The sequence below is a fragment of the Alkalihalobacillus sp. NPDC127517 genome (genome assembly GCF_050276055.1).
Taxonomy (GTDB): domain Bacteria; phylum Bacillota; class Bacilli; order Bacillales; family Bacillaceae_D; genus Alkalicoccobacillus.
In genome coordinates this window covers 173,014-230,684 of sequence record NZ_JBNNQX010000002.1, presented here as the reverse complement: position 1 = coordinate 230,684, position 57,671 = coordinate 173,014, and the positions used below count along the sequence as shown (strand labels likewise).

The window sequence follows — 57,671 nt, the reverse complement described above, 5'->3', positions numbered from 1 at the left end:
CGGAATGAGGCCAGATCTTGCAATGAAATCGATTCAGTTTAATCGACAAGGGTTACAATCGATCAAAACAGCGAGCTCTGTTAAACGAGTCTTGCGTGATTTAAACTTTGCCGAAAAAGGAGGTCATACATCATGAGACCATTACAACTTTCCCCAGAGAGTGCAGTAAAACTAGCGGCACATTTAAAGGTACCTGTTGAACATTTAGTGCATATGCCACAGCATATCTTGCTTGCAGAATTAACGAAGCTCGCACAAAAAGAGGATACGAAAGAAGATGAGGCCTGAGTGATTCAGGTCTTTTTTTGCAGGAGGTGAGTGCCGATGAATGATGACCGCCGCGAAGACGAAATTATGGAAGGAGAACCAGAGCCCGAAGACTTTTTGCCTGACGAATCCGAACGTAAAAAGCCTTCAAGATGGTGGGTGAAGTGTGCTGCTGTTTTTCTTGCTCTTATTTTACTTGGTAATGTGGGCGCGTTCTTACTGGAGTATTACGGGGCGGATGGCAGAGAGTTAATGGATCAATCTGAGGAGCTTTCTACACAACCTGATATTCAAGTGTATAAGGAAAGCATCGTTCATGTTCAAAGGACCGGTTCAAGAGGAACAGGTTTTTTCTATGGTGAGGATGGTCGGATTTTAACCAATCATCATGTGGCAGAGGGAGAAGGGCCACTCGTTGTTACAACGGTGAATGGTGAGAAGTACCAAGCTGATATCGTGCATGAAGATGAGGACTTGGATCTTGCTTTACTCTCGATCGAATCGAATCACTCTCACGAAGCGTTGCCGTTAAGTGATGCAGGAACGAGTGATCAACAATCCGTCTATATCATTGGTAATCCACTTCTTTACGATCATATTGCCATCACAGGACATATCACAGAGCATGAAGAACAGTATGACGCCATTCAAATTGATGCAAGCATCTTTCAAGGACATAGTGGTAGTCCGGTTATTTCCGAATCTGGAGAAGTTGTTGGTGTGGTCTATGCAAAAACGATTCCAGGGTTCTCAAGTGATCAAGACTCAGTGGGGCTTGCGATTCCGATTGATCGGGTTCACGCGTTTTTAGGAGAGGCAGATGATTAACTTTCAACTATGCGGGGTATAGTAGGGCATAGAGAGAAAGGAAGTGTAGTCATGAGCGAAAAAGAAAAGAATGAAAACAAATCGGGTGAAGAAGAAACAAAGGATTTGTTTGATAAAAGTCTAGAAGACGGAACCGTAGATCGTAAGAAAGAAAAAGATACTGAAGAGAAGTAAACATAATAGAAAACCCTTTGCCGAATGTGGCAAAGGGTTTTTGTACGTTAAAAGAACAGAATCGCTACAATCGTTGCGAGAATTAAACCGACCATAACGGGAATAAAACATTGCCGTACAAGCTCCACGACAGACACCCTTGCAAACCCGGCAACAGCTACAATGGAAGACCAAGCAATTAACGTCCCGCCACCAACCCAAACGGCGCCCATCTGCCCAATGGCTCCAAGCGTAGCCGCATCCATGCCAACAGATGGCGCAAGAGCCCCGGAAAGAGCACCGACAAGTGGTAATCCTGAAAACCCAGATCCATCTAATCCTGTAACCATCCCGACGAGCAACAGTCCAAACCCAGCGAAAATCGGATTCTCAGGAATGAACTGCTGCCCGGCTTCAACTAATTGAAAGAGAAAGGATGGCGCTTGCACACCCTCACCTAACGCAAAAATCTTAGCAGACATCTCGCCGCTTCCTAAAAAGAAAAAGCCGGCTATCGGAATCACGGGACCCATCGCCCGAAACGCAAAGACAAAACCTTCAACAAGGTGATCACTCACTTGATTTAAGGATTGTCGCCAGTTGTAAGCGACCGTTGCTGCAATCATGAGTAGAACAGCAATGCCCCCAATTAAAGCAGCTCCAGCCCCGCCTTCAAGCGTGACCCCATCTGTAAATGTTACATAAAGCATATAGACCATAATCGCCAAAAATGTAAGAGGAATCGCAATTGCGAAGAACAAACTAGTTGTCTTGTCTCGACTTGATTGAGCCCGCGGGTCAGGAGCCGTTGACTCACTGTGAGTCGCGTTCCACGCGTCTAAATGTGTAGAAGATGGTGTCTGAATCAACTTGCGAATCCGGAAATACGCAAGCGTAAGAGCCGTGATCCCAGTAATAAGCGATAAGATAAGTGCCTTATCCGCCACAGCAGAAACCTCAACATTGGCAGCCGTTGCTGTTAACATGGGAGCAATCTTAATCATATAATCAGAGGACAATGCCATTCCTTGCCCAGCAATCGCAATCGCTACCCCCGTAGCCATTGGAGGAAGTCCAGCTCTCACAGCTACCGGAATGAGGATCGCTCCGACCAAAGGTATCGCAGGCGTCGGCCAAAAGAACAACGAGATACCATACGTAATAAAAGCTAATACCCAAAACGACGAATGACCGGACTTCATCACATATCCAAACGGTCGCACCATTCGTTCATCTGCCTGAAGTGACCGAAGCGCATGAAGAAGAGCCGTCATCACCGTGATAATCAAGAAGATATTAAACAATTCCGCAGCCGCAACCAAACTCGCACTAAACGTCGTCTGCAGTCCTTCCACAAACGAACCTGTATACACCCATCCAACAAAAAAAGTCATAAACAGCGAAGGAACCAACACATTTTGCCGGAATAACATCGTAAAAATAATCAAAACCGTACCCGCCAGATACAGCCAGTGAGCAAACGTCAGCTCGACCATAGTGTTTCCCCTCCTAAAGCATTCGGTACAGTAGCCTATGTGAGGAGGGGTGGGGAGGTGAAATGTATTAGGTAAGAAAATAAAAAAATCGACGCATGCACGTCGATTAGTAGCTTACTATTTTTCTTTTGAATTTCCTTTGATAATCCAAACTTAGGGTCAACCAGTAGATAAAGCTAAATAATAAAAACGAACTCCATGTTTAATGAATATGGTTTTGTATTCTAAGCGTTTCTTCTTTTCATGTTTTTAACCAAAACCATGCGGTATCTCAGCAATCATATTATACGAATGATTAATTATCTATTTACATAAAATTCTTGAAAAACACTCATTATCCTTCCACTATAAAAAAGAAAATCTTAACCTATTTAATTCTGCTATAATATGGTTGGAGGGGATCAATATGGAATACAAAGTAATCAAGCTTCCTTATATAAACAGTAAGCGTGATCATAAAAAAGTAGCTGATATCTTAAACAAAGAAGCAGAAGAGGGATGGATGTTAGATCATATCCTACAGCCCTATATTTTCTTCGGATTTAGTTTCGGTGAGCACTCAGCTATACTAAAAAAGAAGTAATACATAACAGAGAGTCATCCAGAGGGGTGACTTTTTGTATGTTTAAAAAAGAATAGTATGTAATGAAAACTTTATAGCTCTACCTTACGTTCTTTTAATCGCAAATTGAAGGATCGTCCAAACAATAGCAAAGATTGCTGCAAAAACAATACGGTCTGCGAGTATTTCTCCAATGCTTGCATTGCTAAATATGAAGCCAAATATAACTGAAACAGTTAAAATGATTGCAAACGTAACCAAAGCATCAATAAAAAAGTTTTTATGTATCATGGGGACCTCCAATCTGGTATTAAAACTCTTTACCCTGAGAGTTAATGACAAAACATTGGAAGATTAGTCATTCTTATTTAAAAAAGTTTGAGGTCATGAAACGTAAATATGAGTAAAAAGAAAATAATGGTGTGAACCAGTATTCTATTTCAATTCAGTAAAAGAAGTACTACATACATCACAAAAGCAAAGGATAAAGATGTTATGATTACATCTAACCATTTTTTAGACATCGAATTCCCTCCAATTTATTACACCTCATTTCCCGCTAACGTCAGTCTTAAAACTGTAGCTCGTTACTTTCAGAACGTAAGTGGTTTATGGTAAGTAATAAGAGAAATCTAATTGGATGTAATATGGTTTCTAAATCTACACTCAATAAAAAGGGGTCACTATTATGAGTCAGGGGATACCATCTGTTATTGTAGGTTCGAGGTGTTTGGACTGGTATAATGTCATAATTCAAAGTGACTTTGAAGCAGCGACTAGACTTAAAAATGAAGTGACAGAGATGATTAATAACATGGAATCTGATCACAATGTCACTGCATTTTATCAACTCTTATCAGTTCGCCATAACCTACTAGTAAAACAAGCATCAGATCAATCACTACTTATATCTTCAGAAAGTGACAACGAGTCCTACTTGAACTATATGTATTATTTTATAAGAGGACAACAAGAGTTCTATGAGGGCAAGTATACATCTGCGGTACGTTTGTATACTAAAGCGGAGTCGCTATTAGATTCTGTAGAAGACCAATATGAGCGGGCAGAGTTTTTTCTTCGCTTAGCTGATGGTTACTATCGTATCAATCAATATACGTTCGCAGTAACATATGTGGAACAAGCTATGGAATTGTTTGAACAGAATTCAAAGTATCAAAATAAAGTGTTAAATGGCCATTTGTTATTAGCAGCTATTGATTCAGAGTTAGGGAAATATGATCAAGCTGAGGTACGTTATTATAAAGCGTTATATCAAGCAGAAGACTTTCCTAAAGTAAAAGCACTCATTCTACGAAGCTTGGGATTAAATCGATTAAGACAATACAAGTATAAGGAAGCAAAATCTCTCTTTCTTCATGCTCTAAGCATTAAAGAGCATATGCTAACAAAGGTAGGAAATAAAACGAAAGCAGATCTCGCTTTTGTTCAATTACGATTAGGAGAAATAGAGCCTGCACAGACTTCATTAAAAGATATTTGCGACTGGATAAAGCAAGACAATGAATATCACGCAAAAATGCTAATCTATCAAGATGTGTATGTGGGCGCATATGAAAGTGGAATGAAGGAAGGATTTAAAGAGTTAATTCAACATCAATTGTACTTTGATGCCGAAGAAATTGCACTCGAACTCGTTTACTATTATGAGGAACGTGAGCAATTTTCAGAAGCACTTTATTTTTCGAAACTGGCCCTTGAAATGAATGTGAAAAATCATCAACTAGGAATGAACGATCATATGTAATAACGCGAGCGATCACTTGGATTCAGAGTCTGTTGTTCTCATTTCACTTTACAATGGTAGAAGAATAACATATGAACTCGTTCGAACATCTAAAGCGGGTGATTAAAATGAACATAATAAGCGAATATTCATATGTGATCATTTCACTAATCCTCCTCTCATTACTTGCTGCATGTGAATCCAAAATAGAAGATGTTGAATTTGTGGAAAGCTTTACAATGAACGAGCCTGTCAAAAACTTTAATCTGGTTTTAACGAATGAGGGTTCTTCATCAATTGAAATAACGTATGATATACGGTTTCATGATGATGAGGTTGATGCTTATTTTCAAGAGTATATGTTACCAGGTCAAATCGGAGAGTTTTCCACTGGGCCTATCATAATCGAATCTGATCTGGAACAAACGAACAGTGTCACGTTTAATGAGACATTTCCAGCAGAGTTGCTTAAACGAATGGATCACTTCACTTTAACGATTTTTGATGGGAATGATGAAAAGAAGATCATTCATGTTCATACTGAGTAACTTTTTGCGCAATGGCATACATATTTTTTTCGTCTTGGCAAACCATACCAGTAAATCAATCTGGGAGGTATGTACGTTGAAACGTATTATCTTTTTTATAAGTATCTTGCTTGGCTTACTCACACCTATCCATTTCGCAAAGGCGGAAGAGCTGGTTTCGAAGGTTGAAACACCGGACTGGGTGGTTGAAGTGTATAAAACAGACTTTAGTCGGGATCAACAGCAAGCGAAATGTGATGAAGGTTGCTCTAATTTCCATATCGTGACGATTAACAAAAGTAGAGAAAAAACGAATGTTATGACCCTTCACACATACCGCAGTGAGGCTACTCCATCTGGTTTAGAAAAAGAGGGAGGTTTCTTCCGAGAAACAAAGGACGTCCTTAAAAGTCATTAAGTTTTAACAAGCTTTACGAATTTTCCTATATCTAAAAAAGAGAATGCATTGGAAATCTTACTCGTATGGGAAGATGAGAAGACAGATCATTTTAATGAGTTTAAAGAAACAATCATTGTTCCAATTGAGCACAACTAAAATAATTAATTTCACGTACCATATTTCAAGCAATAAAGTGTAAAGAAAGAAAACAAAATATGAACCGAATGAAGAGTTTATTAAAGTACATCGAGACAATTGATTGAGAGATCGACTTTCGGTATTCTAGTGATGAGAAAGGTCCCTCACACTCTCGCACCACTTATTTTGTTTTGCAAGAGCTCGATTCGGATCCTTTTTTTATATTGTTTAAAAGCCTATCCTTTTCGGATAGGCTTTTTTGAAATGGACATAGGGTTAAAAGATTGGAAAGGGTGTAGTCAAGCGTCAGCCCAATCAATCAAATCAAGCTTACATATACTATTAAGAATTTCTGATGTTCGTCAGAGATTTCAGTTGCTACTATCTGTAGCAAAAAATATGGAGGGATGCTGGATGAACAATCACCAACATTTAATAGAAGTTGTAGTTGGTAAAATTTTGGATAAATATGACGTCAATGTAGATCAAACATTAACGTCTACAGAAAAAGTGAAAGTAAAAGGGACCGTTTTAGACATTCAAGCAGAAGTGGAGAAATTTCTAAGTAATTTAGATATGGATGTTCCAAGCCTTCCAACACTGGATACAACGCTAATGACAAAAAGTTTAACAAACAAGCTTACTCCAAAAGAGGTTGAAGTGGAGGAAAGTTATGTGGTAGAGAGAGACCCTAGCACTGCTTATGGTGAACCAGTTGCTAGGATCAAACAATCTAAAAATTCGGGACGTTTTGTGAATCGTAGAAAGTTTTAGTCGGATGGTCTGATTCGTTCGTCCAAGCAATCTAATCTTTTAGACATACCTTAAATTAAATCCTAATGAAAGGGGAATGAACATGAGTGACAAACACGAAGTAGAAGAAAGAAAAGAGGGTTCTGAAAGAAGATGGTCTGCACTAGATCCAGATGCATGTCATCCAATGGACCGTGGAGGAAAAGAAACTCAAGGCGCAACACAAGAGAATAAAACCCTTCAATTATCTGAAGAGTACATCCTTATTAAGGATTCTTGTGATGTAACCGTAAACTCTACTGATACAAAAGCCGCTCTTTCTCTTCAAGCATCACTTCAAACAGCTATCGCTTTAGTCATCAGCATTTCGATTGCAGATAGTGAAAAAGCAGAGAAGATCACACAAGAACTCCTTCAAAGCTCTAAAATCAAGCAACTAAGCTACCAAAAAACAGTCGTTGAAAATTCTAAAAACGTAGAAGTAACAACTGTTGATACACAAATTGCTATCAACATTCAACTTCTTCTACAAATCCTTCTTGCTTTACTTGTAAGACTAGACATTCTATAAGGATGAGTTACTAGGTAGGGGAGCGGATTGCTCCTCTACTTATTTTGGGTTCACTCATTCATCTCTATATGTTACAGTGGCTCTATTATTAATTAGGAGTGATAACTGTGGAGTATAAAACGGTGTTATTTTCACCTGCTGTTATTAAAAGACAAGCGTCTATAATTGAAGATACATTAAATGAGTTAGCAAGCGAGGGCTGGCAATTACATAGCTTTGCGCCTCAATCTGCAATGGGAGGAACAGATGCGAACTTAGCTGTATTCACTCGAGAAGAGCGTTAAGCAGGACGAATAATTATACGGATCAACTTATATATGCTGTACAGCAAGATGTATGCCCCCGAAACAAGGAAAAAGCCATTTAAAAAAAGAGCATGGATGTTTGTCATAAATACCGTCTGGTTTATTAGAACCTCATAAATGGCGCTAGCTGCTATACTGCTGAATACAAGTAGGCAGAGGAGGGCTATAATATCAAAAATTGAGCGAAACATGCTCCACTTTCTTTGAACAAGAAACATAGTCGTTGAGACAATCACGCTTACAATAAAACTAATAAAAAACATCTATTCCTCCTCCTAATCATCATTGTATTCCTACTTTACCCTAAACCACATCAGTTAAGACATTCTCACTAATAGTGATTTTTCAAAAATAACATCACATCTTCACAAAATATTGATACGGAGTTTAGAGTTTCTTTAGAATCATGGTTCATTCTAATGGTAGGACAAATAGATGGAGTGAATGGTTTGAAAAGAAGATGGATAGCATGTATTGCATGCTTAATAGGTTTACTTGGGCTATTTTCGTTACAACTTTACTTTCAAGCTGAATCAAAGGAAGGGATGTTAGATCTTTCGAATGAATCGCTTAATGACATTCGTTTAGATACGCCAATTACGGAGTTTGAGCCATCTAAGCTTATCATCGTTAACGATATAGGCTCTGAGTTCGCTCACACATTTGAATATGAACAGATGTTACTTTCCTTTGATTCTTCTAATCAAGTTGTTCATATGACTTCATTAAATCCTGAGGTGAAGACAAGTAAAGGGATATCACTTGGGGCTCCGCTTGAAGACGTAATTAGCCAATATGGTGAGGTGTATGAAGAGAAGGAAGAAGAGCCTTACGTGCAACAAATCATTTATTGTGATTCGCAAGTTGAACTTTCATTTTATCTTACAAACGATATCGTTGAACGAATGGAGCTTTATTTGATTCAGTAACTCAACAAGGAGTTGGAGACATGTATGATGTCCCCAACTCCTTTAGCCTAGGTATCTATATTCAGGATGGGTAATTCGGTTCTCAAGGTATGCAGATTGCCTAGCTCCTGGGAATCGTTCTTCATTAAGCGATTTAATGATATCCGCACCTGGCGAAATCCCAATTCCATGACCAAAATACAAGTCGTAATCCATCACAATCGTATTTTCTCCCCGCCATTCGGGGGTAGCTGGATTAAAGTCAGGATTATTAAAATACACACAATCCCCTGGTAAAAATTCAGAGCCTGAATGACTTATTAAATGAAGATCCTCGTCATATCTCCACGAATATAAGTAAAGCCCTCTAAACAACTGATTAAATGCAGTGGCGCCGATTGAATCCAAGGTAGCTTTATAGAAGATAATAATGATTGCCACAGCACATTCAAAAGAATACAAGCGACCATTATTAAAGATATCGTCTATCCCCCTTTGAGGAGTAATAGATGGCTTGAGAAGAAATCCGCCCTCTCTTGTAAGCGTCCAAAGTGCCTGGTTACAGGTTGAATGATCAAAGTCAGCAAACCCGACTCCACTTGTAGCTAAGTCATAAGATGCTTGCGTTGTATTCGCTCTGACTTTTACCTCAAAAAGTAACTCCTCCATTGATTGAAAGGAATACATCGTTTGGTTTGTAGCGATGCTACTTAGCACCGCTCGACGTTTTGAAGACAGTGGCATTGTATTTAACTGGGCATCTGTTGTCAATTTTCCGGCAATCGTAATCATACAAGCCTCCTTTCCTGCGAGGGTTCCATCTATCTGTATGAATCTGGATTAACGACTAGACCAAAAAAAGAAGCATCCAATTAGGACACTCCTTCGGTTGGTTCTTTTGACGGTTTGTTTGAGCGTATGACGAAACTTAATGCACCTATGATGACAGGGCTGTAGGCTGTGAGAACTCTCCAGAGTAAAAGGCCAACAAGTAAATCAGTTTGTCCGATGATCGTACCAAACAGCAGTGTAAAGCTGTATTCCCCTGCACCACTTCCCCCTGGAGTAGGAATGACTGAGGCAAACATCATAATGAACGCATGAAATGCAATTGCACTAAAGAAACTTAACTCACTATATCCTAAACTTAGAAAAACAAAGTAAGGAACAATCAAAAAGAACAACAGCTGTAAGATGGTGTACAGTGAACATTGACTGAGGAGCGCCTTCTCATGGATAAGTCTTCTGCTCTCATCGTGGAATGTAAGTACTTTTTCATTTAAAGACAGTCGCCATTTTTCAGCTAGTGCTTTTTTAAACAAAGAGATTGGATATATAATGAACCGTATGAGAAACAGTACCGATTTTTTACTAAAGCAGATCAGAAGCAAACAGGTAATGACACTCAAATTAACGATAAAACCAATCAAGATAAAGTACTTCATGTTTGGGACACTGGCGGTTAGGTCTTGATAACCAAACACAAGTAATCCAAGAAAGAGAAATACTAAAATCGTCTGAAATAAGATAAATTTAATAAGCAGCACAGAGCTTGCTTTACTAACCTCTACCCCACGTTTAAATAACATGAACAATTGTGCGGGCTGCCCACCAGTAGAGGAGGGGGTAATATTATTAAATAACAAACCAACCATTGTGATTTTAAATGTAGAACCGAATCGCACTTTCGTTTTGTCTGTATTGGTCATGTTATGTAGAACAACGGCTTCAAAGAACCAGCTTAATATGATGGCACCAGCCCCAGCGAAAAACCAGCCCAGCTGTATGGTTGCGAGTTCGTCTTTCACGTCATACCAGCTTAGCTTACGGAAGATAAAAAAAAGAACCCCACCAGTAATGAGCATTAGTAAGGATATATTTAGTAGGTGACTTCGGACCGACTTCATTTTGTTATACCCTCAAGACCATGGTAAAAGTCTTGCCAAATATTCGTTAATCGCTCTTCAGAGTAGTGATACGCTCCCTTAGCCGCAGATAGCCTTGCCGCTTCATAATAATCTGGATTATTCTTTAATTGAATGATCTCCTCTACAAATCCTTCAATAGACGTTGCTTTAAGATAGTAGTCAAACAGGATGTCTTCATATAATTCTAAATCTCTAAGTAATATAGGTCGTTCGCAGCTCATCCCTTCTAAAATAGTCATTGGAAAAAGCTCGTGAAACGATGGGAGGAACATCACATCGGCTAGGTTAAAATACATGTTCATTTGGTTACGATCAACGATTCCAGTAAACAAAACGTTTGTTGGTGGATTGTCTACGATCAACTTAAGCTCTTTATATCCAGACGTTATTTTTCCAAATGAAAATCCCCCAACCCAGATGAATTGAACATCAGGAAGCTTCTTAGCCACTTCTATAAAATCAATTACACCTTTGCGCTGTTGAATTTGTCCTGCTCCAAGTACTGTGAATGCTTTAGAGGGAACATGTTGATCTTTTAATTGGTTTCTGTCAACCGTAGCCATAGGATAAAACGTTTGGCTTGATACAAAATTTGGGATGTACTCAATTTTTTCTTTTGAAATTCCGTATGCTTCTAGCTTCGAAATAAATGCGGGATTCACAACAACAAGTTTGTCCATTCGTTTGTAAAAAGAAATGAGGTACGAATAGAAAAAACGTCTAAACCACTTAGGCAGCTGAAGACTATCATCAACCGTTTCAGGAATGAAGTGTACATAGCCAACTTTTATTCCGCGTTTCTTTGAAAACGTTGATAAGTAAAAGGGCAGATCCACTGTATGGTAATGAGAAATATCTGCATGACGATACGTATTTAGCTTCATATCATACAAGTCTGTTTGGTTTGACAATAAATTTATTAGTTCGCGATAAGCTGAAGCAACGCCTTGCCCTTTTACTTTTTCAGCTGATGAATACATCGTTAATCGAATCATGAGAGTCTCTCTTTCTTGTTAAGTGTTCGAAATGAGTGATGCGATGTTGCGTAGGAATAAACAGCTTCTTCATAAACTTGTTCAATCTGATTAGCAAAATGCTCAGCAGATAAGCGCTCAATATGCCGTTTAGCCTGTTGCTTAATGGAACGAAATTGTTCTGGTTGGTTTAGAATGTGAATGAGTGTTTCAGCTAATTCATGATCCTCTTGAAAAAGAAAGCCCGTTTTTTGGTCAATCAGAAGCTCCTCAATACTTGGATCTTTTTTTGCTACGACTGGCAATCCCGAAGCCATTGCTTCAATATAGGTTAACCCTTGAGTTTCAGAAGTAGACGCACTTAAGAATAAGTCTGCCATTTGATAGTACGCTGGAATATCAGACCAAGGAATGGCCCCTGTAAACCTTACATACTCAGTTAATCCTAATTTTTTCGTCAATTGCATGAGTTCTTTCTTTTCAGGCCCATCACCCACCATTACAAGCTTTATTGAAGGCTGCTTTAGAAGAAGGGCTGGAAGTGATTCTATTAATGCTCGCATATTTTTTTCTTGAGCGATTCTACCTACACTTAATAAAACCGTATCAGTTGATTGAAGCTGTAGCTTTTCTTTTAAAAGGTGGATGATTTCAGCTCGTTTAAAGTCACGCTTAAAGGTTCCAAAATCAATGCCAGTTGGGATGGTGCGGATTGATCCGCGAATATTGTACTGCTCTAACTGTTTTTTAACCTTTTCTGTAGGAGCAATAACAGCATATGTTTTTTTACAATAAAGACGCGATAAGATTCCTACTAGGGAAGGGGGGATTAACTTTCCTTTTGCAATGTAGTGTAAGTAATCTTTATACATCGTATGATACGTATGGATACAAGGAAGATGATATTTCTTTGCTAGCATTTTTCCCATTACACCCATAGAAAATTCAGTATGCGTATGAATAAGGTCAATTTCTAATTTCTCGATTAAGTGAGAGGCTCTTGATAACCCCGCAACAGCTAAGCGACGTTCTGGTACAAACAAAGCTCCTAAGCTAGGGAAACGAAAAACCTTCCCATTTTCTTCAAGTAGGTCAGCATGGGAATCTGAAGAAGTAAAAACGTACACATCGTGACCTCTTTGTTGAAGATATTTTTCAAGAACCATAATTGAGGTAGCGACACCATTAATTTGTGGATGGTACGTATCGGTAAACAATGCAATTCTCATGGTTAATAACCCCCTTTTTAAGAACAGTTAATTAGATGTAATGTAGAAATGAGTATTTATAGAATACGATAATTAAATAGAAGCTTAAATCCATTATTCTTTCAGAAATCTTACAAGCATGTAAGATATGTATGCGTAAAATCAAACCATGATTAATAAGATAGCATAAAAAATGGTTGTTATTTCTCAAGCTTTTCTAAAGTTTTAATCAAGAAATTATGTAAAGAAATTATTTGTTATCGGTGATGCTGTGTATTAATTGTATAGTACACCGACACAAAATAAAACGCAACCACTTATTGGAAGTGGTTGCGTAGGTTGATATAATAATATTATGTAAACGCAATTGGAGTTAAAAAGACGAATGATCCTGTACCATTCGTCCCTCTATTTTAGTCATTAAGCACCTTTTTATAGTTAAGAAGGAAGAGCTTCGGTATGTTTACATGCTGGGAACGTCGTACAGCCATAAAATGGACCCCGTTTCCCTGTTCTTTTGATTAGGGGAGCGCCACAACGTTTACATAGATATGGGGAATGGATTTGTCTATCAAATTCGAAAAAGTGTGCCAATCATTAAAATCATCTGATAAGATGAAAGAAAAAGCGTTAAAGGAGTTTTCATGGGGAATTATCAGTTATTAAATGTAGCAGTTGGAAAGCCAAAGGTTATGCAATACGCAGGTAACCAGGAAATGAGTACAGCTATAAAAAAACAATCAACAGAAGAAGTGTTACTTAAAGTAGATGGATTTGACGGAGACGGAGTTGCTGACTTAAAGCATCATGGTGGAGTAGAGCGTGCGGTTTGTTTTTATGCGGATGAGCGCTATGAATACTGGAATAACACATACGATAATTCTCTTGATAAAGCAGCCTTTGGTGAGAATTTAACCGTTAAAGGCATGCTTGAAGAGGAGGTATGTATTGGGGACATCTATCAAATTGGTGAGGCGGTCGTAACGATTACACAGGGGCGCGTCCCATGTAACACCATTGATCGTAGTACAGGGCTTAAAGGGCTGTTTAAACAGATGATTGAAACCGGTTATACAGGTTACTTCGCCAAAGTTGTAAAAGAGGGTATGATCAGACCAGACTCGTCGATTCAGCTTAAGGAAAGAGGAAAACACAGGATTTCTGTACTTCAAGCAAATCGTTTGTTTTTTCAACAAATAAAAGATCTGAATCAAATGGAGTTACTCTTACAACAAGAGGTTTTAGCTGAGAAGTGGAGAAGCCACTTTGAACGACTGGCAGCAAAATTTAATAGTTGATCTTTAATGCAAACATTGAACTAATTTCAGTGTTTGCTTTTTTGTTTGGCTAAATTCAAATAAGGGCAAAGAGTGTAAACAGTTTTAGTTTTTCAACATTTTATCAAGTGAAGGTTTTCTCTTGTATGTAGGGGGACTGATTATGTCATACTAACAAAAGGTTCAAGCGTACTTAGTACTTAGAACCGGTTATGTTTGAAAGGAAAGGAAGGATCATCTTGAAATATGTTATTGGAGGACTAGGGTTACTCCTCTTTTTAGTCATTGCCTGGCTTGCAAGTAGTAATAAAAAGCAGGTGAAATTACGTCCAATCATTATTATGATTGTCTTACAATTTATTTTAGGATATATACTACTCGTTACGAGTGTTGGACAGTTTATAATTAGTGGGATAGCTAACGGATTTGAACAGTTGCTGAACTATGCAGCTGAAGGAATTCAATTTGTGTTTGGTGGTTTGATGAATCCAGGAGAGTCTCCATTCTTCATGAATGTTTTATTGCCAATTGTATTCATCTCAGCATTAATCGGTATCCTGCAGCATTGGAGAATACTACCGTTTATAGTAAAGTACATTGGATTTGCGTTAAGTAAAATAAATGGGATGGGAAAGTTAGAATCATACAATGCGGTGGCCTCAGCTATATTAGGGCAGTCTGAGGTGTTTATCTCCTTAAAAAAACAGCTTCATTTGTTACCAAAACACCGGATGTATACGCTGTGTGCGTCCGCAATGTCTACCGTATCAATGTCAATTGTTGGAGCATATATGACATTAATTAATCCGGCTTATGTTGTAACGGCGATCGTCTTAAATTTATTTGGTGGCTTTATTATTGCATCCATTATTAATCCTTATCAAGTATCAGAGGAAGAGGATTTGATCGTTGTAGAAGATGAGGAAAGACAGTCCTTTTTTGAAATGCTTGGTGAATACATAATGGATGGGTTTAAAGTAGCCGTTGTGGTTGCTGCCATGCTTCTTGGTTTTGTCGCATTAATTGCGATGATTAATGGAATATTTAATGCAGTCCTCGGTATTTCATTCCAAGACTTACTTGGTTATATCTTTGCTCCATTTGCATTCCTAATGGGTGTGCCATGGAATGAAGCGGTGTATTCGGGTAGTATTATGGCAACAAAGTTAGTCTCAAATGAATTTGTCGCCATGCAAATCCTATCTGAAGGTGCTGGTTCATTAAGTGACAGATCAGAAGCCATTGTTTCTGTATTTCTTGTTTCTTTTGCAAACTTTTCATCCATCGGAATTATATCTGGTGCGGTAAAAGGATTAAATGAAGAAAAGGGGAACATGGTTGCCCGATTTGGCTTAAAATTATTGTTTGGTGCCACATTAGTAAGCTTTTTAACTGCAACTGTTGTTGGGTTAATCTATTAATTAAAAGCTGCAAAACATTAAATGTTTTGTAGCTTTTTTAAATTTTCATACCGTATTGTGCTATGATTGATAAAAAAATCCAATGGCGGGTGGCGTATGATTCGTAATAAATGGTTTCTTTTTAGTTCTATACTTATTTTTATCGGGCTGATGATATACCGGCTTCCTTATCCGAATATTCGATTTATTGGATCTGGATCAAATGATGTGTTTGTTTTTAATCTTAGCGGCCATACAGGTGTACAATGGCTAGAGTGGATTTCTTTAATCCTCTATATCATTTCAATTGTTCTTTTTGTTCGCTCGCTCACTTATCATCGTGCCGTTCTCACCGTCTTGATGGTCATCATTATTGGTTGGTTGCCAATGAGAGTGGTCGAACTTTATCAATATACCTTTGCCACTGGGGTTGATGCTGTCACTTATAATGATGAGGAATCCTCTTGCACGTATGATGGAAGAGATACAATGTGTGTGGTGGAACTAAAAAACCATTCATCAGATGACGTAGAATTTCTTTTAAATATCTATGATTTTGATTATGAGTGGAATGAAGTGTTTCTGTTAGACGATTGGGAACCAATTCAATTAAATCCTAGGGCCACTCACAAGATTGAAATTAATCGCAAAGCTTCTGATGAAGTAGACATGAGTGGATATTCAAATCAATTCAACATTCAAATTCAAGATGATGACAAAAAACGAGATTTATAAACTATGAGCTCACACAAGACACTATTGTCTCGATGTGATACTCTATAACATAATGATAACGCTTACTAAGGGGATGGTACTTTGAGTTATGTTGCATCTGAAAAACGATATTCTGAAATGCCTTACCGCCGAACTGGAAGATCTGGCCTTAAGCTACCTGCTTTATCACTCGGACTTTGGCATAATTTTGGTGGGGTTGACTCATATGAGAATGGGCGTGCGATGTTAAGAAGCGCATTTGATCAAGGCATTACTCACTTTGACTTAGCAAACAATTATGGTCCTCCCGCAGGTTCGGCGGAAGAAATGTTTGGACGAATCCTTCAAACGGACTTTGCACCATACCGGGATGAATTAATTATTTCCTCAAAAGCCGGCTATTACATGTGGCCAGGACCATATGGTGAGTGGGGTTCTAAAAAGAATCTGGTTGCAAGCTTAGACCAAAGTTTACAACGAATGAAATTGGATTATGTTGATATTTTCTATTCACATCGACCAGATCCAGACACACCACTAGAAGAAACGATGGGTGCCTTGCATCAGATTGTTCGTCAGGGGAAAGCACTCTACGTTGGGATCTCAAGCTATAGTCCTGCCCAAACAAAAGAAGCAGCTCGTATACTAGCTGATTTAGGCACACCCTTACTTATCCACCAACCAAATTATTCGATGTTAAATCGCGGAATAGAAGATGACTTAATTGAGGTGCTTAATGAAAATGGGGTCGGATCCATTGCATTCTGTCCATTAGCTCAAGGGCTCTTAACGAACAAATACTTAGACGGTTCTGTACCTCTTGATTCACGAGCAGGGGGAGCGAGTCATTTTTTAAGTGAAGAACAGATCAATCAAGATCTGGTAAAACGCTTAAACCGTTTAAATGAGATTGCACATGAACGAGGACAAACGCTTGCGCAAATGTCTTTAGCCTGGGTGCTCAGAGAAGGTCATGTTACTTCCGCTTTAATCGGGGCAAGCAAAGTAAGTCAAATTAAAGAAAATGTTCAAGCACTTCAAAACGTATCATTCTCAACTGAAGAATTAAAAGCAATTGATTCAGTTCTTCAATAATTCCTTTTGTGCTCTAAACATAGTTTTACATGGGTTTACAGCACTTTTTGTTGACTCTTACCTACACGATGACTACCTCTCTTCCGATATATTCTTCATACGCTGATAGATAGAGAGGAAGTATGGAATGGATTTTGTTGAAGGATTAACAAGAAATATGTCATTTTTGAAAAAAGCGTTCAAAGGAGAAGTAGCTTTGAGCCTTTTTGATGAAGAAAAGATTTTGTATTTTAGCGGTAGTTCTACCCTTGATATTCAAGCGAAAGCAGGGGACCCGCTCGTTCAAGGGTTTGAAAATTTTAGTTGCATTGAAAATAAAGGTGTAACGTATAGCGAGATTCCTAAAGAAGTTTACGGACACGTCTATGATATTACGTATATTCCTTTTTTAGATGATGATAATCGCATCGTGGCCGTTTTAAGTATGAATAGTAGTCGCAAGGAATTGGATCATATTGAACAATTAATGGGTGAAACCTCAGAGATCTCTGATCAACTTCTTAGTGGGATTCAGCAGGTTGCTGCCCATTCACAGCAATTATCGGCAACCTCGGATCAATTATTAAAAAATGCTGTCAAAACGGTTGATGAATCTAACGCAGTGTCTGAGGTTACGAATTTCATTGGGGATATTTCAAGGCAAACGAATCTCATTGGCTTAAATGCAGCGATTGAAGCCGCTCGCGTGGGGCAAGCAGGTGCTGGATTTGGAGTCGTTGCAACAGAAGTTCGCAAACTTTCAGATGAGACAAAAAAAGCAGCTAATCAAATTGATGAAACATTGTCCAAGATTCAAGGTTCCATCAAACAAATGCAACAGGAAATTAGTGATATAACTGACGCATCAAATGATCAAGCTCAATTAGTGACAGACTTTATGAAAAATATAGAGTTGCTTAATGAGCAAAATCAGCAATTTAAGCAATACGTACACTCTTTAAACAATATATAAGAAAAAAAGGCCTTCTTAGTGAGAATTCATTAGGAAGGCTTCTTTTATATTTGTAAGATGCTGTTAACTAAATAGATGAAATAGCCGATACAAAAGAAGTATTTCGAGAAAGGGGTAAATAAGATGTCAATCGTTGAAGGATTAGTGGCAAGTATGCCATTTATAAAACAATTATTTAAAGGGGACGTCGCGTTATCTGTATATGATCATGAGAAAGTATTATATTGGTCTGACAGTGAATCGCTAAAAATTGGGCAAAAGCCAGGGGACCCTTTAGTCGAACCTCATACAAATTTTAAAGATATTAAGAATAACGAGGTAACATACGGAGCAATTCCAGAAGAATTATTTGGAGTAGCATTCGATGTGGTATTCGTTCCAGTAAAAGATGAGGCAGGACAGATTGTTGCGGTTCTAACAGCGAATTTTAGCCATAAAAACAAAAAGAAATTAACTGAATTAATGACTCAGACTTCATCGATTTCGGATAATTTACTGAGCGGAATTCAACAAGTGGCTGCGCATTCTGAACAGCTTTCAGCAACCTCAGATCAATTACTAAAAAATGCAATAAAGACAGTCGATGAGTCAGGAAGTGTAGCTGAGATTACGAACTTTATTGGCGATATCTCAAGACAAACAAACTTAATTGGCTTAAATGCAGCAATTGAGGCTGCACGAGTTGGACAAGCGGGTGCTGGATTTGGCGTTGTAGCGACAGAAGTTCGTAAGCTTTCTGACGAGACAAAGAAAGCGGCGAATCAGATTGATGAGAACGTATCAAATGTTCAAAACTCAGTAAAGCGAATGCAAGAAGAAATTAGTGAAATTTCGAGTGCTTCATCTGATCAGGCACAATTAGTTGCTACGTTTATGGAAAACATTGAACTTCTTAATGAACAAAATAAACGATTCGAGAAATTTGTTCAAACCTTAAGTAACGAATAATGTCATCCTAATTACATAATCAAACAACCGGCAAACCTCACATATGTGATACGTTTGTCGGTTGTTTATAATGCTACATATTAATAGAGTTGTCGTTGCTCTAAAGCCGATAAATGACAGTTCCTTATTTGCTGTAATTGCTCCTTATACCATTCAGGTAAAGGAAATGATACAACTTGTTCCTCACTTGTCCATTGGATAACTGCATCGTCAACCAGTAAGTCTAATATCTGGTAAAGTTCCTCGCGTTCCAATGAATGCTCTATAGAAAACTCATGTAGAGTTGTCGCTCTACCTAATTCGCTATTGGTGTAAACATGGTTTTTTATGATTTCTTTTTTTCTTATGATCGATCTCATTCTCTAGTCCCCCGCGATCAATTATTCTCATTAACAAATATTCTATTAATTCCTTCTATTTCCTCTATATTTCTTCCGACAGTTATATACAAAAGGCTGTAGGTGTTTCGACGAATTATGACACTTACTTAAAAAAATTTAGAAAAACTTGAGAAAGAAACAAACGTAATTATGCTATCTTAAAAGAAGTTTAAAGAAAGATATTGAGCGGAAAGCGGGAATTTTTATGAGCAAAAAAAGTCTAATTTGTATCATCATAGTGATGCTTGCACTAATCATGTTTCCGGTCACTGTGAAAGCAGAGAATGAAAGAGACTTATCCATTCAGATGGATATCGGCTTTGAAAATAAAGCAAACCCTTATACTGGATTCCCCGTTGTTGTCACGATAAACAACGTAAGTGATCGAGATATATCGGGAGATTTGGCCTTCAGCATTAATCCTTCTTATTCAACAGAACCGACAGACTTTATAAAGTCTGTTGATGTACCTGCTCAATCAGAAGTTTCCTTCACTGTAAGCATTCCTAGTTTCGATTACACGGCTATGTCTGGATTTGGGAATGGTACTACGGTTAAGACGATTCGATTTTACGAGGGCGGCTGGGACGATGGAGAGGAACTACTGTTTGAAGGGAAAACGCTTTTAACAGCTACTGGAATGAATAACGATGACTTAGTGATTGGAGTTCTTTCTCCTTCTATAGAACGGTTCGAATCGTTAAAGTCGATGAAGCTTATAGCAGATAATCGATTTGAGGTAGTGGAGGTTAAAGCAGAAAAAATTCCTGAGTTAGGGACAGGATTAAATATGTTATCTGTTTTACTTATATCCGATTATGATTTGAATCTTTTAAGTGAAACGCAACAAAGGGTCATTGCTTCATGGGTGAATGAAGGAGGAACCTTATTATTAACAGGAGATGTTCAGGGAATCGCGCAGTCAGTATTTGCCACTGAGCTCCCTATGCAAGGGTTAGAAGAGGAAATAGCTGCAAACGCAAGTTTCCTAAAGAAACTAACGAATATAGATTACACCGAGGATACAGTTCAATTATATACAGGCAGTCCTCGTGAAGCTGCCATTATTCATGTGCAAACCGAAGACGAGGATCCCGTTTTAATCAGTACTAAAAGCGGGAAAGGTGAAATGGCTCAATTGTTAGTTAGCCCAACAGTAAATGATCTCGAGGATTGGGACGGGGCAGAAAAAGCATGGAGTCAATGGTTTAACCCATTTGTTAAAAACGGTTCAACCTTCTATGGAGCATCAGAATATGAAAATTATGGGAACTCCTTTACGAGTATCTCGAATTTATTTCCTTCTTCCTTTATTCCAATCCGAAATCTAGTCATGATATTTGCTGGATACGTTCTGATTTTGTGTCCATTGATTTATTTTATTTTAAGGAGAGCAGACAAGCGTGAGCATGCTTGGTGGATTCTTCCGGCTATTTCACTTTTTCTTTGCTTTGCTATATTTATTGTGGGTGGAAAGGACCGAATTAAGGATCACCAATTAAATGAAAATGTAGTTATGCGGTTAGACCGTAATGGCGCTGGATATGGTGTTGGTAGTGTATCGTTTTTAAATAATAAAAAAGGGACCTATCTATTATCATTTAAAGACCAAGATTTTGCACCAGTCCCATTGATTGATAGCATATACTTTAATTCTTTTGACAGGAAAACAAATTCGAGTGTGGTCCATCTAGATAAAGAGCAATTACTTACTTTTCGAGACCGAGAATTCTGGTCCATCTCTAATGCCGTTGGAGCAATTTCAAATGTAGAGGCTGGGAATTTTGAAACAGATTTAACGTTCAAAAATAATGAGGTTGAAGGAACGATTACAAATCGGACAAATTTTGATTACGAAGCTGTTTACTTCATGGCAGGGACAGAGAAAGTTACACTTGGCCCTCTTGCAAAAGGAGAATCGAATCAAGTTTCGTTTACATTAGCAGGCAAGACGTTATTTACACCTATGAGTACTAGTTATCGCTATGAATTTGAAGAAGATTCAACATTACCAGAGCTTGTTGAAAACGGTCTGTTTGAGGCTTCCTTCTCTGAAGAGGTATATTCAAAAGGGTTGCCAGCTATTGCTGGTTTGTCAAAAGACTCGATTCTACATCCGTTATTAAATGGAAGCGAAGGAATTCTTCAAGTCAACAACTTAATTGTTCAGCCTGTAGATGTTCAATCTGAACAACAAGGTCAGCTTTCATTAGATAATAAAGATTTGATGCCTTCAGGATACAGTTTTACTGGTGATATATACTTTGAAGAGGAAGTATCTTTAGGTGAACGAACCATTTTTGCTGAAAACGGACAATATGAGCTAATGTTTACAGTTCCTACTGATTTATTAGAGGATTCCTTTATTTTTAACGAAATGAGCCTTACTGTTTTAAGTGAAGCGGAAACTATTTTTCAACTATATAATGTGAAGGATGAATCATATGAGGAGATTACGGGTGGAGTGACATTTGATGACCCTTCAGACTATATCGATGATTGGGGAGACATTCAAATAAGAATGAATAAAAATGACTCCAGAGATACTCTAAATATTCCTCAGATTAACTTGAAAGGTGAATTTAAGAATGATTGAAACCATCTATCTCACAAAACGTTATGGTTCGTATACGGCACTTAATGAACTTTCGATTCATGTAAAAAAAGGGACGGTTTATGGGTTGGTTGGACAGAACGGAGCAGGGAAATCAACAACCTTTCAAATTTTGGCTACGTTAATGGTTCCAACATCAGGTACGGCGCTTATTGATGGAATAGACGTTATTCAGAATCCGACAGACGTTAGACGGAAAATTGGGTATATGCCGGATTTCTTTGGTGTATATGATCAGTTACGAACGTCTGAGTATTTAGATTTTTATGGTGCGAGTTACGGACTGTCTATTAACGAACGTAAAAAGCTGATTCCAGAATTACTAGAGCTTGTTCAATTATCCCATAAAGAAAATGATTATGTTGATGTGCTCTCTAGAGGGATGAAACAGAGGCTTTGTTTAGCAAGATGTCTTATTCATAATCCTGAAGTACTTATTTTAGATGAGCCGGCATCGGGCCTAGACCCTAGGGCTCGAGTTGAAATGCGTGACATTCTACGGAGCTTAAAGTCTATGAATAAAACCATTATTATCTCTTCTCATATTTTGCCGGAGCTTGCAGAGATGTGTGATCAGATAGGAGTCGTAGACCAAGGAACGTTGGTCGCAAATGGGACTGTGAGTGATATTCATGATAAGCTACAGCAACAAAAAGTCATTCACATTCGGACGTTTGGGTCCCAGCAGGAGGTCATAGCCTTTTTAGAAAGGGAAGAGGATGTAATCAGCATTCAACCCTTAAAGGAAGGCGAAATTGAGTTTGAATATAAGGGCTCTGATTTTGATCAGAAGGACCTGCTAAGGCGAGCAATTGAAGCGCAATTGCCATTGTTGAGCTTCAACCAGGTTGACACGGATTTAGAGGATATCTTTATGGATATCACAAAAGGAGTGGACAACCGATGAATAAGTGGATAAACAATCCTGTTCTAACGAAAGAAATAAAACTAAGGTTCCGTTCATTTAAAAGCTATCTAGGCATTGCTATCTACTTAACAGTGCTTGGTTTACTAGTGCTTGGATATATGGGTGCGTATATGAGCTTTGATACAAATCATGCCTTCCAGCCTGCGGAAAGTAGGGGAATCTTTCTAGTCCTTTGTTTGTTTCAACTCGCTTTATTTATTTTTGTGACACCAGGATTAACAGCAGGTGTCATTAGTTCTGAAAGGGAACGTCAAACATTACCTATTTTACTTACAACGGCTCAATCATCGTCTGTCATTATTATAAGTAAAATGATCGCATCGCTTGCTTATTTAATGTTATACCTAATTGCGTCTTTGCCTTTATACACAATGGTATTTCTTTATGGAGGCGTTTCTCCGTCACTATTACTTTCTTCCATTGGATTATTTATTCTTACGATGATAACGATCGCAGCCATTGGCATTTGGACATCGACCTTTTTTCAGAAAACCATTGTTTCGATGGTTTCGTCATATGGGCTTGCTTTTTTTCTAACAGGCGGGTTTGCGATCATTACATTAATGATGAGTATCTTTGGAGATGCCTATACAATAGACGGGGCGAGCTTTCCATGGCCATTCATCTTAGCATCCATTAATATTCCGATTATGCTCTACGGATTGTTTGATCAATCTCCAATCATCATGCTTCAAGAGTACGCGGATTGGAACATCAGTCCGTGGTGGTTTTTTGCAAGCTTTTATGTATTGCTTATTTCACTTTTATTAGTTACTGCCATCCGTAGGTTGAGACCTCGAATGAAAAAGACAGGTTCAACACCACAAAACGAATAGTTTAGGTAAATTAGAGTTACAACTATATAAGATGACGTTTTCATTGATCAGCTTGTCGCCATCTTGCCAAGCTGATTTACTTTTTTTAAAATTAGTAAGCAGAGAAATTTCTAAAAATACGATTTTGCTGTATACTAATTGAAGTTTGGTAGTAAAATTACTTCCTTACATAACTAAAAGTAAAGAATGAACTATTTTAGTCAGAAAAGAGGTATCTTATGCAAAACAGTGAGCAGCCTAAATCAATTATTGTCATTTTTGGAGCAACAGGAGATCTGGCTAAAAGAAAGCTATTTCCTTCACTTTTTCGTTTATTTCAACAAGGAAGCATTAGCGAGCAATTTGCCGTTGTTGGGATAGGGAGAAGAGAATGGTCAGATGAGACACTCAGAAATCAAGTAAGAGAGTCCATCCAATCAGAAATTAAGGGCGATCATACGAACTTAGATGAGTTTTGTAATCAATTTTATTACAAGCCATTTAATGTAACGAGCCAGGAATCATATACAGATCTGAAAAACATGCTTGAAACACTGGATGAGCGATATCAAATTGGCGGCAACCGTATTTTCTATATGGCGATGGCCCCAGAATTCTTTGGAACGATTGCTCAGTATTTAAAATCAGAAGGTGTAACGGATACAAAAGGATGGACAAGGCTTGTCATTGAAAAGCCATTTGGTCATGATCTTCCTTCAGCAGAGAAATTAAACAGTGAGATCCGTGAAGCTTTCCATGAAGATGAAATTTATCGGATTGACCATTACTTAGGTAAAGAGATGGTTCAAAATATTCAGGTGATTCGTTTTGCAAATGCTGTGTTTGAACCACTTTGGAACAATCAGCACATTGCAAACATCCAAGTGACATCAAGTGAACAGCTTGGTGTTGAAGATCGCGGTGGGTACTATGAGAATTCAGGTGCTTTAAGAGACATGGTACAAAATCATTTAATGCAAATGGTTACTCTTCTTGCGATGGAACCACCTCTGCGACTTAGCACGGAAGAAATTCGCAGTGAGAAAATTAAAGTGTTACGAGCATTAAGACCGATACGAAACCAGAAAGTCATTGAATCATTTGTTCGAGCACAGTATGGTCAAGGATCATATAAAGGGGAGTCTGTTCAAGGGTACTTAAAAGAAAAAAATGTATCGCCAGAATCTCAAACTGAAACATATGTAGCCGGTAAGTTGTTAATTGATAATTATCGCTGGGCCGGAGTACCATTTTTTATTCGAACAGGAAAACGGATGGCTGCTAAATCAACAAAAATTGTGATTGAATTTAAGCCACAGCCACATAATTTGTATCACGATAAAGTTGAGAACAACGGAGCGAACTTACTTGTTATTCACATTCAACCCGATGAGGGAATGAGCTTAATGTTGAATGGCAAGAAGATCGGTACAACAGGTGATACAAGCCCAGTTAATCTAAACTATTCGAACAATGGTATTGATGGGATTAACACTCCTGAAGCTTATGAACGACTACTTTATGATTGCATGATCGGTGATGCCACAAACTTCGCACATTGGGATGAAGTGAATCTTTCATGGGCGTATATTGATGCAATAAGTGAAGCGTGGGATGAAGATCAAACCAAGCTTCCATCCTATCCATCTGGATCCATGGGACCAAAAGAAGCGGACGAACTACTTGAGGCTGACGGATTCAAATGGTGGCCAATCGAGGAAATGTAACATCTTTTGGAAAGAGCTTGAGACATAACTAAAAATCAACTAGAAAATGGCGGATGATTCGATTACAGAATCATCCGCCATTTATATTATTATTTGAACGAGCGGAGGGAGAAACCGCGACTCCTACGGAACAGGGCGTGTGGAAGACACTGTAGCGGATCATGTGCTTTATTCGTTCGTGTTTTGCTATTATTAAAATGAAAATAAAAAAGGTAAATGATTCAGTGACGAATCATTTACCTTTTATTTTTAGGTGTGAATCTTGTGCTTAAGACTCTAACCAATTTGTGTGGAACACGCCATCTTCATCTATACGTTTGTACGTATGAGCACCAAAGTAATCACGTTGAGCTTGTAGAAGGTTAGCAGGCAATGTTTCAGAACGATAGCTATCGTAGTATGACAGGGCACTTGCGAATCCTGGAGTAGGTAAACCAGTCTGAGCGGCTAGTGATACAATGTCACGTAATGATTGCTGATAGTTCTTAGCGATCTCTACGAAATAAGAGTCTAAAAGCAAATTGTTCAGTTTAGGTTCTTTTTCATATGCATCCATGATGTTTTGTAGGAAACCGGCACGGATGATACAACCACCACGGAAGATACTTGCGATTTGGCCATATTGGAGATCCCAATTGAATTCTTCAGATGCAATGCGTAGCTGTGAGAACCCTTGAGCATATGAGATAACTTTACTGAAATATAACGCTTGGCGAATGGACTCAATCCATTCTTCACGTGTTGCTTCAGCAGGGTTACCCTCAGCTTTTGGTAGAATAGTACTTGCCTTTTTACGTTCGTCCTTCATCGCAGACACAAAACGAGCAAATACGGACTCTGTAATAATCGGAAGTGGAACTCCTAGATCAAGTGAGTTTTGACTTGTCCATTTTCCAGTACCCTTTTGTGCAGCCGTATCTAAAATAACATCTACAAGAGGCTTACCAGTTTTCTCATCAACCTTTGTAAAGATATCAGCTGTGATTTCAATGAGATAACTATTTAGCTCACCATCATTCCATTCCTTGAATGTTTGATGTAGCTCTTCAGAAGACATGCCTAAATGCTCTCTCATTAACCAGTATGCTTCACATATCAGTTGCATATCGCCGTATTCAATTCCGTTGTGAACCATTTTTACGTAGTGACCAGCGCCATCTGGTCCAATATATGTGGTACATGGCTCGCCGTTCACTTTTGCTGCAATCTTTTCAAACATCGGACGAACAAGTTCAAATGCTTCTTTTTGGCCACCAGGCATAATGGAAGGACCTTTTAATGCTCCTTCTTCACCGCCTGAAACGCCAGTTCCGATAAAGTGAATACCTGATTTTGCTAGCATCTCATTTCGGCGAATGGTGTCTGTATAGTATGTATTCCCACCATCCATTACAATATCATTCGGTTCCAGGTATGGAACTAATTCATTAATGACAGAATCAGTAACGGCACCAGCTTGTACCATTAATAAGATCTTTCTTGGGCTTTCTAATGAAGAAACAAATTCTTGAAGGCTATATGTACCAACAAGACGTTCTTTTTTCTCGAGTTCTACGATGCGTTTTACACGTTCAGTTGAAACATCGTACATTGAAACGGAATACCCGTGGCTTTCAAAATTAAGTGCTAGGCTTTTACCCATTACGCCTACACCAATAATACCAATGTTTTGTTTTTCCATGAATCAAGTCTTCCTTTCTACAGCAAAATATCTATCTTTAAGAATATACCACAACCCTTGGGAGCGCTCAAATAATCAAGATTATAATCGGAAGGATACATCCAAGGCAGGCATTACATTTGCCTGTCTTGGTCCAATGATTGAGGTTTAACTGCTATAACAAGTAAAAAGGCTAACTTAGATGCGAGAAGTTGAGTAACGATCTGATGCTGTTCCCAGATTTTCTGTAATGAGGAGTCTAAAACATCAGAAGGGAAGAAGTCATTTTCATTATCAGTCTTTTGTTGAACGAAAGTTGAGATCGGTTCGACTTTCCATAATTCGATTTGTGAGAACCCACAAGTAGTTAACTGTTCTCGCCACTCATCAGGCTTTAGTAATTCATTTGTTTGATAAAGCTCCTTAAATGATAAACGTTCAGATTCTGTAGTTGGGTGATGTTGAACCATTTCATTTAGGATAAGTCGTCCCCCAGGGCGTAACACTCGACTAAATTCAGACAACGTTATGGGGATGTTTGTAAAGGCAGTGACCGATTCAGAAAGGATATAATCAAAATGTTCATTTAAAAATGGTAATTTTTCAACAGATGCTTCCTTTAATGTAACTTCCTGATCCTCCATATTAAACCGATTACGGGCTTTCTCAACCATTAAAGGATGATTATCTACTGCACTTACATGACAGTTAAAGGTAGAATAAAGGTATGATGAGGTTTGTCCAGTGCCACAACCCGCATCTAATATATGATGAGTAGGGGTAATGCGAAGCTGATTTATAAGGCTCTTTGTTAAGCGAAACCCTCCAGGATGAGCACTTCCAATTCCATATTCAGCCAAAAGATCCATATACGTATAATGCATCTTACACCTCTTTTTTTATACAGCCTATGCAATATTCAGAAAATCTGATACTTTAAATAAAAACAGAATAATCGAAGGATGATGACAAGTGCCAATGCTTTTTGTATACGGAACCCTTTTAAAACATGAATCAAATAGTCATTTGCTAGTTGGAGCGGCATGTATTGACGCAAGCTGCTTTATTTATGGGGAACTGTATGACACGAGTTTAGGATACCCTGCTGTGTGCGTAGATGAGACAAGCCATACTGTTTGGGGAGAGTTATATGAAGTAACAGATGAAATCCTACTTAAAATTGATGCGCTAGAAGGATACATAGGAGACGAACTAAAGAACGATTATAATCGAGCGCTGTTAAGTGTGTATCGTAAGGTTGGCGTGAGTCAAGCTCTAGTGTACGTATTCCCGGCGATAAAAACTGCACATTTATCATTAATTGAATCGGGTCGATGGAGAGAAAGAGTATGAAATGCACCTGTCGAATCTTGCTTATATAACAGCATGGTTACATGTATGACATAGTAAAGCGTTTAAAATAGGGCGAAATCTGTTGAAATCATTATTTTTAGCTCATTTTTGCATGGATTATAGGTTCATTTTTACTAGGTCGAACCAAATGCGGTTTAAATCTCTGTAATTATGTGCAAATCTCAAATTATGGACTTGTCAATACACTAAATACTGGAATGAAAATGACCTTCCTTTGACTTTTGTTACATTAAGATTTCAATTCGTTTAATTAGGTCACTAAAGGATTGATAGATTTCTAGCGCACTGGTACTGTATGTGGCAGTGGTTGAAATCAAAGGAGGTTGGCACGATGAATGCTAAAATTCCATTTAAAACACTTCGTTATGTAACGTTACCAGTCGCGACAGCTGGATTTGTTTTGTTTGCTTCACCGAGTATCTCTGAAGCGAGCAATTTTGATACTCTCAATAAGGGAGATGAAGGAAAGAACGTTGAGCAACTACAAGAGTTGTTATCCGAAAAAGGATTCTTCGCTGATGAAATAAATGGCACGTTCACAATTGAAACTCAAAATGCTGTTAAAGCATTTCAAGAAAAATATCAGTTAGAATCAGACGGAGTAGCTGGAGCTCAGACAGTTGGAGCCCTTCATGTATTAACAGAGGGTTATACTGGAGAGATCGTTGAAGAATTACAAGGCCAGTTAAATGAGCTTGGTTTTCTAAATGGCGGGAAGGACGGAATCTTTGGACCGAATACAAAAGAAGCCGTAAAGTCATTCCAATCACAGCATAATCTTTCAGTAGATGGAATTGCTGGACCAAAAACATTTAAAGAGCTTTATTATACAGCATCAGAAAAAGTCATTGAGCAAAAAACAGAAACAAAAGCAGAAGAAGTAACCGCTGAACCAGAAGCTCAGGAAACCACTACTGAGACGGAACAGCCACAACAACAAGAAGAAGTTGCAGAGCAAGCTGAGCCTGTACAAGAATCAGAGCCAGCCACAGAAGAGGCTCCTGCACAAGCTGAAGAAGAACCTGCTACAGAACAACCTGCACAAGAAGAATCATCTCAAGCAGAGGAATCTGTAGAAGAAACACAAACTAGTAATCAATCAAGTGAAGCAACTGGTCAAACCATTCAAGTTGAAGCAACTGCTTATACAGCAAACTGTGCTGGGTGCAGTGGGGTAACAGCTACTGGTATAGACTTAAATGCTAATCCGAATCAAAAAGTCATTGCTGTAGATCCAAGTGTTATTCCACTCGGTTCTCGTGTATACGTTGAAGGATACGGAGAAGCGATTGCTGGTGATACGGGCGGAGCTATCAATGGCAACAAAGTGGACCTTTACATGCAATCGCACGGAGATGCTGTAGCATTTGGTCGGAAAACAATTAACGTTACCATTCTAGATTAATGGAAATAAGGCGGGGTCTCTGACCTCGTCTTATTTATGTATTTATTTATGTACCCGCTAAGATGTAACATAAACTTTTTTTTCAGAATCTTTTAAAACCTAAAGAAGAATGGACCATCATGGTCTCATTCTTCTTTAGGTTGATTGGAAGGCTCTACATGAACATGAGTATACAAAATATGATGTTTCTCCCTCATGATCTCCTCAACCTGATCCGCAATGTCGTGGCTTTCATGCACATTCAGATTCGGATGGACTTCAATCACAACATCAGCATAGATGGTGGAACCTACCTGTCTCGCTTTTACTTGCTTTAGAGCCTCTACGTGACGAATGACCTCGATGGTTTCTCGATACGTATTTAAATCCTGCTCATTAAACCCATCAGTTAATGAAAGGGTAGCTTTTTGAAAAATATCAAAAGCAGTATAACAGATTAATAACCCAATAATAAGCGCTGTGGCTGTATCAAGCCATGCCACGTTCCATTGAGAGGCAAGTATACTAATGGTGGCGCCGACGCTTACGAGTGCATCCGAGCGATTATCAGCGGCAATGGCATATAGCGCTTGACTATTCACTTCTTTTGCAAGCTTCTTATTGTAGTGATAAACGCCAAACATAATAAGAGCACATGCAGCTCCAACCCAACCTGCGATAGGATCAGGTGGTGACTGTTCAGTCATAAAGGATCGTACCGCCTCAACCAACACTTGTAAACCAATAGCAGCCATAATAAACGCTGCAAAAAAGGAGGCAATGTTTTCAGCGCGAAAATGTCCATAAGGGTGGTTCGCATCAGGTGGCTTTTGAGAGATACGTAACCCAATTAGAACAGCAATGGATGCCACAATATCTGTGACGTTGTTTAAACCATCTGCACGTAACGCATCAGAGAAGAAAAGGGTACCAATGATAAGCTTAACTGCTGATAAAACAAGATAAACAATAATACTCAGCCATGCACCTTTTTCACCTTTTTTTAACTGGCTATAACGTTCCATTTTAAGCCTCTCTTTCAACAATAGTTTCACCTTTGTATCGTATCAAGCAGGTATCGAGTGGGTCTATAGCAAGATGATTAGCCCAAGTCAGTATTCTAGGGTAAAGAAAAGTATCTTTCCTTTGTTCAACTTAATAATTTCACGTACCATATTTATAATTTAAAATGAAAAACTTAACGAAAAAACAAAAACATGATATATTCAGTTTATTCAAACGTAAACATTAATGTTTATATACGAAGAGGAAGGATGTACCTTCATGAAAAGTCTCACAGATTGTCATATTGCATTAACTGCATCTAGAAAAACAGAAGAAATGCAAACCATTATTCGAAAACAAGGTGGAACAAGCGAGGTCAGATCTCTTCAAGGTACCGTTTTTTTGGCTGAACTTGAGGTTGCAGAAGAATTTAAAGAAACAATCTTAAAAAAACCAGACGCTTTTATTTTCACAACTGGGATTGGAACAGAAACCTTATTTAGACTTGCTGAAAAGGGGAAGTTTGATACTGAGCTTTTTGAAGCACTAAACCAATCAACAATTGCAGCTAGAGGATATAAAACACATGCAGTGCTAAAAAAATATGGTTTCACTCCTGATTTGCGAGATGAGGATGGAACAACCGCAGGACTAATAAAAGTGATGGAAGATGTTCCTTTAGAGCATAAAAGGGTTATGGTTCAACTTCACGGAATGAATGCACCTGTCCTTCATTCATTTCTTGAAGAAAAAGGGGCAACGATCAAGGAGATCTTACCTTATCAGCATATTTCCGTTAACGAGGGAGATGTACTTATTCTATTAGATGAACTATTAAGCGAACGATATGATGCCATAGCGTTTACAACCGCCATTCAAGCAAGGGAGTTGTTTTCAATTGCTACCAAGTATGATAAAAAACAAAGGCTTCTAACCTTGTTTGAAGAGGGTGTGCTTGCGGTATCAGTTGGGAAAGTGACATCAGAAGAGCTTTATAGTCAAGGGGTTAAACGAGTAATTTCTCCTGAGATTGAACGTATGGGTGCTATGTTTGTTGAGCTTGGAAATTATATGAAACAGACTAAGGGATAAGGCTCATTCAAAACTTGCTTAGTCATGTTATAATAGGTACGTTACAATGTTACTATCGTGGTATAAAAAGGGGAGTTTCTTAAAATGTCTGATCAAACATTAGAAATTATGACCGCAACACACCATAAAACAAAGCCAGATCCTGAGACCCTTGAGTTCGGTAAAACGTTTACTGATCATATGTTCATCATGGATTATACGAATGAAAATGGCTGGCATAGTCCACGAATTATACCTTATCAACCTTTAACACTCGATCCAGCTGCAATGATTTATCATTATGGGCAAACTGTATTTGAAGGTCTAAAAGCTTATCGTACAGATGATGACAGAGTATTATTATTTAGACCCGAGCAAAATTTTAAGCGATTAAACTTATCTAGTGACCGTTTAAGTATTCCAGATATTGATACAAACATTGTTTTAGACTATTTAAATGAGTTGGTTAAGTTAGACAAGGATTGGATTCCTACATATGAAGGAACCTCATTGTATATTCGCCCGTTCATTATTGCGACTGAACCTAACCTTAGTGTAGCTCCGTCCACATCTTATAAATTTATGATTATTCTTTCACCTGTAGGCTCTTATTATAAAGAGGGTATTGCCCCTGTAGGCATTTACGTAGAAGACGAATATACAAGAGCCGCTCTTGGTGGAACCGGGATGGCAAAAACAGCAGGGAATTATTCTGCCGCATATAAAGCTCAAGATAAAGCGACAGCTCATGGTCAAGCTCAAGTTCTTTGGCTTGATAGTTCTGAGAAAAAGTACATCGAAGAAGTAGGAAGCATGAATGTCTTCTTTAAGATTGATGGAGAGATTGTAACACCTGAACTTAGTGGGAGCATTCTTGAAGGAATTACTCGTAAATCAATTATTGAATTACTGAAGAGCTGGGATATGCCAGTTTCAGAACGGAAAATTTCAATTAATGAAGTATTACTTGCCATTAAAGAAAATCGACTTGAAGAAGCTTTTGGAACAGGAACGGCTGCGGTGATCTCACCAATTGGAGAACTTAGCTGGAAAGGTGAGCAGTCGCTCATTAATAATCGTGAAACAGGTCATTTGGCTGCGAGACTCTATGAAACATTGACAGGCATTCAAAAAGGTAGAATAGAAGACCCGTTTAATTGGACTTACGAAGTAAAATAGTTGTACAAGACTTTATTTAAATTGTTTTAAAGAAAGGGAATCCTTGATGATAAAAGCTGTTTTTTTTGACTTAGATGATACCCTTTTATGGGATCAAAAAAGTGTTCAGAAAGCATTTGACGCCACATGTGTTTATGCTGCGGAACAAGATGAACGTATTAATGCTGACGAGCTCGAGTATGCGGTAAGGGAAGAAGCAAAGCAATTATATGCTTCTTATGAAACATTTCCTTTTACGCAAATGATTGGAATTAATCCCTTTGAGGGCTTATGGGCAAATTTTCAGGATCGAGAAGAGGAATTTCAGAAGTTAAAAGATCTCGCTCCCGGGTATCGGTTAGCTTCCTGGGATCTTGCTTTGAAGAAGTGTGGAGTAGAAAATTCAGAACTTGCAAAAGAGTTATCTGAGAAGTTTCCACTTGAACGCCGAAAAAATCCAATCGTTTATGAAGAAACGTTTAAAGTATTGGACCGTTTAAAAGAAGACTACAAACTTCTTCTATTAACAAATGGCTCTCCCGATCTACAAAATATTAAATTAGAGCTGACGCCCGAATTAGTTCCTTACTTTGACCATATTGTTATTTCTGGTGCTTATGGTAAGGGAAAACCTGATAAAGGCATATTTGAACATGCCTTATCATTAATGGAGCTTGAGAAAGAAGAAGTAATGATGGTTGGAGACAACCTTATGACTGATATTCTTGGTTCTCAGCGAGCCGGTATTCCTTCTATTTGGGTTAACCGTAGAGAACAAACAACTGCCGAAGTTGAACCGACTTATGAGATTACATCCCTTTTAGAAGTAGAATCTGTCTTAGAAAAGCATTCATAAAAAAAGATTGTCGGCTTCACGTTAATATGATTAAATGTACATGTACAACATTATAAACTTTTATTTCCACTAGGGGCGCGTAAGCTGAGAGAGGCAACTTTGCCTTAACCCTTGACCTGATCTAGATAATACTAGCGTAGGAAAGTGGAGTCGACTCTTTTTATTATGGCGACTTGTCTCTTTAGGGATTAGTGTATACGTAATGAAGAAGCCACTCCATTCTTGGAGTGGCTTCTTTTTTTCGGCTAACTGTGGGAATAGAAAAACAGGAGGAATGAACTGATGAAGCGTTTGACCTTAACGGATATCTTGGTCACAGTCATTATTGCAGTGGTTTTCGGAATTGTGTACAGATTATGGGGTCCAGTAAATGACAGCTTAAAGCTATTTCCACTTCAAGTGAATGAACTGATGTATGGTATGTGGTTTATCGCAGCTACTGTAGCCTTTTTAATTATTCGTAAGCCTGGTGTGGCTCTTATTGCTGAAATAGCAGCGGCCTCAGGGGAATTTATTGTAGGCTCACAATACGGCTTAGAGGTATTAATTTATGGAATCATGCAGGGGCTTGGAGCTGAACTTGTCTTTGCATTGTTTTTGTACAAAAGCTACTCCATTTTTACTACCTCTCTTGCAGGTGCAGCATCTGCAGGAGGCTCGTTTCTGATGGACTGGAACCGAGGCTACATGGCGGATCTTGTTGGATGGAATGTCACATTAGTGATCATATTACGAACCATTAGTGGCATCCTGATTGCAGGCATATTCGCCTACTATCTTGTTCGGGCACTTGAGAAAACGGGTGTCACTGATTTATTGAGACCATCTTCTAAAAAAGATCTTGATACGTTAGATTCATAAGAAGGGAAAGGGATAAAAGATATGAGTGCATCTGTAGAGAAATTAAGGCTCACCTTTCCTGGAAGTGGCACACTTTTGTTTAAAGATCTGAGCGTTGAGATTTCCGAAGGCGAGAAGGTCCTTATTCTTGGGCCAAGTGGAAGTGGAAAATCAACCTTGCTTCAAGTACTTACAGGTTTGGTGCCATCCGCTATAAATCTTCCACTTAAATATAAAAAACTCACTCATCCAAAATCGTGGGGTTATGTCTTTCAAGATCCAGATAGTCAATTTTGTATGCCTTATGTAGATGAAGAAATCGCCTTTGTATTAGAGAATTTAGGAGTACCAAGAGAAGAGATGAACCAACAAATTAACCATGTTCTTGAGTTGGTCGGTTTAGAGCTTAACGAACTTCATACACCGATTTCGCAATTATCTCAAGGAATGAAACAAAGGCTAGCGATGGCTTCCGTTCTTGCTCTTAAGCCGTCCACCTTCTTTTTTGATGAACCAACGGCGATGCTTGATCCATTAGGCACTGAACAGATTTGGAAACTCATTAAATCGATAACGAAAAACCAAACGGTGATTATTGTTGAACATAAAATTGATCATATTCTTGATTTCGTTGAGAGAGTTATTGTTTTGAATGATGCAGGTCAAATTATTGCAGATGGGCAAACAGATTATATATTTAAAACATACAAACAAACCCTGCATGAATACGGCATCTGGTATCCAGATGTTTGGCAGGAGTATCTGACACAACGTAAATGGGCATCAGAAAGTCGTGATCAAAACCAACTTCCTATCATTGAGCTAAAGGATTTTCAAGTGCTTCGTAGAAAAGAAGCTAAACTGACTGTTTCTTCGTTAAACGTTTACCCTGGTGAGTGGATCTGCATTACCGGGGTAAACGGTGCTGGCAAAAGCACATTGCTTCTAGGATTAATGAATGTGCTTCGGACGAGAGGAACATATAAGGTTCATCAAACTTTAGTTAAGAAAAAGGATCAATTAAGTGATCTTCTCGGATTTGTCTTTCAAAATCCTGAATATCAATTTGTTACAAATCACGTAAGCGAAGAGATTGCTTTTACGTTAAAACAAGAGCGACGGTCCCAAATTGAATTGAAAAAGAAAGTAGATGAGACCTTATCTGCATTTATGCTTACCCAACACCAGCAGCAACATCCTTATCAACTATCGATGGGACAAAAAAGAAGATTAAGTGTTGCAACAGCTCTTGTAGGACAGCAAAAGGTTTTATTGCTTGATGAACCAACTTTTGGACAGGATGCTAAAAATACATTTGCTCTACTTGAAATGATGGACTCATTAAAAAATCAAGGAGTCACAATTATGATGGTGACTCACGATGAAGAGATTGTTCGTTCGTTTGCTACTCGTGTCTGGAACGTAGAAAAAGGAGAAGTCTCTGAAGTAGATAAAGAAATGAAAAGAGTGGCAAGCCGATGAACTCATTATATCGTGTTCAAGAAACCTGGTTAACACGTGTTAACCCTAGTATAAAATGTATCCTTTCCGTATTTCTGTTCTTCTATATGATCTTCATTCATAACCCTTCGCATTTAGCTTACTTAACAATAGCACTGAGTATGATTTTATATATGTACTCGGGTCATCCATTACGCTATTTGCTACTATTCTCACTTCCCTTTGTATTAGTGTTTGTCTCCTCGGCCAGCTCGATGATTTTTTTTGGAAGAGGAGATACCATTTGGTTTAAATGGGGACTCATTCAGATTAGTGAGGAAAGCTTTTATCGGGGAATTCATCTGGGCTTTCGAGCACTGGCGTTTGCCATACTTGGAATGATTTTTGCGTTAACGACAAAACCGGTCTTGTTATTTTATTCATTGATGCAACAGCTTAAAGTTCCTTCAAAGTATGCCTATAGCTTTCTAGCATCGATACGTATGATCCCAATTATGTTTGATGAATTTCAAACATTAAGACATGCAATGATCATTAGACAGGCTGTTCCAAAAAAAGGGCTGAAGGGAATGTACAAAAAACTTCAGTTTTTCTCCATTCCACTCCTTGCCCAAAGTATTAGGCGTGCTCAACGAATTGCGGTTGCCATGGAAGCTAAGCGCTTTACTCAGTCATCAGAGCGAACTTATTTTTATGAAACGAATGTTCGTTTGTATGATTTGCTTTTTCTAGTCGTTATTCTGTTAGCACCTCTAGTTACCTTTTATTTGGCAGATGCGGTTCCCTTATTCGATCGAACAGATGTACGTTACCTCACAAATTAAGAACAGATCGCACGAACGCTTTAAAATATACTTGACACATCGGAAAAGCATGGATAAGATATGAGTACATTAAAATAGTTGCTGATCGGACAACCGAAGGCCTTTACTAATACCGTTTATTAGTGGAGGGCTTCTTTTTTTGTTCTTAAAGCCAACTAAACCACTATACTTAATAATATATAAAACAAAGTGTAAAAGGAGAGGAATCGATTGAAAATCAAAAAAAGTAGCACGTACTCATTTTTAATATTCACGTCCATTCCAGTTTTGCTCATTGCGTTGAGTGCATGTGGTTCAAGTGATCAAGCAACAGGTGATGGAGATACGGTTGATCTTTTAAATGTTTCCTACGACCCGACAAGAGAATTATATGAAGATTTTAACAAGGTATTCGCTGACCATTGGAAGGAAGAAACCGGTCAAACCGTAACATTTAATCAATCACACGGAGGCTCAGGTAGTCAGGCAAGATCGGTTATAGATGGTTTACAAGCGGATGTTGTTACATTAGCTCTTGCTTACGACATAGATGTCTTACATGACTCTCGTGATCTCATACCTGAAGACTGGCAAACGAGATTACCAGATAATTCAACACCTTATACGTCAACGATTACCTTTCTAGTTCGAGAAGGGAACCCTAAAAATATTCAAGATTGGGATGACTTAATTCGTGATGATGTAGAGGTGGTCACACCAAATCCAAAAACATCAGGAGGAGCTCGTTGGAACTATCTTGCTGGTTGGGCATGGGCAGAGGAAGAATATGGTTCTGAAGATGCGGCTAAGCAATACATCTCCGATTTATATCAAAACGTTTCCGTACTTGATTCTGGTGCACGTGGTGCAACCACATCCTTTGTTGAACGAGGAATTGGTGATGTCCTACTTGCATGGGAAAACGAAGCGATTCTTTCAACAGAGGAACTGGGAGAAAATGAATTCGATATCGTTGCACCTTCCATTAGCATTTTAACAGAGCCGCCTGTGGCTGTAGTGGATGAGAATGTTGATAAAAAAGGAACGCGTGAGGTGGCAGAGGCCTACCTTGAGTACTTGTATACCGATGAAGGGCAGCGACTGGCAGCGGAGCATTATTATCGACCAAGAAATGAAGAGATCTTAAACGAATTTAGTGAGTACTTCCCTGAGATCCAACTTGTTACAATTGACGACACGTTTGGTGGATGGCAAGAAGCTCAAGAGAAGCATTTTAGTGATGGAGGGGTTTTCGATCAAATCTATGAGCAATAAGATAGCAAAGGGAGGATCGTATGAGAACATTACGCTTTAAAGAAGAAAGTATCATCCCTGGGTTTTCATTAACACTAGGTATGACATTAATGTATTTGGGGTTAATTGTTCTAATTCCCATCTCAATGATTTTCATTCAAACATCAAATATGAGTTTCTCAGATTACTGGGAGACGGTTACCTCTCCGCGAGTGGTTGCGTCGTATAAGCTAAGTATAGGAGCTGCACTCGCTGCAGCTCTAATCAATGGAATATTTGGATTATTACTTGCTTGGATTTTAGTGCGCTACTCCTTTCCAGGGAAAAAGATCATCGATGGAATTATTGATCTTCCTTTTGCCTTACCGACCGCTGTCGCAGGGATTGCGTTAACTACGATTTACACATCTGATGGGTGGGTGGGTAAATACTTTGATCTATTAGGAATTAAAATTGCTTTTACTCCTCTTGGTGTCATGACTGCACTCATCTTTATCGGCTTACCATTTGTTGTACGTATGGTCGAGCCTGTGTTAAAAGACCTTAATAAGGAACTAGAGGAGGCTTCATCGTCACTTGGAGCAAACGGGTTTCACACCTTTACAAAAGTAATCATGCCTGTTTTGTTTCCTGCACTGTTATCTGGCATGTCTCTAGCATTTGCAAGAGCACTAGGTGAGTATGGCTCTGTTGTTTTCATTTCAGGAAATATGCCAATGAAAACGGAGATTACTCCATTACTCATTATGAATCAGCTTGAACAATTTAATTACGAGGGAGCTACCGCCATTGCTTCTGTGATGCTCTTATTCTCATTTTTACTATTGTTTCTGATGAATCTTATACAATGGTGGGCATCTAAACGTCATACATAAAGGAGGCACAAGTTGAATACTGAGATCCCAATTAATCATAATCCTATTTACTCTAAACGTAAGAGAAAAAAGGCATGGGTGAAATGGGTACTCCTATCCATCGCTTTGTTATTTCTCTCACTTGTACTCATTCTACCGTTAACAGCGATTTTTGTTCGCGCATTTGCAGGTGGCTGGTCTGTCTACGTTCAGTCGATAACGGATCCAGCGGCATTATCAGCGATTAAGCTTACCTTGTTAACCGTAGCGATTGTTGTTCCACTTAATACGATTTTTGGAGTCACGGCAGCTTGGGCCTTATCAAAGTTTCAATTTAAAGGTAGGAGCTTTTTAATTACATTGATTGACTTGCCCTTTGCTGTGTCACCTGTTATCGCGGGTCTTGTTTTTGTTCTATTATTCGGTGTTCACGGGTTACTTGGAGAATGGCTTTTATCCAACAATATCCAGATCATCTTTGCAGTGCCAGGTATCGTGCTTGCAAGTATGTTTGTGACGGTCCCATTCGTGGCTAGACAATTGATTCCTTTAATGCAGGCTCAAGGTACGGCAGAAGAAGAGGCATCACTTTCACTCGGAGCGAATGGATGGCGTACATTTTGGCATGTGACGTTACCAAATATAAAGTGGGGATTACTGTATGGCGTAATCCTGTGTAATGCACGAGTAATCGGAGAATTTGGTGCTGTTTCCGTTGTATCAGGTAAAATTCGCGGCTTAACAAATACGATGCCGCTTCATGTAGAGATTTTGTACAACGAATATATGTTCACAGCTGCATTTGCTGTTGCTTCACTGATGTCGATTCTAGCAATCATTACGTTGGTTATTAAAAACATTGTAGAGAAGAAGAGTCCACAATTGTAAGGAGTGTTCTATATGTCGATTGAAATCAATCACGTATCAAAGTATTTTGGAGACTTTAAAGCTCTCGAACAAATTCAGCTATCCATCAAAAAAGGAGAGCTTATTGCACTACTCGGGCCGTCGGGATCAGGAAAGACGTCTTTATTACGTATTATTGCAGGTTTAGAAAGTGCATCTGAAGGATCCATTTTCTTTAATGAACAAGACATGACGGATGTCGATGCTGTTTCAAGACATGTTGGCTTTGTCTTTCAGCATTATGCACTATTCTCACATATGACCGTAGCCGATAATATTTCATATGGACTACGAGTGCGTCCCCGCCGCGCACGCCCATCTAAGAAGGACATAAATGATAAGGTAGATGAGTTATTAAATCTTGTAAAACTAGATGGCTTACAAAAACGGTATCCATCGCAGCTTTCAGGTGGGCAACGACAAAGAGTAGCTTTAGCTCGTGCTTTAGCCGTTCAACCTGAAGTTCTTTTATTGGATGAGCCCTTTGGAGCGCTTGATGCAAAGGTCAGAAAAGAGCTAAGACGCTGGCTCCGAAATCTGCACAATCAGTTTGATGTGACAAGTATCTTTGTGACTCATGACCAGGAGGAAGCGATGGATGTGGCGGACCGTATCGTTGTTATGAATCAAGGACGAATTGAACAGATTGGCACACCGGACGAAGTGTATGAAAACCCTAATTCTCCATTTGTGTTTGACTTCTTAGGCAATGTGAATTTGTTTAAAGGTCGTGTGCAGGAAGGCAATTTAACTTCTGGTACCATTACGCTTAGAACATCTGGTAGTCCTAAACATGAAAATAAAGAAGTCGTTGGCTATATACGACCACACCAGATGGAGCTTCATCAGACGCAAGTTGAAGGGGCATTTCCTATTAAGATTGCTCATATACAACCAGTAGGACCGATTGTTTTTATTGAAGCGGAAAAAGTGAACGAGGGTGAACTCATTGACATTGAGTTACCTAAAAATGAATTTTCTCCTCTGGGTTTGAAAGTAGGGGATTTGGTCTACAGCAGACCTAAACAGGTTCATGTATTCTCGCCTGAAGAATTTAGCATATGAACGGATGAGAGGGAGGCTTAATGGCTTTCCTCTCTTTTTGAATACGTGGATATCTTTGCAAAGAATTGTTGAAACGTGGTAGACTTTTTAAAGAATAACGTAGAAAAAATAGAATAGGAGACTCAGAAGATGAAAAAATGGAGTATGCATGGAACCATCGTTTCAGTAGGTGTCGCACTTATTCTGACTGGATGTAATAGCAACAATAAAGTGGGCGATGACCTCGAAGTGTATTATAACGATCATATCTTGCCAATTCAAACAGATATTGATGAGGCATGGGATGAATTCTTCACTGAAACAGAGTCCTTATCAGATGAAGAATTTTACGAGGTATATGAAAGTGAATTGAAGCCGGAGCTTGATGAATATTACGAGGAGCTTCAAGCGCTTAATCCTGAAACTGAAGATGTTCAAGAGCTTCACTCCTTATATCTTGATGCAAATGATGTATTCTACGAAGCAGGTGAAAAAGAAGTAGAAGGACATTACCGTCAGGACGATGATCTTTTATCCGAATCAGATGACTTGTTTGCTGAATACGACCGTTTGGAAGATGAATTCCTTATTGAATTAGAACGTTTGATGGAAGAGACAGGTGCAGAGTACGAATAAAGAGTGATAGTCTGACTAATCGGAAAGACTAATGCTATCAAGTTTTTATTACAAGGTGGATTAAAAATGTCACACGTACTCCCAAAATCATTTTATGAACAGTCCACGCTTTCGTTATCCCAAACCTTACTTGGTAAACTTTTGGTCCATGATAGTTCTGAGGGAACGACCATTGGCCAAATTGTTGAAACAGAGGCCTATCTTGGTACAATGGATCAGGCGGCACACAGCTTTAATGGAAGGCGGACCAAACGTACGGAGGTGATGTTTGGTCCGCCCGGGGTCATCTACACATATGTGATGCACACCCATTGTTTGTTTAACATTGTCTCCAATGTTGTAGATGTACCTGAAGCCGTCCTTATTCGCGCAATTGAACCTGTTGATGGTGTGGAGCTTATGAGAAAAAGAAGAGACAAACAAGGCGTTCTTTTAACAAATGGACCAGGGAAGCTAACCAAAGCAATGGGAATTACGATGGCTGCATATGGCCGTAGCATTACAGAGCCACCTGTTTATATTTTGGATGGCCCAGCTCCAACCGATATTCAGGTTGGTCCTCGAATAGGAATTGATAACAGCGGAGCCGCAAAAGAGTATCCGTATCGTTTTTGGATATCAAATAATCCATACGTCTCAAAATAATTAAAAACCCTAAGAGGGTCCATATCCTCTTAGGGTTTTTTCTATTCTTCAGCTAAATAAATCCATTCCATTGCCTTTTGATGAATGACTACATCAAGAGGGGTCTCAAGATACAATTCACCATCTGAATCAGCTAATTGCGCCTTATCAGTTTTTAACTTTAAGGAGTTTGTACGAAATACTTCAATGTCCTCTGCCTGTGATAGCCATTCCTTAGCGGTATCAGATCTTGATTTGTTATATACATTTTTCAATAAAGAAAACCCGGCTTCTTTTAAGATATATAGGTCAAGCTTTCCATCATCCATCACATTATCTTGAACAAATAGTCCGGCTGTTCCAAGATAATGACCATTCATGGCAAGAATCATAACTGCTTCACCCTCTAGAGTCTCGGTATCAGTTTGGAGAGAATAAGAGAAGGAAGTTGGATCCTTTAATGATTGCACTGCACTCATAATGTATCCTAATTTACCCCATTTTTCTTTTAAATGACCTTCTTTCGCTTGCGAGGCTTCAGTAATTAAGCCAACTCCTACGAAATTCGAGAAATATCGATCGTTCACTTGACCCATATCAAGCCTTTTGCTGTTATTCGCCAATACAGCTGAGATCGATTCTTTTACAGTACGAATGTTTAAGGAACGGGCAAAATCATTACATGTTCCACCAGGTAGAATTGCGACTTTGGGACGGCTTTCTTCATCAACCTTCATTAGCCCATTTATACATTCATGAACAGTCCCGTCGCCACCAAATATAAGAACTAAATCCACCTCAGCACCAATTCTCGCACAAACGTCCTCAGATTCGCCTTTTTCGAGTGTTTGAATAAATGTAAATTCATGAACATGAGGGGCGAGCTGCTCTGTAACGTCTGCTAGTTGGTCAGTTATTTTGTCTTGTCCTGCTTTAATGTTGTATAGTAAAATGGCACGGTTATACATGGATGGCACCCCTTTATTAAGAATCAGGTTGTAATACGTATCATTACCCTTTTTTCATTAATTCAAGCTAATTTAGGGAAAGTCATTTGTATGTTTTCTATAATATGATTATGTAAACCTATATGTTTTATTGAATGAAAAGACGGAAATAGTAAGGTATAGCTTATATATAAGGAGCGCGATCAAAAATGACAGCATTTAAAGCATTTGTTTTACAATCAACTGATCCTGTACAAACAGGCGTTGAAGAATGGTCAACAGATCAATTAAATGGGGATGTACTTATAAAGGTTTCTTATTCAAGTGTCAATTACAAAGACGGAATGGTTGGACGTACAGGAAGAATCGCAGAGTTCACTCCACTAATTCCAGGGATTGATTTAGCAGGTGTGGTAGTAGAGTCTACAAATGATCAATTCAAAGAAGGCGATGAAGTCATTGTAACTAGTTACCGGTTAGGTACAGGGCATCATGGTGGTTTCAGTGAATATGCTAAAGTTCCAGCTGAATGGGTCGTACCTAAACCAGATGGACTATCCATGCGAGAGGCCATGGTTCTTGGTACGGCAGGATTTACAGCCGCATTATCAGTTCAGCAGCTTGAAAAAAATGGACTTCATCCAAATCAAGGGCCAGTTGTGGTCGCTGGAGCATCTGGTGGAGTAGGAAGCCTTGCTGTTAATATGTTGGCCAACTTAGGATATGATGTAGCCGCAAGTACTGGTAAGGCAAACGAAGAAGAATATTTAAAGAAACTAGGAGCTAAGGAAGTCTTAAATAGAGACGAGTTGGTTGATCAAGAAAATAAATCAACCAGGCCTTCAAAATGGGCAGGTGCTGTTGATCCAGTAGGAGGAAAAACGACACAATATCTTCTCTCGACTCTTTCTTATGGAGCATCTGTCGCAACTAGTGGATTAGCTGGAGGAGTAGATGTTACAACTCAAGTCCTTCCTTTTATTAGTAGAGGAATTAATTGGCTAGGAATTGACTCTGTTCGTTGTCCAATGGATATTCGGACAAACGTTTGGCAAAGACTAGCAACTGATTTGAAGCCTACATGTCTGGAAAACGAAGTAGTCATTGAAGTGAAGCTAGAAGAACTTGATCAGGTGTTTAAGGATATACTTGAAGGTAAGGTAAGAGGGCGTACGATTGTAAAAATGGGGTAATAAAAAAGCTAGAAGAGATCATCTCTTCTAGCTTTTTTTTATTTATATTTTAATATATTTAGTTTACAGAACCTGCACCGTAGTAGTGGTTGCTCCAGTATCCAGCGTTAAGGCTGCTTTTTTGTACGCCACTGCTGCTAGCATGAACAAATTGTCCACCGCCAACATAGATACCAGCGTGAGATACAGTAGGTGCTCCGCTATACGTGCCAGTGAAGAATACTAGATCGCCAGCTTGTAGGTCTGATTTAGACTTTTTAGCAGAAGAATCATGGATTCCTTGTGCAGTACGAGGAAGGCTGATTCCTTCTTGCTTAAATGCATAGTTAATGAAACCACTGCAGTCAAATCCAGCTGGAGTAGTGCCGCCCCATGAGTAAGGTGCGCCAATTTGAGCTTCAGCTGCTGCGATAACAGAACCGTAGCTTGCAGAAACTTGAGTTCCAGCTACTTGAGTTTGAGCACTTACGCTATTATCTTCAGATACTGACTCTGTAGCAGAAGCAGTTGCTGTTTCTGATGCAGACGCGGTTTCGTTTGAAGATGAAGCTTGAGCAGTATTTGAGCTAGCAGGAGCAGAAGCTACTTCGCCACCTAGTGCAGAGATTGTTTGACGACCAGCAAGTCCATCAACAGAAAGTCCTTTATCAGCTTGGAAAGAACGTACTGCTGCTTCGGTACCTGCACCAAAGATTCCGTCTACTCCATTTGTGTTATACCCGTGATTTACTAGCTTTGTTTGAAGATCTTTAACAGCTTGTCCAGTTTGTCCTTGGCGTAGAGTAGAAGTAGAAACCACTTGAGTTTCTTCTTGAGCAACTGCATTTTCAGTAGCAGCTTGAGTTTGTTCTGCTTGTTGAACCTCTGCAGCTTTGTTTTCTTCAACGACTTTGCTCATGTCTACATTTGCATAAGCATCAGAGTTAGCTGCAAATGTAGCAGCTGAAGCAAGACCGACTACGAAACTAGTTTTAATAACAAGACCTTTAACATTTGAATTAGTTTTAAACATATAATATACCTCCGAAAGATTATAATTAAACGAATATGTACGTGTTTATTTAGTTTTTCTTTAACATTTATTAATTTAACTCATTTAAATAACAGTGAGGTTTTAGAAACATTACAATTCGATTACAATTTGAAAATTATCGTTTAAAATCGAAAAAAATTTGGAATAAGAATAGAATGTCAATTGAATTCTATGAAAAACGCTATAAAAATGCAAGATGTTTACGAGAAAAGCAGGTTAGGTTTTGTAATCCATAAAAGATTTAAACGGATGATAGGGGGATAAAGACATGGCTAAACACAATAAGCCTATAGCAATTGTAACTGGCGGGGGTTCAGGTATCGGAAAACAGTCTGCGATTCAACTAGCAAAACAAGGTTACTCAGTAGCAGTTCTTGAAGTAGATGAAGAGTCAGCTTCTGAAACAGTAAAGGAAATTCAAGCTCTTGGCGCTGAAGCCATGTTTGTAGAAGTTGATGTACAAAAAGAAGATGAGATTAAAAATGCCTTTTCGAAAGTGGCATCTACGTGGGAAGGACCTATTCAAGCAGTGCTTGCAAATGCAGGTGTGAATGGAGTGTTTCAAGCGATCGAATATATGAAAGCTGAAGATTGGGACACAACACAAGCAACGAATCTGAGAAGTACGTTTCTAACGACTAAACATGCTATTCCTTATTTAAAAAAAGCGGGTGGAGGAAGCATCGTCATAACAAGCTCCATTAATGGCAATCGAAAGTTCTCTGGAGCGGGTATGAGTGCATACAGTGCGTCAAAAGCCGGCCAAGTTGCTTTTATGAAGATGGCCGCTGTGGAACTTGGTCAATTTAACATTCGTGTAAATGCAATCTGTCCTGGAGCGATTGATACGAACATTGGGGAAAATACACATATCCAAAAGGAAGTCGATGAAATTCGTATTCCTGTAGACTATCCAAAAGGTGACATTCCTTTAGGAGAGCGCGGTAAACCTAAACAGGTTGCAAGTGTTGTCGGTTTCTTATGTTCTGAGCATTCCAATCATGTTTCAGGAATGGAACTATATGTAGACGGTGCACAATCGCTACTGTAAGTTTGTTATCTATAGAAAAAAGAGTACATTCCGACAATGGAATGTACTCTTTTAATGAGTTGTTACATTTTACGCTTTTTGAACAACGAGCTCATTATCCTGAACCGTTACTTCAACGGCAGATACAACTTCTTCATCAATGATTAATTCAGTAATTTCATCTTCAATTGTTTCCTGGATCACGCGACGGAGTGGACGCGCACCAAATGCAGGGTGATACCCAAGCTCAGATAGTTTGCGTTTTGCTTCATCTGAAACGGTCATTTGGATGTCCTGTGCGTCAAGGCGTCCTTGAAGCTCACTTAGCATCACATCGACAATGGCTACTAAGTTGTTCTCTGATAATTGATTAAATTCTATGATCCCATCAAAGCGGTTGAGGAATTCTGGTTTAAAGTAATCATTTAATGATTCTAAGATGCCGAGCGTTTTACTTTGTGCATGGTTGAAGCCAACAGAGGCCTTTTGAATTCCAGCACCCGCATTAGAAGTCATGATGATAATGGTATCTTGGAAAGAAACCACACGTCCCTGACTATCAGTCAGACGACCATCTTCTAAGATTTGCAGGAAGCTGTGCTGTACGTCTGGATGTGCCTTTTCAATTTCATCTAATAAGATGATGCTGTAAGGTTTACGACGGACTTGTTCAGTTAATTGACCACCATCATCGTGACCAACATAGCCTGGAGGAGAACCGATTAATTTAGAAACAGAGTGTTTTTCCATGAATTCACTCATGTCTAGACGTATCATCGCATCTCGATTACCGAATACCTCTTCAGCAAGCGTTTTACTAAGCTCTGTTTTACCAACACCAGTTGGACCCACAAACATAAAGCTAATTGGACGGTTTGCTGCTTTTAAGCCAGCACGGCTTCTTTTCACCGCTTTTGCTACCTTTTCAACCGCTTCCTCTTGACCTATCACCTGACCGGCAAGGCGAGCAGCAAGGTCTTTCATTTTTTGCTGTTCAGCTTTTTGTAGTTTTTTCACTGGAACGCCAGTACGTTTCTCAATCACATCTTGAATTAAATCAACCGTTACTTCAACAGCAGCTCCTGTTGATTTTTGCAATTGTTCTTGGATGAGTAACTCTTCTTGGCGAAGCTTCGCTGCTTTTTCATAGTCTTCCACTTCAGAAGCCTTTTCTTTATCTTCACGAATCTTGGTTAAACGTTCTCTCATTTGCTCTTTATCTTGATTCTCATCCGATAATGAAAGTCTTGAACCAACTTCATCAAGAAGATCAATCGCTTTATCCGGTAAAAAGCGATCCTGAATGTAGCGATCAGATAGATCCACGCTTGCACGTAATACTTCATCTGAGTATGCAACATGGTGATATGCTTCATAGATTGGACGCAGACCTTTTAAGATTTCAAATGTCTGCTCAAGTGTCGGTTCAGCTACATTTACAGGTTGGAATCGACGTTCAAGTGCTGCATCTTTTTCAATTTGCCGGAACTCTTTAAGCGTCGTTGCACCGATTAACTGGAACTGCCCGCGAGCGAGAGCCGGTTTTAGAATGTTAGATGCGTCCATGCTTCCGTCGTTTGAAGAACCCGCACCAACCATCATGTGAATTTCATCCATGAAGATGATGACATCTTGTCGTTCTTCAACTTCTGCAATCAGCTTTTGAATATTTTCTTCAAACTGACCACGATAGCTTGTACCCGCTACAAGAGACGTAAGATCAAGACTATAAATTTGTTTGTCACGAATTTTAAATGGAACAGAGCCTTCGGCAATGCGTCTTGCAAGTCCTTCGGCAATCGCCGTTTTACCGACACCTGCTTCACCGATAAGAACCGGGTTGTTTTTAGTTCTGCGACTTAAAACTTGGATCACTCGTTCCACTTCTTCATCTCGACCTATGACTGGATCAATCTCTCCATTTTGGGCAATCGCAGTAAGGTTCCGTCCGTATTGATCTAAGAAACCATCACCAGCGCCCTGATCTTGTTTTACTTTTTGGCGTGTACCTTGACCGTTTTCGGCATTCTGGTTCATAAAATGTTGTTTAAAGAGATCATCAAATGATCCACCTTGGCTGTTCAGTGGTTGCTGCATCATTTGGAAGCATTCACCACAAAGCTGTATATTTCGAGCTTGATTATTAATCATTAATTTCACATCTACTGATGCATCGCGTTGCTGACAATGTTGACATTTCATGTTAAACATTCCTCCTACGTAAGAATGAATTAGACTTTGATTAACTTTGACCTTTAAGACAAAAAAGAAAGTCAAGTCCTTTGACTAAGTCTGACCTTAATTTTAAAGCAGTAAATATTCATCGTCAAATGAACTGCTTATGTGTTTTTTGATGCTACGTACATTATAACTGACCTTTTTTGACCTTTCAAGTATTTTGTTTGATCTTTTTTGATCAATACAGAATAGTGGATCTGATGTGTAACGTCTATTATGATAAGATAGGTCAAATTGGTCAAATGATTAGCTTAAGTTTATTGGGGGATATAATGAAATTTATTTCGTGGAATGTTAATGGTATTCGAGCATGTGTGAAAAAAGGATTCTTAGATTATTTTTTTGAAGAAGATGCAGATTTCTTTTGTTTACAGGAAACAAAGTGCCAACCAGAGCAAATAGATCTTGATTTAGGAGAGTATAAGCAATATTGGAATAGTGCAGAGAGAAAAGGGTACTCAGGAACAGCTATTTTCACAAAACATGAACCAATGAGTGTGACGTTTGGTCTTGGAGATGAGATAGAGGACCTAGAGGGTCGTGTTATAACGTTAGAATATGAAGGGTTTTATTTATTGACGATGTACACACCGAATGCAAAGCGTGATTTAACGCGGCTAGGATATCGGATGCTGTGGGAAGAAGCAGTCCGTCGTTATATACAAACACTTGAAGAACAAAAGCCCGTTATCTTATGTGGCGATTTGAACGTAGCCCATCAGCCAAACGACGTTAAAAATGATCGTGCTAATATCGGAAATGCTGGATTTACAGATCAGGAGCGAGGGAAGTTTACGAAATTACTAGAAGCTGGATTCCTTGATTCCTATCGAATGATTTATCCGAATAGAGATGATGCGTTTACATGGTGGTCCTATATGGCAAATGTCCGTGAACGGAACATTGGATGGCGGATTGATTACTTCCTTGTTTCAAACAGTCTAGCTTCTGCTGTAAAGCATGCGGACATTGATTCACATATCTACGGTAGTGATCATTGCCCAGTGAAGCTTGAGCTTACACTTTAGATCAAGCTCATGATGAGAGCCGTTACTAAACCAACTAATAAGACTCCATAAAAGTAGCGTAGTTCTTTCATATTAGTCACCTCCAGTTTATTACTATTTTAATGGCTAACATGATATGAAACAATATGATCATTATGAACCTTTGTATTTAGAAATGAATGTTAAGAAGAAAGAGGCGGTAACATGAATTTAGTATGGTATGTGAGCTATGGATCAAACTTAATGGAGGAACGATTCCATTGTTATATAAAAGGTGGCATTCCTGTTGGATCAACCGAAGCTGAGAAAGGATGTCGCGATCAGGCACTTCCGATTGATAATAAAGGCTGTGAGTTGCCTTACCCTCTATATTTTGCGAAGGATACAAGCAAGTGGGGAACAGGAGGCGTTGCTTTTATTGGACATAAGGAAAACCCTTCAGAGAAAACCATTGCAAGACAATATCTTATTACTTTTGAACAATTTGTTGATGTCGTTGAACAAGAAAACGCAGCCGATGCATCTGGATTATCTTTTAATGAATTGATTGAAAAGGGATCTGTTACGTTAGATGATGGCTGGTATGGTCGGGTTGTATATCTTGGAACAGAGGATGGGTACCCTAAGCTTACGTTCACAAACCCACAAGATATCGGCACAGATGCCTTTCACAAGCCGGCAGTTCCGTATGCACAAACGATTGCCAAAGGGCTGGCTGAGTTATCCTATTCAGAAGAAGAGATCACGTCATATTTGGAATCAAGACATGGTTTTAAAAGCCCACAAGCAGGAAAGTAGACACTTGATGTCCTGAGTCCTTACAATAGGTGCATGGATTCAAGAAAGGTAGATGAACAAATGAATTTAACACAACCTCATGCGAAACGATTTAAAGATACATTGTTATCTGTGCTTGATTTAGCACCTATTACGCAAGGATCTAATGCGTCCGAAACATTTAAACGTAGCCTTGATTTGGCTCAAAAAGTAGATGAGTGGGGCTTTAACCGTTACTGGCTGGCGGAGCATCATAATATGCCCGGAATTGGTTCATCGGCAACATCGATTATTATAAATCATATTGCACAAGGAACGAAGCAGATTCGAGTTGGTTCTGGTGGTATTATGCTACCAAACCATGCCCCACTAATGATTGCTGAGCAGTTTGGGACACTTGATGCCCTTCATCCAGGACGAATAGATTTAGGTCTAGGCAGAGCGCCAGGAAGTGATCAGTTAACGGCTCGTGCCTTGCGTCGTACGTTATTTAGTAATGGAGAAGATTTTCCAGAGCTAGTTGAAGAACTGCAAGGCTATATGAGCGTGGAAGCTCAAACAGGAGTAAAGGCTTATCCAGGAGTCGGACAGGACGTTCCAATCTGGTTACTTGGTTCAAGTGGCTTTAGTGCTAGACTTGCCGCAGCAAAAGGACTGCCATTCTCGTTTGCTTCACACTTTGCACCTGATTATATGCACCAGGCAATTGATTTGTATCGTAGTCGTTTTGAACCGTCAGAAACGTTGTCAAAACCACACGTCATGCTTGGAGTCAGTATCGTTGCGGCTGACACAGATGAGGAAGCAGAATATCTTTCCACATCTCGGAAACAACAGATGCTTGATTTGATGCGAGGCACACCAGGTCAGTTTAAACCACCTGTGAAAAATCTTGCTGATCATTATTCTCCTGGTGAAATTGCAGCTCTTGAACGTAATCGAGGAGCAAGCTCATATATGACCGGATCACCTGATACGATTAAACAAAATGTCAGTGACTTTATTGAAGAGACAGGAGCAGATGAAATTATAATTTCATCTGATACGTTTGATCATAACGCACGCGTTCGTTCACATGAAATTGTTGCAGAACTATTATCATAAAGTGAAAAACCATGGTGAGTGCCATGGTTTTTTCTATGGATGGAGGTACTCCCCTTGAAATTAAGTATTTTAGATCAAGTTGTGCAATCAAGAGGTCAAACTGCTAAAGAGTCAATTGAAGAGACGGTTCGGCTTGCGCAGTTAGCGGAAGAGTGGGGCTATCATCGGTATTGGGTAGCTGAACATCATGACTTACCAGGACTGAGTTGTCCAGCACCAGATTTATTGCTTAGTTTGATTGGTTCAAAAACAAATCGTATTCGAATTGGATCAGGTGCCGTTCTGTTGCCCAATTATAAGCCTTATACGATTGCAGAACGATATCACCTACTTGCAACCCTGTATCCAGGGAGAGTGGACCTTGGAATGAGTCGTTCTCCAGGAGGTTCAGCTGAGGCTTCGGGTGCGTTGACCGATAATATGCTTCAATCCATTTATCAAATGCCTGCAAAAGTAGAGGAGCTCTTACATTTTTTGTCCAATGATTTTCCGGAGGATCATATGTATTCTTCTTTAATGGCCGCACCTGTTCCAAAGCTTTCACCAACACCATGGATTCTAGGAACAAGTAAAAAAAGTGCTGAGCTTGCAGGAGCGCTCGGACTCCCTTATGCAGTGGGTCATTTCATGAATAAGGTCTCCAGCGCGGAGGCTGTGAAATCGTATCGGGATCACTTTCAAGCATCAAAATATTTAGATAATCCCGAAGTGATTCTCGCTGTTTCAGTTATTTGCGCAGAGACGAACGAGAAAGCAGAAGAACTGGCACGAAGCGGACAGGTCTGGTCAATTGAACAAACAGCAGGAAAAGGGAGCGATGGCTTACCAACTGTAGATTATGCTAACCAGTTTCCCTTAGATGATTATGAAAAAGAAACTCAAATTAAATTGCGAGATCAACAAATCGTAGGGGATGCTAAAACTGTTCGTGAGCAGCTTGAAACATTAGCTCATGCATATCAGACAAATGAATGTTTAGTGCTAACAAACGTTCACTCATTTAGTGAGCGAATGGCTTCTTATCAGAGACTTGCTGCGGCTTTTCACTTATTGTAAGTCCAGGTGCTCTGCCAGCTCTGATACATAAAAAGCTAATTCATTTTGTTCAAACCAAGAAAAGACTTCTAATAGTGAAGAAAGAGGAACTGGCTCCGCTTCAGCCTTTGGTAAGGTTTGATCAACCGCATCAAGCAATTGTTGATTTTTAAGTTGGTGCGGATAGGCTTTTTCATAGATCAGCACCGGGTCAAGCTCATGATTGACGCACCATTGTGCATATAAAAGGATCATGAGCTTTTCTTCTTGTTTGTATTTTTCGATGATATAGGCTTCACGTTCTGATGAATTCATATGTAATCAACTCCTCAAGCAATGTCGCCCTTATCATATCACATTTCATTTTTCATTTTTTTAGTCGACCCCTTTGTTCCAAAATCCTCGACGGTGACAGAGACTGAAAAGGAGATATCCGACTCGCAGAAATATTGATTCCAATCCTTTTTATGTTTTTCCCAAAAATCGGGTTGTTGCACACGCATGTATTCTGAAAGATTAGTGGCATCAACTTTTAATTCTGTTTGTAATTTATGAATAAAATCAAGGACACGATCTTCAATCTCCTTTTCCACCGCTTTTTCTCGATTCTTACTATAAGATTCTGTAAACGAATCCTCTTGCTCATTCCAATCCTCTGAAATTCTTCCAACTGTCTCTGAATGCACTGATATAAAGATCTGGTCCTCTTTATACTCAGATGTCACCTTCACTTTAACCTCATCTAAAATCTCAAAAGCAAGAGGCATTCCTTTCTCAATCGTTGAAATAACACCGCCATCAAGGTCTCCAGTAAACCAATTTAGTGTTGCAATGTCATCGACCGTCAACCCTTGTTCCATAATGCGACCGTTGTCTATAATTCCCCCTCCAGAAAGGGCAATTTGTTGATTAATGATTTGTACATCCTGTAAAACAAAACTTGCATTCTTTTGTAAATTTGAAGAAACTTTCCCTAGTGAGACGGCAGGTAGAATCTTTGTAGATCGCGAACGATTTTCGATTAAGCTGTATAATTGGTTCGATGGAATTTCGTCAATATCAGAAGTGGAGAAAACTTCTTTAATGGATTCATCCGTAATAAACACATATAAACTCCTCCGCGTTTTATCATCCTTCACTAACTGATTAATCACTTCATCTAGAGAGTACTTCCGTAAGACTTCTTTTTGAATGAGCAAAATTCTCTGATGATCACTGTAAACAGGGTCATCACGTAAGGCTAAATTTCGAATGGCACTATGTACCGTTTTTCCTGATGTATAGATGTTTTTAAATGGAGATCCTTGAGAACTGTCCCCGCCATTACTAGGAGGAACAATGATTTGATGGGCTAATGAAATGTGGTCGCTATCCTTATCTAAATCAATGCCTAACCCTATAACGATTGAAATATCCTCTATGCTTCTGCTATCCCAACAGCCAGTTAGAAGGGTAATTACAACCAATAACACAAAGAATCGTGAGCCGAATGTTTTCATGAAGCCACCTTCTTTTTGATACTAACAGTGATAAAGCAAATAAGGGGTAATCCAACTAAGCAAAAGAACCCACTTCGATCGACAATGTAGGATAGAAGCACAATTTCAGCTGTATCCTCTGGAATATACGCAATAAGAAACGCAAGGATCACAACTATGATGCAAGTGAAAAGTGGTTGAATAGAAAATCGTTTCTGAGCCACATAACAGCAATTAAACATGTTGATTGCACAAAGGGTAAAAAATTGAAGAATCCAAGTAGACAATAATAACGAGTCCAATCGCTCAATGAGTATCCCGTGAATACTAAACGTTTGGATAAATGAAATCGTTGGCCAAGTTAATGTCATGACCTCTTGATAACTTAAGGCTCCTACAACAATGACATATGTAACGCAGTAAAGAAGAGACGTGCTTCCTATTGCAATCGTTGCTGCTCGAACTTTTTTCGTTTTAGCTGTTGTAAAAGCTGTTAGCACTAGTAACGATTCAAGTCCTAAATACGTCAGAGTCGTATTAAAAAATCCTTCTAAAATGGGAGTAAATCCTCGGTGCAGAACTGGTCGTAAGTTATTTATATTCACTTCTTCAAATCCAGAAATGAAGATAAAAATAACAACAATGATACAAAAAGGGAGGAAAAATGTACATACCCGTACAAGTGTTGAAAATTCCTTTGTAGCAAGATACGCCGCAAGAAAGATGATGATGAAGATCACTAGCATTTGAGGTGTTTTCTCTAATAAAAAGAAGCGAACCATTTCACTCATTGCTACTGCTTCATATCCAATAAGTGACGCAAAATAACAAATTAACAAAATACAAAGCCCTTTACTAACTAATGAACCAAATGCCAATTCGCTATATTCTACAATATCTTTCACTTCATGCTTTTGAAAAAAATAAAACAAAAGGAGCACGGCTATCAAAACAACTAAACCTGCTATAAGTAGAGAAATCCAGCCATCAGGAGAGTTGGTAGTGACTGTTAAATGCCTGGGAATGACGAGAAACCCAACACCTAACATACAATTGATTAAAAGAACGGTTAATTGAAAAGTTGTTAGTGATTTGATTTCTTGTTTTTCCACAGGCTATTCCTCCTTTACTGAGCAGATCGAATCTTTTTAGGCAATCGCAAAAACAGATCTAAGAATTTTTTTCTTGAAATGGAAAATTGGAATGAGAAGTAATCCGTTCCAAAACTTTTTAAACTAGATAAGTGAATTGTCAACCAAATAAAGAAGCAAACCGTTCCAAATAATCCAAAGATCGCAGCCGATATCATCGCACCAAATCGTAGCATTCGAAAAGAAAGCCCGAAACTGTACTGAGGTACAGTAAAAGAAGTAATCGTTGTAATAGCAATGATGATGACCATTAGCGAACTCACAATATTTGCTTCTACCGCGGCTTGCCCAATAATAACTCCCCCAACAAGTCCAATGGTTTGACCTAATGGCGTTGGGAGTCTGATTCCTGCTTCTCTTAATAGCTCGATTGTAATCTCCATAATGATTGCTTCAATAAATGGAGGAAAGGGAATGTTTTGTCTTGTACCAGCGATTGTGATTGCAAGCTCTGTTGGCAATAATCCTTGATTAAACGATACAAGCGAAATATAAAAGGCAGAGAGAAATAATGTGAGGAAAATGGATAAGTATCTAAGAACTCGCACAAAACTGGCTGCAAGCCAGCGTTCATAATAATCATCCGGAGATTGAAGAAGCAAGTCAAAGGTGGTCGGCATAATTAGGGCAAACGGAGAGCCATCAATAAACATGGCCACTCTTCCTTCGTTTAGTGCTGCGATCACACGATCTGGTCGTTCTGTGTTCTGCATTTGGGGAAAAGGAGATAACGTATTGTCCTCAAGTAACTCCTCTAACATACCCGAATCCTCTAAATTGCTCGTGTTAATGGCAGACAAGCGCTTCTTTACTTCTTTTAATAATTCTTCACTTACTTGCTTTTGATTGTATAAGTATTGGACCAACTTCTCATTATTTTGTACATCAATTTGATGATCAACTACGATGATGTTTTGATCTCGTGTAAGTTGACGAATCAACCCAACATTGTCAGTAATACTCTCTATAAATGAAAGCTTAGGACCTCGAATTACTTTTTCACTTGCGGAATCTTGAACGCTTCTTTTAATATTATTTGCCGTATCAAACACATAGACTTCAGCTGAAGTCTCAACGACTAAGACCGATTTCCCTTCAAAGATAAACCGGATGCAATCTGTGAGGTTGTACGTTGTTTGATAGGAATAGGTATCTAAGGATTTTTTCAGTACTTCATCTTGAGTTAGTTCTTGAAATAGTGAAGGAGTTACTTTTTCGAGCTTTTGAATGAAGGTCATAAGTGTTGTGAAGTTTGTCCTGGATTTTAAAAAATAGAATGAACAGGATTTATTTAACTCGATCATATAAAAATGTCGTTCACCAAAATCTGATTGGTTAGCGAAAAACGTGTGAAGAACCTTTTTGTTATAGTCTGTATCTGTACTAAAATGAATCATCTGATCCATGTTTTTCGCTCCTCTCAGTGAACACAGGTGATAGTAGTTTGTTCTCGTTTAACCGTTTTATACTCATTGAATTGAAACGGTTGACGATACACGTTAAATGTGTAAAATGATAGTAGATTAGCACTCGTTATAGTCGAGTGCTAAAAAAAATCATATCAATGAAGGGTGTGTTTAAAAGATGGAAAAAAAGCAGTTCCAAGCTGAATCCAAACGTCTATTAGAGATGATGATCAATTCGATTTACACGCAGAAAGAGATTTTTCTTCGTGAGTTGATTTCTAACTCTAGTGACGCCATTGATAAGTTGTACTATCGCGCATTAACAGATGAAGCGATTAGCTTTGAACAGGATCGGTATGCGATTCATATCTCAGCAGATAAAGACGCCCGTACGCTTACATTAACGGATACTGGAATCGGTATGACAAAGGATGAGCTAGAAGCCAATTTAGGAACGATTGCGAAAAGTGGCTCATTAGGATTTAAAAAAACAAACGAGATGAAAGATGGTCATGACATCATTGGGCAGTTTGGTGTTGGTTTTTACGCAGCATTTATGGTGGCTGATCAAGTAAGTGTGATTAGTAAGTCTGTAGACGCAGATCAAGCGTTTAAGTGGCAGTCTGACGGAAGTGATGGCTATACCATTGAAGAAGCAACAAAGGATGTACCAGGAACAGAAATTACCCTACATATTAAAGAAAACACTGAGGATGAATCCTTTGATGAG

Annotated in this window: 61 protein-coding genes and 1 riboswitch (2 of these 62 only partly in view); of the genes, 43 read left to right on the top strand and 18 right to left on the bottom strand. The window is 38.9% G+C overall.

Features of this window, described 5'->3' with window-relative positions:
- The 4 genes in view from ytvA to ACQKKO_RS03085 are tightly spaced (at most 51 nt apart) and all read left to right on the top strand, a layout consistent with a single transcriptional unit that may run on beyond the window.
- Positions 1-136: the 3' end of a YtvA family blue-light photoreceptor gene (gene ytvA, locus ACQKKO_RS03100; protein ID WP_498644220.1), read on the top strand. Its footprint begins 665 nt before the window's first position; the window shows 136 of its 801 coding nt (coding positions 666-801); its start codon lies beyond the left edge, outside the window; it ends in the stop codon at positions 134-136.
- Positions 133-288: a YycC family protein gene (locus ACQKKO_RS03095; RefSeq protein ID WP_498644218.1), complete on the top strand. Its 156-nt coding sequence runs from the start codon at positions 133-135 to the stop codon at positions 286-288. The genes ytvA and ACQKKO_RS03095 overlap by 4 nt, the downstream gene beginning before the upstream one ends.
- A gap of 36 nt (positions 289-324) precedes the next feature.
- Complete coding sequence (locus ACQKKO_RS03090; protein WP_498644216.1) at positions 325-1,095, top strand: S1C family serine protease; 771 nt, start codon at positions 325-327, stop codon at positions 1,093-1,095.
- Between the two features lie 51 nt (positions 1,096-1,146).
- Complete coding sequence (locus ACQKKO_RS03085; protein ID WP_498644214.1) at positions 1,147-1,269, top strand: hypothetical protein; 123 nt, start codon at positions 1,147-1,149, stop codon at positions 1,267-1,269.
- Between the two features lie 47 nt (positions 1,270-1,316).
- Here ACQKKO_RS03085 and ACQKKO_RS03080 read toward each other — a convergent pair whose 3' ends face one another.
- Positions 1,317-2,744: a hypothetical protein gene (locus ACQKKO_RS03080; protein ID WP_498644212.1), complete on the bottom strand. Its 1,428-nt coding sequence runs from the start codon at positions 2,742-2,744 to the stop codon at positions 1,317-1,319.
- Between the two features lie 406 nt (positions 2,745-3,150).
- On the opposite strand from ACQKKO_RS03080, the gene ACQKKO_RS03075 reads away from it, so the two are divergent.
- Complete coding sequence (locus tag ACQKKO_RS03075) at positions 3,151-3,327, top strand: DUF4177 domain-containing protein (RefSeq protein ID WP_498644210.1); 177 nt, start codon at positions 3,151-3,153, stop codon at positions 3,325-3,327.
- Positions 3,328-3,411: 84 nt separating this feature from the next.
- On the opposite strand, the gene ACQKKO_RS03070 is transcribed toward ACQKKO_RS03075, so the two are convergent.
- A complete protein-coding gene (locus tag ACQKKO_RS03070; protein WP_498644208.1) occupies positions 3,412-3,597 on the bottom strand; it encodes a hypothetical protein in 186 nt (61 codons plus the stop codon).
- Between the two features lie 397 nt (positions 3,598-3,994).
- Between ACQKKO_RS03070 and ACQKKO_RS03065 the strand changes: the two genes are divergently transcribed.
- The 7 genes from ACQKKO_RS03065 to ACQKKO_RS03035 all read left to right on the top strand — a co-directional run bounded on the left by ACQKKO_RS03065 (position 3,995) and on the right by ACQKKO_RS03035 (position 8,673).
- Positions 3,995-5,071: a response regulator aspartate phosphatase gene (locus ACQKKO_RS03065; RefSeq protein WP_498644206.1), complete on the top strand. Its 1,077-nt coding sequence runs from the start codon at positions 3,995-3,997 to the stop codon at positions 5,069-5,071.
- 107 nt (positions 5,072-5,178) lie between these two features.
- On the top strand, positions 5,179-5,598 hold the full coding sequence (locus tag ACQKKO_RS03060; RefSeq protein WP_498644204.1) for a hypothetical protein: 420 nt from the start codon (positions 5,179-5,181) through the stop codon (positions 5,596-5,598).
- Positions 5,599-5,674: 76 nt separating this feature from the next.
- Positions 5,675-5,995 carry a hypothetical protein gene (locus tag ACQKKO_RS03055; RefSeq protein ID WP_498644202.1) on the top strand — a complete coding sequence of 107 codons (321 nt, stop codon included), beginning with the start codon at positions 5,675-5,677 and terminating at the stop codon, positions 5,993-5,995.
- Positions 5,996-6,529: 534 nt separating this feature from the next.
- Positions 6,530-6,889, top strand: a complete 360-nt coding sequence (locus ACQKKO_RS03050) for a hypothetical protein (RefSeq protein WP_498644200.1) — start codon at positions 6,530-6,532, stop codon at positions 6,887-6,889.
- 82 nt (positions 6,890-6,971) lie between these two features.
- Positions 6,972-7,439, top strand: a complete 468-nt coding sequence (locus tag ACQKKO_RS03045) for a spore coat protein (protein ID WP_343130539.1) — start codon at positions 6,972-6,974, stop codon at positions 7,437-7,439.
- 107 nt (positions 7,440-7,546) lie between these two features.
- The gene (locus tag ACQKKO_RS03040; protein WP_498644198.1) at positions 7,547-7,723 is read left to right on the top strand and encodes a DUF4177 domain-containing protein; all 177 of its coding nucleotides are present in this window, start codon (positions 7,547-7,549) and stop codon (positions 7,721-7,723) included.
- A gap of 470 nt (positions 7,724-8,193) precedes the next feature.
- Positions 8,194-8,673, top strand: a complete 480-nt coding sequence (locus ACQKKO_RS03035) for a hypothetical protein (RefSeq protein ID WP_498644196.1) — start codon at positions 8,194-8,196, stop codon at positions 8,671-8,673.
- 42 nt (positions 8,674-8,715) lie between these two features.
- Here ACQKKO_RS03035 and ACQKKO_RS03030 read toward each other — a convergent pair whose 3' ends face one another.
- The 5 genes from ACQKKO_RS03030 to ACQKKO_RS03010 form a co-directional block, all read right to left on the bottom strand.
- Positions 8,716-9,444: a protein-glutamine gamma-glutamyltransferase gene (locus ACQKKO_RS03030; RefSeq protein ID WP_498644195.1), complete on the bottom strand. Its 729-nt coding sequence runs from the start codon at positions 9,442-9,444 to the stop codon at positions 8,716-8,718.
- Positions 9,445-9,524: 80 nt separating this feature from the next.
- Complete coding sequence (locus ACQKKO_RS03025; RefSeq protein WP_498644193.1) at positions 9,525-10,559, bottom strand: lysylphosphatidylglycerol synthase transmembrane domain-containing protein; 1,035 nt, start codon at positions 10,557-10,559, stop codon at positions 9,525-9,527.
- Positions 10,556-11,575 (bottom strand): glycosyltransferase family 4 protein, encoded by a 1,020-nt coding sequence (locus ACQKKO_RS03020; RefSeq protein ID WP_498644191.1) that lies wholly within the window; start codon positions 11,573-11,575, stop codon positions 10,556-10,558. Before ACQKKO_RS03020 ends, ACQKKO_RS03025 begins: the two co-directional genes overlap by 4 nt.
- The gene (locus ACQKKO_RS03015) at positions 11,572-12,783 is read right to left on the bottom strand and encodes a glycosyltransferase family 4 protein (RefSeq protein ID WP_498644189.1); all 1,212 of its coding nucleotides are present in this window, start codon (positions 12,781-12,783) and stop codon (positions 11,572-11,574) included. The genes ACQKKO_RS03020 and ACQKKO_RS03015 overlap by 4 nt, the downstream gene beginning before the upstream one ends.
- A 417-nt stretch (positions 12,784-13,200) precedes the next feature.
- Positions 13,201-13,356, bottom strand: coding sequence for a topoisomerase DNA-binding C4 zinc finger domain-containing protein (locus ACQKKO_RS03010; protein ID WP_498644187.1), 156 nt, complete (start codon positions 13,354-13,356; stop codon positions 13,201-13,203).
- Between the two features lie 50 nt (positions 13,357-13,406).
- Between ACQKKO_RS03010 and ACQKKO_RS03005 the strand changes: the two genes are divergently transcribed.
- The 6 genes from ACQKKO_RS03005 to ACQKKO_RS02980 all read left to right on the top strand — a co-directional run bounded on the left by ACQKKO_RS03005 (position 13,407) and on the right by ACQKKO_RS02980 (position 19,148).
- Complete coding sequence (locus tag ACQKKO_RS03005) at positions 13,407-14,060, top strand: MOSC domain-containing protein (protein ID WP_498644185.1); 654 nt, start codon at positions 13,407-13,409, stop codon at positions 14,058-14,060.
- 218 nt (positions 14,061-14,278) lie between these two features.
- Positions 14,279-15,460, top strand: coding sequence for a NupC/NupG family nucleoside CNT transporter (locus ACQKKO_RS03000; protein ID WP_498644183.1), 1,182 nt, complete (start codon positions 14,279-14,281; stop codon positions 15,458-15,460).
- A gap of 96 nt (positions 15,461-15,556) precedes the next feature.
- Positions 15,557-16,174: a hypothetical protein gene (locus tag ACQKKO_RS02995; RefSeq protein WP_498644181.1), complete on the top strand. Its 618-nt coding sequence runs from the start codon at positions 15,557-15,559 to the stop codon at positions 16,172-16,174.
- A gap of 81 nt (positions 16,175-16,255) precedes the next feature.
- Positions 16,256-17,248 carry an L-glyceraldehyde 3-phosphate reductase gene (gene mgrA / locus ACQKKO_RS02990; protein WP_498644179.1) on the top strand — a complete coding sequence of 331 codons (993 nt, stop codon included), beginning with the start codon at positions 16,256-16,258 and terminating at the stop codon, positions 17,246-17,248.
- A gap of 127 nt (positions 17,249-17,375) precedes the next feature.
- Positions 17,376-18,200 (top strand): methyl-accepting chemotaxis protein, encoded by an 825-nt coding sequence (locus tag ACQKKO_RS02985; protein WP_498644177.1) that lies wholly within the window; start codon positions 17,376-17,378, stop codon positions 18,198-18,200.
- A 123-nt stretch (positions 18,201-18,323) separates the two neighbouring features.
- Positions 18,324-19,148: a methyl-accepting chemotaxis protein gene (locus ACQKKO_RS02980; protein WP_498644175.1), complete on the top strand. Its 825-nt coding sequence runs from the start codon at positions 18,324-18,326 to the stop codon at positions 19,146-19,148.
- Positions 19,149-19,228: 80 nt separating this feature from the next.
- On the opposite strand, the gene ACQKKO_RS02975 is transcribed toward ACQKKO_RS02980, so the two are convergent.
- A complete protein-coding gene (locus tag ACQKKO_RS02975) occupies positions 19,229-19,507 on the bottom strand; it encodes a hypothetical protein (protein ID WP_498644173.1) in 279 nt (92 codons plus the stop codon).
- 226 nt (positions 19,508-19,733) lie between these two features.
- Here ACQKKO_RS02975 and ACQKKO_RS02970 point away from each other — a divergent pair, with 226 nt between their 5' ends.
- The 4 genes from ACQKKO_RS02970 to zwf all read left to right on the top strand — a co-directional run bounded on the left by ACQKKO_RS02970 (position 19,734) and on the right by zwf (position 25,612).
- Complete coding sequence (locus tag ACQKKO_RS02970) at positions 19,734-22,124, top strand: DUF8725 domain-containing protein (protein WP_498644171.1); 2,391 nt, start codon at positions 19,734-19,736, stop codon at positions 22,122-22,124.
- Positions 22,117-23,049 (top strand): ABC transporter ATP-binding protein, encoded by a 933-nt coding sequence (locus ACQKKO_RS02965; protein WP_498644169.1) that lies wholly within the window; start codon positions 22,117-22,119, stop codon positions 23,047-23,049. Before ACQKKO_RS02970 ends, ACQKKO_RS02965 begins: the two co-directional genes overlap by 8 nt.
- A complete protein-coding gene (locus tag ACQKKO_RS02960) occupies positions 23,046-23,906 on the top strand; it encodes an ABC transporter permease (protein WP_498644167.1) in 861 nt (286 codons plus the stop codon). Before ACQKKO_RS02965 ends, ACQKKO_RS02960 begins: the two co-directional genes overlap by 4 nt.
- Before the next feature lie 218 nt (positions 23,907-24,124).
- Positions 24,125-25,612, top strand: a complete 1,488-nt coding sequence (gene zwf / locus ACQKKO_RS02955) for a glucose-6-phosphate dehydrogenase (RefSeq protein ID WP_498644165.1) — start codon at positions 24,125-24,127, stop codon at positions 25,610-25,612.
- Between the two features lie 268 nt (positions 25,613-25,880).
- On the opposite strand, the gene gnd is transcribed toward zwf, so the two are convergent.
- The gene (gnd, locus tag ACQKKO_RS02950) at positions 25,881-27,293 is read right to left on the bottom strand and encodes an NADP-dependent phosphogluconate dehydrogenase (protein ID WP_498644163.1); all 1,413 of its coding nucleotides are present in this window, start codon (positions 27,291-27,293) and stop codon (positions 25,881-25,883) included.
- Positions 27,294-27,406: 113 nt separating this feature from the next.
- The gene (locus tag ACQKKO_RS02945; RefSeq protein WP_498644161.1) at positions 27,407-28,156 is read right to left on the bottom strand and encodes a class I SAM-dependent methyltransferase; all 750 of its coding nucleotides are present in this window, start codon (positions 28,154-28,156) and stop codon (positions 27,407-27,409) included.
- Between the two features lie 94 nt (positions 28,157-28,250).
- On the opposite strand from ACQKKO_RS02945, the gene ACQKKO_RS02940 reads away from it, so the two are divergent.
- Positions 28,251-28,625, top strand: coding sequence for a gamma-glutamylcyclotransferase family protein (locus ACQKKO_RS02940; RefSeq protein WP_498644652.1), 375 nt, complete (start codon positions 28,251-28,253; stop codon positions 28,623-28,625).
- A gap of 352 nt (positions 28,626-28,977) precedes the next feature.
- On the top strand, positions 28,978-30,051 hold the full coding sequence (locus ACQKKO_RS02935; RefSeq protein ID WP_498644159.1) for a peptidoglycan-binding protein: 1,074 nt from the start codon (positions 28,978-28,980) through the stop codon (positions 30,049-30,051).
- Between the two features lie 125 nt (positions 30,052-30,176).
- On the opposite strand, the gene ACQKKO_RS02930 is transcribed toward ACQKKO_RS02935, so the two are convergent.
- On the bottom strand, positions 30,177-31,055 hold the full coding sequence (locus ACQKKO_RS02930) for a cation diffusion facilitator family transporter (RefSeq protein ID WP_498644157.1): 879 nt from the start codon (positions 31,053-31,055) through the stop codon (positions 30,177-30,179).
- A 259-nt stretch (positions 31,056-31,314) separates the two neighbouring features.
- On the opposite strand from ACQKKO_RS02930, the gene ACQKKO_RS02925 reads away from it, so the two are divergent.
- The 12 genes from ACQKKO_RS02925 to ACQKKO_RS02870 all read left to right on the top strand — a co-directional run bounded on the left by ACQKKO_RS02925 (position 31,315) and on the right by ACQKKO_RS02870 (position 42,563).
- Positions 31,315-32,127 (top strand): uroporphyrinogen-III synthase, encoded by an 813-nt coding sequence (locus ACQKKO_RS02925; RefSeq protein ID WP_498644155.1) that lies wholly within the window; start codon positions 31,315-31,317, stop codon positions 32,125-32,127.
- 84 nt (positions 32,128-32,211) lie between these two features.
- The gene (locus ACQKKO_RS02920) at positions 32,212-33,285 is read left to right on the top strand and encodes a branched-chain amino acid aminotransferase (RefSeq protein ID WP_498644153.1); all 1,074 of its coding nucleotides are present in this window, start codon (positions 32,212-32,214) and stop codon (positions 33,283-33,285) included.
- Between the two features lie 46 nt (positions 33,286-33,331).
- Positions 33,332-34,120, top strand: a complete 789-nt coding sequence (locus ACQKKO_RS02915) for an HAD family hydrolase (protein ID WP_498644151.1) — start codon at positions 33,332-33,334, stop codon at positions 34,118-34,120.
- 61 nt (positions 34,121-34,181) lie between these two features.
- A riboswitch (TPP riboswitch) is annotated at positions 34,182-34,280 on the top strand.
- A 122-nt stretch (positions 34,281-34,402) separates the two neighbouring features.
- Positions 34,403-34,981: an ECF transporter S component gene (locus tag ACQKKO_RS02910; RefSeq protein ID WP_498644149.1), complete on the top strand. Its 579-nt coding sequence runs from the start codon at positions 34,403-34,405 to the stop codon at positions 34,979-34,981.
- A gap of 21 nt (positions 34,982-35,002) precedes the next feature.
- A complete protein-coding gene (locus ACQKKO_RS02905) occupies positions 35,003-36,442 on the top strand; it encodes an ABC transporter ATP-binding protein (protein ID WP_498644147.1) in 1,440 nt (479 codons plus the stop codon).
- Entirely contained in the window at positions 36,439-37,245 is an 807-nt protein-coding gene (locus ACQKKO_RS02900; protein ID WP_498644145.1) for an energy-coupling factor transporter transmembrane component T family protein, read from the top strand. The genes ACQKKO_RS02905 and ACQKKO_RS02900 overlap by 4 nt, the downstream gene beginning before the upstream one ends.
- A 216-nt stretch (positions 37,246-37,461) precedes the next feature.
- A complete protein-coding gene (locus ACQKKO_RS02895; RefSeq protein WP_498644650.1) occupies positions 37,462-38,499 on the top strand; it encodes a sulfate ABC transporter substrate-binding protein in 1,038 nt (345 codons plus the stop codon).
- Between the two features lie 20 nt (positions 38,500-38,519).
- Positions 38,520-39,353, top strand: coding sequence for a sulfate ABC transporter permease subunit CysT (cysT, locus tag ACQKKO_RS02890; protein WP_498644143.1), 834 nt, complete (start codon positions 38,520-38,522; stop codon positions 39,351-39,353).
- Positions 39,354-39,398: 45 nt separating this feature from the next.
- Positions 39,399-40,220, top strand: a complete 822-nt coding sequence (gene cysW, locus ACQKKO_RS02885; protein ID WP_498644648.1) for a sulfate ABC transporter permease subunit CysW — start codon at positions 39,399-39,401, stop codon at positions 40,218-40,220.
- A 12-nt stretch (positions 40,221-40,232) separates the two neighbouring features.
- The gene (locus tag ACQKKO_RS02880; protein ID WP_498644141.1) at positions 40,233-41,303 is read left to right on the top strand and encodes a sulfate/molybdate ABC transporter ATP-binding protein; all 1,071 of its coding nucleotides are present in this window, start codon (positions 40,233-40,235) and stop codon (positions 41,301-41,303) included.
- Between the two features lie 129 nt (positions 41,304-41,432).
- Entirely contained in the window at positions 41,433-41,918 is a 486-nt protein-coding gene (locus ACQKKO_RS02875) for a hypothetical protein (protein WP_498644139.1), read from the top strand.
- 66 nt (positions 41,919-41,984) lie between these two features.
- On the top strand, positions 41,985-42,563 hold the full coding sequence (locus tag ACQKKO_RS02870; protein ID WP_498644137.1) for a DNA-3-methyladenine glycosylase: 579 nt from the start codon (positions 41,985-41,987) through the stop codon (positions 42,561-42,563).
- A 41-nt stretch (positions 42,564-42,604) separates the two neighbouring features.
- Here the strand turns inward: ACQKKO_RS02870 and ACQKKO_RS02865 are convergent, their stop codons facing one another.
- Positions 42,605-43,510: a diacylglycerol/lipid kinase family protein gene (locus tag ACQKKO_RS02865; protein ID WP_498644135.1), complete on the bottom strand. Its 906-nt coding sequence runs from the start codon at positions 43,508-43,510 to the stop codon at positions 42,605-42,607.
- A gap of 188 nt (positions 43,511-43,698) precedes the next feature.
- Here ACQKKO_RS02865 and ACQKKO_RS02860 point away from each other — a divergent pair, with 188 nt between their 5' ends.
- On the top strand, positions 43,699-44,682 hold the full coding sequence (locus tag ACQKKO_RS02860) for an acrylyl-CoA reductase family protein (RefSeq protein ID WP_498644133.1): 984 nt from the start codon (positions 43,699-43,701) through the stop codon (positions 44,680-44,682).
- Positions 44,683-44,740: 58 nt separating this feature from the next.
- Here the strand turns inward: ACQKKO_RS02860 and ACQKKO_RS02855 are convergent, their stop codons facing one another.
- Positions 44,741-45,694 carry a C40 family peptidase gene (locus ACQKKO_RS02855; RefSeq protein ID WP_498644130.1) on the bottom strand — a complete coding sequence of 318 codons (954 nt, stop codon included), beginning with the start codon at positions 45,692-45,694 and terminating at the stop codon, positions 44,741-44,743.
- A 289-nt stretch (positions 45,695-45,983) separates the two neighbouring features.
- Here ACQKKO_RS02855 and ACQKKO_RS02850 point away from each other — a divergent pair, with 289 nt between their 5' ends.
- A complete protein-coding gene (locus ACQKKO_RS02850; protein ID WP_498644128.1) occupies positions 45,984-46,766 on the top strand; it encodes an SDR family oxidoreductase in 783 nt (260 codons plus the stop codon).
- Between the two features lie 69 nt (positions 46,767-46,835).
- Here the strand turns inward: ACQKKO_RS02850 and ACQKKO_RS02845 are convergent, their stop codons facing one another.
- On the bottom strand, positions 46,836-48,947 hold the full coding sequence (locus ACQKKO_RS02845) for an ATP-dependent Clp protease ATP-binding subunit (RefSeq protein WP_498644126.1): 2,112 nt from the start codon (positions 48,945-48,947) through the stop codon (positions 46,836-46,838).
- A gap of 308 nt (positions 48,948-49,255) precedes the next feature.
- Between ACQKKO_RS02845 and ACQKKO_RS02840 the strand changes: the two genes are divergently transcribed.
- The 4 genes from ACQKKO_RS02840 to ACQKKO_RS02825 all read left to right on the top strand — a co-directional run bounded on the left by ACQKKO_RS02840 (position 49,256) and on the right by ACQKKO_RS02825 (position 52,927).
- Positions 49,256-50,011, top strand: coding sequence for an exodeoxyribonuclease III (locus tag ACQKKO_RS02840; protein WP_498644124.1), 756 nt, complete (start codon positions 49,256-49,258; stop codon positions 50,009-50,011).
- A 183-nt stretch (positions 50,012-50,194) separates the two neighbouring features.
- Complete coding sequence (locus ACQKKO_RS02835; protein ID WP_498644122.1) at positions 50,195-50,788, top strand: hypothetical protein; 594 nt, start codon at positions 50,195-50,197, stop codon at positions 50,786-50,788.
- Positions 50,789-50,848: 60 nt separating this feature from the next.
- A complete protein-coding gene (locus ACQKKO_RS02830) occupies positions 50,849-51,871 on the top strand; it encodes an LLM class flavin-dependent oxidoreductase (protein WP_498644120.1) in 1,023 nt (340 codons plus the stop codon).
- A gap of 54 nt (positions 51,872-51,925) precedes the next feature.
- Positions 51,926-52,927: an LLM class flavin-dependent oxidoreductase gene (locus ACQKKO_RS02825; protein WP_498644118.1), complete on the top strand. Its 1,002-nt coding sequence runs from the start codon at positions 51,926-51,928 to the stop codon at positions 52,925-52,927.
- On the opposite strand, the gene yxiS is transcribed toward ACQKKO_RS02825, so the two are convergent.
- Genes yxiS through ACQKKO_RS02805 form a run of 4 tightly spaced genes read right to left on the bottom strand, consistent with a single transcriptional unit; the run spans position 52,919 to position 56,941 of the window.
- Complete coding sequence (gene yxiS, locus ACQKKO_RS02820; RefSeq protein ID WP_498644116.1) at positions 52,919-53,221, bottom strand: protein YxiS; 303 nt, start codon at positions 53,219-53,221, stop codon at positions 52,919-52,921. The genes ACQKKO_RS02825 and yxiS overlap by 9 nt on opposite strands.
- Before the next feature lie 38 nt (positions 53,222-53,259).
- Complete coding sequence (locus ACQKKO_RS02815) at positions 53,260-54,405, bottom strand: Ger(x)C family spore germination protein (protein ID WP_498644114.1); 1,146 nt, start codon at positions 54,403-54,405, stop codon at positions 53,260-53,262.
- Positions 54,402-55,496 (bottom strand): GerAB/ArcD/ProY family transporter, encoded by a 1,095-nt coding sequence (locus tag ACQKKO_RS02810; RefSeq protein WP_498644112.1) that lies wholly within the window; start codon positions 55,494-55,496, stop codon positions 54,402-54,404. Before ACQKKO_RS02810 ends, ACQKKO_RS02815 begins: the two co-directional genes overlap by 4 nt.
- Positions 55,497-55,510: 14 nt before the next feature.
- Positions 55,511-56,941, bottom strand: coding sequence for a spore germination protein (locus ACQKKO_RS02805; protein ID WP_498644110.1), 1,431 nt, complete (start codon positions 56,939-56,941; stop codon positions 55,511-55,513).
- 178 nt (positions 56,942-57,119) lie between these two features.
- Between ACQKKO_RS02805 and htpG the strand changes: the two genes are divergently transcribed.
- Positions 57,120-57,671 carry the beginning of a molecular chaperone HtpG gene (htpG, locus tag ACQKKO_RS02800; protein ID WP_498644108.1) on the top strand. Its footprint extends 1,329 nt past the window's final position, so 552 of the gene's 1,881 nt are visible here — the first part of the coding sequence; its start codon is at positions 57,120-57,122; its stop codon lies off the right edge, out of view.

Bases quoted from the DNA above. Each gene is read 5' to 3' on its own strand.
- ACQKKO_RS03095 (WP_498644218.1), top strand. From the start codon at position 133: ATGAGACCATTACAACTTTCCCCAGAGAGTGCAGTAAAACTAGCGGCA.
- ACQKKO_RS03090 (WP_498644216.1), top strand. From the start codon at position 325: ATGAATGATGACCGCCGCGAAGACGAAATTATGGAAGGAGAACCAGAG.
- ACQKKO_RS03085 (WP_498644214.1), top strand. From the start codon at position 1,147: ATGAGCGAAAAAGAAAAGAATGAAAACAAATCGGGTGAAGAAGAAACA.
- ACQKKO_RS03080 (WP_498644212.1), bottom strand. From the start codon at position 2,744: ATGGTCGAGCTGACGTTTGCTCACTGGCTGTATCTGGCGGGTACGGTT.
- ACQKKO_RS03075 (WP_498644210.1), top strand. From the start codon at position 3,151: ATGGAATACAAAGTAATCAAGCTTCCTTATATAAACAGTAAGCGTGAT.
- ACQKKO_RS03070 (WP_498644208.1), bottom strand. From the start codon at position 3,597: ATGATACATAAAAACTTTTTTATTGATGCTTTGGTTACGTTTGCAATC.
- ACQKKO_RS03065 (WP_498644206.1), top strand. From the start codon at position 3,995: ATGAGTCAGGGGATACCATCTGTTATTGTAGGTTCGAGGTGTTTGGAC.
- ACQKKO_RS03060 (WP_498644204.1), top strand. From the start codon at position 5,179: ATGAACATAATAAGCGAATATTCATATGTGATCATTTCACTAATCCTC.
- ACQKKO_RS03050 (WP_498644200.1), top strand. From the start codon at position 6,530: ATGAACAATCACCAACATTTAATAGAAGTTGTAGTTGGTAAAATTTTG.
- ACQKKO_RS03045 (WP_343130539.1), top strand. From the start codon at position 6,972: ATGAGTGACAAACACGAAGTAGAAGAAAGAAAAGAGGGTTCTGAAAGA.
- ACQKKO_RS03030 (WP_498644195.1), bottom strand. From the start codon at position 9,444: ATGATTACGATTGCCGGAAAATTGACAACAGATGCCCAGTTAAATACA.
- ACQKKO_RS03025 (WP_498644193.1), bottom strand. From the start codon at position 10,559: ATGAAGTCGGTCCGAAGTCACCTACTAAATATATCCTTACTAATGCTC.
- ACQKKO_RS03020 (WP_498644191.1), bottom strand. From the start codon at position 11,575: ATGATTCGATTAACGATGTATTCATCAGCTGAAAAAGTAAAAGGGCAA.
- ACQKKO_RS03015 (WP_498644189.1), bottom strand. From the start codon at position 12,783: ATGAGAATTGCATTGTTTACCGATACGTACCATCCACAAATTAATGGT.
- ACQKKO_RS03005 (WP_498644185.1), top strand. From the start codon at position 13,407: ATGGGGAATTATCAGTTATTAAATGTAGCAGTTGGAAAGCCAAAGGTT.
- ACQKKO_RS02995 (WP_498644181.1), top strand. From the start codon at position 15,557: ATGATTCGTAATAAATGGTTTCTTTTTAGTTCTATACTTATTTTTATC.
- ACQKKO_RS02985 (WP_498644177.1), top strand. From the start codon at position 17,376: ATGGATTTTGTTGAAGGATTAACAAGAAATATGTCATTTTTGAAAAAA.
- ACQKKO_RS02980 (WP_498644175.1), top strand. From the start codon at position 18,324: ATGTCAATCGTTGAAGGATTAGTGGCAAGTATGCCATTTATAAAACAA.
- ACQKKO_RS02975 (WP_498644173.1), bottom strand. From the start codon at position 19,507: ATGAGATCGATCATAAGAAAAAAAGAAATCATAAAAAACCATGTTTAC.
- ACQKKO_RS02970 (WP_498644171.1), top strand. From the start codon at position 19,734: ATGAGCAAAAAAAGTCTAATTTGTATCATCATAGTGATGCTTGCACTA.
- ACQKKO_RS02965 (WP_498644169.1), top strand. From the start codon at position 22,117: ATGATTGAAACCATCTATCTCACAAAACGTTATGGTTCGTATACGGCA.
- ACQKKO_RS02960 (WP_498644167.1), top strand. From the start codon at position 23,046: ATGAATAAGTGGATAAACAATCCTGTTCTAACGAAAGAAATAAAACTA.
- zwf (WP_498644165.1), top strand. From the start codon at position 24,125: ATGCAAAACAGTGAGCAGCCTAAATCAATTATTGTCATTTTTGGAGCA.
- gnd (WP_498644163.1), bottom strand. From the start codon at position 27,293: ATGGAAAAACAAAACATTGGTATTATTGGTGTAGGCGTAATGGGTAAA.
- ACQKKO_RS02945 (WP_498644161.1), bottom strand. From the start codon at position 28,156: ATGCATTATACGTATATGGATCTTTTGGCTGAATATGGAATTGGAAGT.
- ACQKKO_RS02940 (WP_498644652.1), top strand. From the start codon at position 28,251: ATGCTTTTTGTATACGGAACCCTTTTAAAACATGAATCAAATAGTCAT.
- ACQKKO_RS02935 (WP_498644159.1), top strand. From the start codon at position 28,978: ATGAATGCTAAAATTCCATTTAAAACACTTCGTTATGTAACGTTACCA.
- ACQKKO_RS02930 (WP_498644157.1), bottom strand. From the start codon at position 31,055: ATGGAACGTTATAGCCAGTTAAAAAAAGGTGAAAAAGGTGCATGGCTG.
- ACQKKO_RS02925 (WP_498644155.1), top strand. From the start codon at position 31,315: ATGAAAAGTCTCACAGATTGTCATATTGCATTAACTGCATCTAGAAAA.
- ACQKKO_RS02920 (WP_498644153.1), top strand. From the start codon at position 32,212: ATGTCTGATCAAACATTAGAAATTATGACCGCAACACACCATAAAACA.
- ACQKKO_RS02915 (WP_498644151.1), top strand. From the start codon at position 33,332: ATGATAAAAGCTGTTTTTTTTGACTTAGATGATACCCTTTTATGGGAT.
- ACQKKO_RS02910 (WP_498644149.1), top strand. From the start codon at position 34,403: ATGAAGCGTTTGACCTTAACGGATATCTTGGTCACAGTCATTATTGCA.
- ACQKKO_RS02905 (WP_498644147.1), top strand. From the start codon at position 35,003: ATGAGTGCATCTGTAGAGAAATTAAGGCTCACCTTTCCTGGAAGTGGC.
- ACQKKO_RS02900 (WP_498644145.1), top strand. From the start codon at position 36,439: ATGAACTCATTATATCGTGTTCAAGAAACCTGGTTAACACGTGTTAAC.
- cysT (WP_498644143.1), top strand. From the start codon at position 38,520: ATGAGAACATTACGCTTTAAAGAAGAAAGTATCATCCCTGGGTTTTCA.
- ACQKKO_RS02880 (WP_498644141.1), top strand. From the start codon at position 40,233: ATGTCGATTGAAATCAATCACGTATCAAAGTATTTTGGAGACTTTAAA.
- ACQKKO_RS02875 (WP_498644139.1), top strand. From the start codon at position 41,433: ATGAAAAAATGGAGTATGCATGGAACCATCGTTTCAGTAGGTGTCGCA.
- ACQKKO_RS02870 (WP_498644137.1), top strand. From the start codon at position 41,985: ATGTCACACGTACTCCCAAAATCATTTTATGAACAGTCCACGCTTTCG.
- ACQKKO_RS02865 (WP_498644135.1), bottom strand. From the start codon at position 43,510: ATGTATAACCGTGCCATTTTACTATACAACATTAAAGCAGGACAAGAC.
- ACQKKO_RS02860 (WP_498644133.1), top strand. From the start codon at position 43,699: ATGACAGCATTTAAAGCATTTGTTTTACAATCAACTGATCCTGTACAA.
- ACQKKO_RS02855 (WP_498644130.1), bottom strand. From the start codon at position 45,694: ATGTTTAAAACTAATTCAAATGTTAAAGGTCTTGTTATTAAAACTAGT.
- ACQKKO_RS02850 (WP_498644128.1), top strand. From the start codon at position 45,984: ATGGCTAAACACAATAAGCCTATAGCAATTGTAACTGGCGGGGGTTCA.
- ACQKKO_RS02845 (WP_498644126.1), bottom strand. From the start codon at position 48,947: ATGAAATGTCAACATTGTCAGCAACGCGATGCATCAGTAGATGTGAAA.
- ACQKKO_RS02840 (WP_498644124.1), top strand. From the start codon at position 49,256: ATGAAATTTATTTCGTGGAATGTTAATGGTATTCGAGCATGTGTGAAA.
- ACQKKO_RS02835 (WP_498644122.1), top strand. From the start codon at position 50,195: ATGAATTTAGTATGGTATGTGAGCTATGGATCAAACTTAATGGAGGAA.
- ACQKKO_RS02830 (WP_498644120.1), top strand. From the start codon at position 50,849: ATGAATTTAACACAACCTCATGCGAAACGATTTAAAGATACATTGTTA.
- yxiS (WP_498644116.1), bottom strand. From the start codon at position 53,221: ATGAATTCATCAGAACGTGAAGCCTATATCATCGAAAAATACAAACAA.
- ACQKKO_RS02815 (WP_498644114.1), bottom strand. From the start codon at position 54,405: ATGAAAACATTCGGCTCACGATTCTTTGTGTTATTGGTTGTAATTACC.
- ACQKKO_RS02805 (WP_498644110.1), bottom strand. From the start codon at position 56,941: ATGGATCAGATGATTCATTTTAGTACAGATACAGACTATAACAAAAAG.